The 57,671-nt window shown below is 35.0% G+C and carries 52 protein-coding genes (1 of these 52 running past the window's edge); 8 read left to right on the top strand and 44 right to left on the bottom strand.

Translation table 11 applies throughout. The features are described from left to right. From IC221_RS17610 to IC221_RS17480, 27 genes are all read right to left on the bottom strand, one after another. Window positions 1–384, bottom strand: the 5' portion of a protein-coding gene (locus IC221_RS17610) for a hypothetical protein (protein ID WP_188170232.1). 462 nt of this gene lie to the left of the window's left edge; 384 of the gene's 846 nt are visible here — the first part of the coding sequence; its start codon is at window positions 382–384; its stop codon lies beyond the left edge, outside the window. A 204-nt stretch (window positions 385–588) separates the two neighbouring features. Next, window positions 589–1,257, bottom strand: coding sequence for a hypothetical protein (locus IC221_RS17605; protein ID WP_188170231.1), 669 nt, complete (start codon window positions 1,255–1,257; stop codon window positions 589–591). 28 nt (window positions 1,258–1,285) lie between these two features. Continuing rightward, a complete protein-coding gene (locus tag IC221_RS17600; RefSeq protein WP_188170230.1) occupies window positions 1,286–2,152 on the bottom strand; it encodes a hypothetical protein in 867 nt (288 codons plus the stop codon). Between the two features lie 27 nt (window positions 2,153–2,179). After that, window positions 2,180–3,352 carry a hypothetical protein gene (locus IC221_RS17595; RefSeq protein WP_188170229.1) on the bottom strand — a complete coding sequence of 391 codons (1,173 nt, stop codon included), beginning with the start codon at window positions 3,350–3,352 and terminating at the stop codon, window positions 2,180–2,182. A 21-nt stretch (window positions 3,353–3,373) separates the two neighbouring features. Beyond that, a complete protein-coding gene (locus tag IC221_RS17590; RefSeq protein ID WP_188170228.1) occupies window positions 3,374–7,144 on the bottom strand; it encodes an SNF2-related protein in 3,771 nt (1,256 codons plus the stop codon). Next, complete coding sequence (locus IC221_RS17585; RefSeq protein ID WP_188170227.1) at window positions 7,131–7,628, bottom strand: hypothetical protein; 498 nt, start codon at window positions 7,626–7,628, stop codon at window positions 7,131–7,133. The genes IC221_RS17590 and IC221_RS17585 overlap by 14 nt, the downstream gene beginning before the upstream one ends. Then, window positions 7,621–7,818 (bottom strand): hypothetical protein, encoded by a 198-nt coding sequence (locus tag IC221_RS17580; RefSeq protein ID WP_188170226.1) that lies wholly within the window; start codon window positions 7,816–7,818, stop codon window positions 7,621–7,623. Before IC221_RS17580 ends, IC221_RS17585 begins: the two co-directional genes overlap by 8 nt. Continuing rightward, window positions 7,815–8,579, bottom strand: coding sequence for an N-6 DNA methylase (locus IC221_RS17575; protein WP_188170225.1), 765 nt, complete (start codon window positions 8,577–8,579; stop codon window positions 7,815–7,817). The genes IC221_RS17580 and IC221_RS17575 overlap by 4 nt, the downstream gene beginning before the upstream one ends. Window positions 8,580–8,939: 360 nt before the next feature. Continuing rightward, complete coding sequence (locus IC221_RS17570; protein ID WP_188170224.1) at window positions 8,940–9,230, bottom strand: hypothetical protein; 291 nt, start codon at window positions 9,228–9,230, stop codon at window positions 8,940–8,942. Continuing rightward, the gene (locus IC221_RS17565) at window positions 9,227–9,886 is read right to left on the bottom strand and encodes a glycoside hydrolase family 108 protein (protein WP_188170223.1); all 660 of its coding nucleotides are present in this window, start codon (window positions 9,884–9,886) and stop codon (window positions 9,227–9,229) included. The genes IC221_RS17570 and IC221_RS17565 overlap by 4 nt, the downstream gene beginning before the upstream one ends. 19 nt (window positions 9,887–9,905) lie before the next feature. Next, window positions 9,906–10,331, bottom strand: coding sequence for a peptidoglycan-binding protein (locus IC221_RS17560; protein WP_188170222.1), 426 nt, complete (start codon window positions 10,329–10,331; stop codon window positions 9,906–9,908). Window positions 10,332–10,334: 3 nt separating this feature from the next. After that, window positions 10,335–11,144 carry a hypothetical protein gene (locus tag IC221_RS17555; RefSeq protein WP_188170221.1) on the bottom strand — a complete coding sequence of 270 codons (810 nt, stop codon included), beginning with the start codon at window positions 11,142–11,144 and terminating at the stop codon, window positions 10,335–10,337. A 9-nt stretch (window positions 11,145–11,153) separates the two neighbouring features. Then, window positions 11,154–11,345 carry a hypothetical protein gene (locus IC221_RS17550; protein WP_188170220.1) on the bottom strand — a complete coding sequence of 64 codons (192 nt, stop codon included), beginning with the start codon at window positions 11,343–11,345 and terminating at the stop codon, window positions 11,154–11,156. A 12-nt stretch (window positions 11,346–11,357) separates the two neighbouring features. Beyond that, window positions 11,358–11,540, bottom strand: a complete 183-nt coding sequence (locus tag IC221_RS17545) for a hypothetical protein (RefSeq protein ID WP_188170219.1) — start codon at window positions 11,538–11,540, stop codon at window positions 11,358–11,360. Between the two features lies 1 nt (window position 11,541). Next, the gene (locus tag IC221_RS17540; protein ID WP_188170218.1) at window positions 11,542–12,381 is read right to left on the bottom strand and encodes a hypothetical protein; all 840 of its coding nucleotides are present in this window, start codon (window positions 12,379–12,381) and stop codon (window positions 11,542–11,544) included. Between the two features lie 59 nt (window positions 12,382–12,440). After that, window positions 12,441–13,850, bottom strand: coding sequence for a hypothetical protein (locus tag IC221_RS17535; protein ID WP_188170217.1), 1,410 nt, complete (start codon window positions 13,848–13,850; stop codon window positions 12,441–12,443). A gap of 127 nt (window positions 13,851–13,977) precedes the next feature. Further along, window positions 13,978–14,247: a hypothetical protein gene (locus IC221_RS17530; RefSeq protein WP_188170216.1), complete on the bottom strand. Its 270-nt coding sequence runs from the start codon at window positions 14,245–14,247 to the stop codon at window positions 13,978–13,980. Continuing rightward, complete coding sequence (locus IC221_RS17525; protein ID WP_223241419.1) at window positions 14,210–15,595, bottom strand: polysaccharide pyruvyl transferase family protein; 1,386 nt, start codon at window positions 15,593–15,595, stop codon at window positions 14,210–14,212. The genes IC221_RS17530 and IC221_RS17525 overlap by 38 nt, the downstream gene beginning before the upstream one ends. A gap of 53 nt (window positions 15,596–15,648) precedes the next feature. Further along, entirely contained in the window at window positions 15,649–16,335 is a 687-nt protein-coding gene (locus IC221_RS17520) for a hypothetical protein (RefSeq protein WP_188170214.1), read from the bottom strand. A 39-nt stretch (window positions 16,336–16,374) separates the two neighbouring features. Further along, window positions 16,375–17,418, bottom strand: a complete 1,044-nt coding sequence (locus IC221_RS17515; RefSeq protein WP_188170213.1) for a hypothetical protein — start codon at window positions 17,416–17,418, stop codon at window positions 16,375–16,377. 22 nt (window positions 17,419–17,440) lie between these two features. Next, the gene (locus tag IC221_RS17510; RefSeq protein WP_188170212.1) at window positions 17,441–18,682 is read right to left on the bottom strand and encodes a hypothetical protein; all 1,242 of its coding nucleotides are present in this window, start codon (window positions 18,680–18,682) and stop codon (window positions 17,441–17,443) included. A 10-nt stretch (window positions 18,683–18,692) separates the two neighbouring features. Continuing rightward, the gene (locus IC221_RS17505; protein ID WP_188170211.1) at window positions 18,693–18,968 is read right to left on the bottom strand and encodes a hypothetical protein; all 276 of its coding nucleotides are present in this window, start codon (window positions 18,966–18,968) and stop codon (window positions 18,693–18,695) included. 3 nt (window positions 18,969–18,971) lie between these two features. Then, window positions 18,972–19,379: a hypothetical protein gene (locus IC221_RS17500; RefSeq protein ID WP_188170210.1), complete on the bottom strand. Its 408-nt coding sequence runs from the start codon at window positions 19,377–19,379 to the stop codon at window positions 18,972–18,974. Window positions 19,380–19,456: 77 nt separating this feature from the next. Then, on the bottom strand, window positions 19,457–20,107 hold the full coding sequence (locus IC221_RS17495; protein WP_188170209.1) for a hypothetical protein: 651 nt from the start codon (window positions 20,105–20,107) through the stop codon (window positions 19,457–19,459). A 129-nt stretch (window positions 20,108–20,236) separates the two neighbouring features. Then, window positions 20,237–20,899 carry a hypothetical protein gene (locus tag IC221_RS17490; RefSeq protein ID WP_188170208.1) on the bottom strand — a complete coding sequence of 221 codons (663 nt, stop codon included), beginning with the start codon at window positions 20,897–20,899 and terminating at the stop codon, window positions 20,237–20,239. Between the two features lie 20 nt (window positions 20,900–20,919). Then, a complete protein-coding gene (locus IC221_RS17485) occupies window positions 20,920–22,272 on the bottom strand; it encodes a hypothetical protein (protein ID WP_188170207.1) in 1,353 nt (450 codons plus the stop codon). A 4-nt stretch (window positions 22,273–22,276) separates the two neighbouring features. Beyond that, window positions 22,277–24,232, bottom strand: a complete 1,956-nt coding sequence (locus IC221_RS17480; RefSeq protein WP_188170206.1) for a cell envelope integrity protein TolA — start codon at window positions 24,230–24,232, stop codon at window positions 22,277–22,279. Between the two features lie 237 nt (window positions 24,233–24,469). On the opposite strand from IC221_RS17480, the gene IC221_RS17475 reads away from it, so the two are divergent. Further along, a complete protein-coding gene (locus IC221_RS17475) occupies window positions 24,470–24,748 on the top strand; it encodes a hypothetical protein (protein ID WP_188170205.1) in 279 nt (92 codons plus the stop codon). A gap of 66 nt (window positions 24,749–24,814) precedes the next feature. Here IC221_RS17475 and IC221_RS17470 read toward each other — a convergent pair whose 3' ends face one another. From IC221_RS17470 to IC221_RS17420, 11 genes are all read right to left on the bottom strand, one after another. Then, window positions 24,815–25,048: a hypothetical protein gene (locus tag IC221_RS17470; RefSeq protein WP_188170204.1), complete on the bottom strand. Its 234-nt coding sequence runs from the start codon at window positions 25,046–25,048 to the stop codon at window positions 24,815–24,817. Window positions 25,049–25,490: 442 nt separating this feature from the next. Further along, window positions 25,491–25,892, bottom strand: a complete 402-nt coding sequence (locus IC221_RS17465; RefSeq protein WP_188170203.1) for a protein-export chaperone SecB — start codon at window positions 25,890–25,892, stop codon at window positions 25,491–25,493. Window positions 25,893–25,897: 5 nt separating this feature from the next. Further along, window positions 25,898–26,395 (bottom strand): hypothetical protein, encoded by a 498-nt coding sequence (locus tag IC221_RS17460; RefSeq protein WP_188170202.1) that lies wholly within the window; start codon window positions 26,393–26,395, stop codon window positions 25,898–25,900. Continuing rightward, window positions 26,395–26,808 (bottom strand): hypothetical protein, encoded by a 414-nt coding sequence (locus IC221_RS17455; protein WP_188170201.1) that lies wholly within the window; start codon window positions 26,806–26,808, stop codon window positions 26,395–26,397. Before IC221_RS17455 ends, IC221_RS17460 begins: the two co-directional genes overlap by 1 nt. 307 nt (window positions 26,809–27,115) lie before the next feature. Continuing rightward, the gene (locus IC221_RS17450) at window positions 27,116–27,340 is read right to left on the bottom strand and encodes a hypothetical protein (protein ID WP_188170200.1); all 225 of its coding nucleotides are present in this window, start codon (window positions 27,338–27,340) and stop codon (window positions 27,116–27,118) included. A 151-nt stretch (window positions 27,341–27,491) separates the two neighbouring features. Continuing rightward, window positions 27,492–28,790: a toprim domain-containing protein gene (locus tag IC221_RS17445; RefSeq protein WP_188170199.1), complete on the bottom strand. Its 1,299-nt coding sequence runs from the start codon at window positions 28,788–28,790 to the stop codon at window positions 27,492–27,494. A 295-nt stretch (window positions 28,791–29,085) separates the two neighbouring features. Further along, window positions 29,086–29,592, bottom strand: a complete 507-nt coding sequence (locus IC221_RS17440; protein ID WP_188170198.1) for a hypothetical protein — start codon at window positions 29,590–29,592, stop codon at window positions 29,086–29,088. 60 nt (window positions 29,593–29,652) lie between these two features. Further along, on the bottom strand, window positions 29,653–29,901 hold the full coding sequence (locus tag IC221_RS17435) for a hypothetical protein (protein WP_188170197.1): 249 nt from the start codon (window positions 29,899–29,901) through the stop codon (window positions 29,653–29,655). A 119-nt stretch (window positions 29,902–30,020) separates the two neighbouring features. Next, window positions 30,021–31,190: a hypothetical protein gene (locus IC221_RS17430; RefSeq protein WP_188170196.1), complete on the bottom strand. Its 1,170-nt coding sequence runs from the start codon at window positions 31,188–31,190 to the stop codon at window positions 30,021–30,023. Window positions 31,191–31,208: 18 nt separating this feature from the next. Continuing rightward, window positions 31,209–31,550: a hypothetical protein gene (locus tag IC221_RS17425; RefSeq protein WP_188170195.1), complete on the bottom strand. Its 342-nt coding sequence runs from the start codon at window positions 31,548–31,550 to the stop codon at window positions 31,209–31,211. Next, window positions 31,547–31,906, bottom strand: a complete 360-nt coding sequence (locus tag IC221_RS17420) for a hypothetical protein (protein WP_188170194.1) — start codon at window positions 31,904–31,906, stop codon at window positions 31,547–31,549. The genes IC221_RS17425 and IC221_RS17420 overlap by 4 nt, the downstream gene beginning before the upstream one ends. Before the next feature lie 190 nt (window positions 31,907–32,096). Here IC221_RS17420 and IC221_RS17415 point away from each other — a divergent pair, with 190 nt between their 5' ends. From IC221_RS17415 to secG, 5 genes are all read left to right on the top strand, one after another. Continuing rightward, window positions 32,097–32,594 carry a hypothetical protein gene (locus tag IC221_RS17415; RefSeq protein ID WP_188170193.1) on the top strand — a complete coding sequence of 166 codons (498 nt, stop codon included), beginning with the start codon at window positions 32,097–32,099 and terminating at the stop codon, window positions 32,592–32,594. 129 nt (window positions 32,595–32,723) lie between these two features. Continuing rightward, window positions 32,724–34,046, top strand: coding sequence for a sigma 54-interacting transcriptional regulator (locus tag IC221_RS17410; protein WP_188170192.1), 1,323 nt, complete (start codon window positions 32,724–32,726; stop codon window positions 34,044–34,046). After that, window positions 34,039–34,569: an LPS assembly lipoprotein LptE gene (gene lptE, locus IC221_RS17405; protein ID WP_044208383.1), complete on the top strand. Its 531-nt coding sequence runs from the start codon at window positions 34,039–34,041 to the stop codon at window positions 34,567–34,569. Before IC221_RS17410 ends, lptE begins: the two co-directional genes overlap by 8 nt. A gap of 85 nt (window positions 34,570–34,654) precedes the next feature. Beyond that, window positions 34,655–35,971, top strand: coding sequence for a hypothetical protein (locus IC221_RS17400; RefSeq protein ID WP_188170191.1), 1,317 nt, complete (start codon window positions 34,655–34,657; stop codon window positions 35,969–35,971). A 31-nt stretch (window positions 35,972–36,002) separates the two neighbouring features. Next, a complete protein-coding gene (gene secG / locus IC221_RS17395; protein WP_188170190.1) occupies window positions 36,003–36,350 on the top strand; it encodes a preprotein translocase subunit SecG in 348 nt (115 codons plus the stop codon). 69 nt (window positions 36,351–36,419) lie between these two features. Here the strand turns inward: secG and IC221_RS17390 are convergent, their stop codons facing one another. Continuing rightward, entirely contained in the window at window positions 36,420–36,833 is a 414-nt protein-coding gene (locus IC221_RS17390; protein ID WP_188170189.1) for a DUF1761 domain-containing protein, read from the bottom strand. Between the two features lie 192 nt (window positions 36,834–37,025). Between IC221_RS17390 and IC221_RS17385 the strand changes: the two genes are divergently transcribed. Further along, window positions 37,026–38,882: an amidohydrolase gene (locus tag IC221_RS17385; RefSeq protein ID WP_188170188.1), complete on the top strand. Its 1,857-nt coding sequence runs from the start codon at window positions 37,026–37,028 to the stop codon at window positions 38,880–38,882. Window positions 38,883–39,061: 179 nt separating this feature from the next. Here the strand turns inward: IC221_RS17385 and IC221_RS17380 are convergent, their stop codons facing one another. The 5 genes from IC221_RS17380 to IC221_RS17360 form a co-directional block, all read right to left on the bottom strand. Further along, entirely contained in the window at window positions 39,062–43,876 is a 4,815-nt protein-coding gene (locus tag IC221_RS17380; protein WP_188170187.1) for a glycosyl hydrolase family 18 protein, read from the bottom strand. Between the two features lie 299 nt (window positions 43,877–44,175). Beyond that, complete coding sequence (locus IC221_RS17375) at window positions 44,176–45,222, bottom strand: ArsO family NAD(P)H-dependent flavin-containing monooxygenase (protein WP_188170186.1); 1,047 nt, start codon at window positions 45,220–45,222, stop codon at window positions 44,176–44,178. A gap of 125 nt (window positions 45,223–45,347) precedes the next feature. Next, window positions 45,348–46,781: a BCCT family transporter gene (locus IC221_RS17370; RefSeq protein ID WP_188170185.1), complete on the bottom strand. Its 1,434-nt coding sequence runs from the start codon at window positions 46,779–46,781 to the stop codon at window positions 45,348–45,350. A 7-nt stretch (window positions 46,782–46,788) separates the two neighbouring features. Beyond that, complete coding sequence (locus IC221_RS17365; protein WP_188170184.1) at window positions 46,789–47,730, bottom strand: bifunctional UDP-sugar hydrolase/5'-nucleotidase; 942 nt, start codon at window positions 47,728–47,730, stop codon at window positions 46,789–46,791. A gap of 4 nt (window positions 47,731–47,734) precedes the next feature. Continuing rightward, the gene (locus IC221_RS17360; RefSeq protein WP_188170183.1) at window positions 47,735–48,457 is read right to left on the bottom strand and encodes a 5'-nucleotidase C-terminal domain-containing protein; all 723 of its coding nucleotides are present in this window, start codon (window positions 48,455–48,457) and stop codon (window positions 47,735–47,737) included. 266 nt (window positions 48,458–48,723) lie between these two features. Between IC221_RS17360 and IC221_RS17355 the strand changes: the two genes are divergently transcribed. Beyond that, window positions 48,724–57,671 (top strand): hypothetical protein (locus tag IC221_RS17355; RefSeq protein WP_188170182.1); only part of this gene is annotated, 8,948 nt, incomplete at its 3' end.

Raw genomic sequence — 57,671 nt, 5'->3', positions numbered from 1 at the left:
TAACATTGGTTTGTTACCTACATTTTTTATTCGAAAATCAATATTAAGCTTAATATCATAAGAGATACTAAATACTCCTGCTCTATTGGAACTTATAAGTTTTATATTATCAACAAAAACTCTTTTTACATCTAATTTTTTTAATGAAACTTCGTGTTTAGGAGGAAAAAGAGTTGACTTTATAAGAGGTACAGTTAAGCCCATTACAGAAAATAAAGCTATTAGTAATGCAAGCAGAACTTGTATCTTATAAATTTTATTAAAATGGTTTTGATAACTTCCACAGTGAAAGCATTTCCTTGCATGAGCATCAATAAGTTCATTGCAATCAATACATTTTTTCACTTGCTTATCAGGAGATTGTTCTATGAGAGTGTTATTCATAAATAGAAAGTTTTAGTTCAGTTGCTTGCTATAATGAATATAGCAATGTTTGTTTGACTGGAAAAATGACAACCATCAATATTTGAGGTTTACAATTAATAAAAAACAAAAAGCCCAACTCTAAAATAGAGGAGGGCTTAACTGCTTAACGATTCATACTCAATATTATAACATCAGTTACAATTATCAAAATCGTGCAATGTGTTATTTTGAAATTATTGAAAAAGCATCTTTGATTTTTACATTTTCATTACTTGAAACAATCTCAAACTTCCATTTTTTCTTACCCAAAAACCATTTCCGTTCCCAATAGGAAATAATTTCAACAGGAGCCAAAACACTATATTCAATTTGAGCGGTCTTAGTCGAATCCCACAAGACCTTAAGATCCATGAATTTATCTTTATGAGTAATAGCATTATAAACTTTTACTGTATCTACCCCTATTTTGATTACCGTATCTGTAATTGATAAATTCTCAACTCTTTCGTTAACATTGAGAGAGATTTGATAAGCACTTTCCAGGTTCTGATATTTTTTCTTTAGGTTTTCAAATTTTGAGAGCCATTGAAATTCCTTTTGATCGTACATCTCTTTCATTGTACTTTTAGATAGTTTCAATGCTTCAATTTGGTAGGTTAAATCACCATTTATATTAGTATAAGTTTCTAACTTTTGCTCCTTTCCTTCTAACAGCTTTTCAAATGCTTTAACCTTTTCTCTTTCTTCTTGCAGTTTATCTATTTTATAGATGCAAAAACAGAGTAGAAAAGTGGAAAATAGAATGAGGATTGTTTCTAATCCATGTGCTTTGAATTTGGGCCAGATATAGTTCTTTGCCTTTATTAAAATTGGTTTAATGAATGACATCATTTGTTTGTTGATTTTGGGTTATTACTATTTATTTTCTTCTTTTTGATTTTTTAGGTAGAGCTTCATCTACAATCTTTTTATTATGAATATCATAATAGATCGCCTCCCCATCTGAGTATCTATTCTTTTCACAATATGCTACTCCCGGAACATCGCATTGAATGACACATTGGGCATCATATTCACTCATGGTTCCCCCTCTTGCTGTTCCTGCTGTGGTAGATTGAAAAATGACTAAGAAGAAGGTATTAGGGTATTTTTTTCTGAGGTAGTCAAAATCATCCTGTTTTGTTCCTTTGATCTTTGAAAAACTGTCAATGGCGACTACATCAAACTTTTGAGCAGCTTCTTCCAAATCTTTAATACCATTGGGAGTATCTGATACGATGTAGGTATTTCTTTGAGCATGTGAAGAGATATGTTTGTCTCTCATATTTGAGATCAACTTACTGTCTCCAGCCATTTCCAATGAAAAGAAGCAAACACTATAACCTGCAATACCGAATGCATTCATAATCTGAAACAGAAGGGTAGATTTTCCTGCTCCCTTTTGGCCTCTGAGCACTAAAGCATATTCTTTCCTTTCCACATTTTCTAAGAAGTCACCAACGATTGTAGGTAATTGAATCAGATTTGTAGAAGGTCTTGTTTTATCAATACGGATAGCACCAAGACTGCCTACTGATTTCTTATTCTCCTGAATAGTTACTTTTTTCCTTACAGCTGTTTTTTTTCTTGGTGAAGCGGTTTTTGAAACACTTTTCTTGATTGCTTTCGGGTAATGCTTTTTAATTTCCTGTTCTATGATTCTGAGAGAAATATTATCATCATACTTTAATGCCTGCTGATATATTTTTTTAATATCAGCAGGAACTTTTCTTAAATCTATGTTCATCTGTTAGCTTTTGATTAGAGTTTCAGATTAGTTTAACTGGGTGTTACAATTACAGATACCATTTAAACCATTCAATTCTTGTTTGGAAATAGAAACCTTACCTCCATTTTCTATGGCCTTTATCAATGATTTTTTAGCGTTGTGAACTTCTTTATAGTAAATGTCTCCTTCACATACTTTCCCTTTAGAAAGGGCCGATTCAAATGCATTACGAAGTGTTTCAAGCCTTTTTATATTACCTAAAAAATCACCGCCTTCAACTGTAATAAATCGTTTCAAAAGCCTCACAGAAGTCCTGATTGATGTTTGGTTGGTTAGTTTGAGTATTGTTTCTTCAAAATCATTCTTAACATAAATCTGAGCGAGATCCTGTTCTTTCTCCAAGTCGTTAATTACTTTAGTAAGAGCTGAGTGGATAGTATTGATTGTTTCTTTGTAAGGGCTGTTTTTATCAATCTTTTTCTCAGTGATTGCTCTTTCAAAAGCTCTGAACAGAGAAAGAAACTGCTTTTTATTTTTCTCTTTACCAATAAATGTTTTGAACCTTCTGATCAGTTTTAAATCATCAGAGAATGCAAACACGAGCGTTCTATTTTTATTAGAACAGGCAGGAGTACTTTTCTTTTTGGGAGTAACACTTTTTTTAGCAGTACTTTTACCTTTCTTCTGTTTTAAATAATCAGATTCTATGTAAAAATATTTTATCTCACCATCAAATGAATCAATGGAAAAGTAGGTATCATGAAAAGTAAAATCACTTGCTTTATTTAATTCTAACCAAGATCCTTCCTTATTATACAACTGAGACAATTGTACTGAATTAGTTTGTACATGAAGAATTTTTCTCTTTCCTGATAAATTAGGAGCAAGAGTATCACAATATAAATAGTGATTGATATTATTCTTTAACCATTGTTTCAACTGTGAAAGATTCTTTGGAGTATCTGCAGACTTCACATTTTTGCTTTCTCCTTTCTTCTTGCTTGGCGAAGGTGCAGATGATTTAATTTTCTTCTCAAAAAGAAAGTTAAGAGCATCCAGTGACTCATCCACCATAGATTTGATTTCCTTATCATCGTCATATAATGACTTGGAATCATCAATCAGTTCAATGGCTTCTGTCAGGCCATTGTCATCGATTAGAGATTTATGCTTTTTATAAAGTTCCTGGTAGTTTTTTAAGTTAGCTTTTACTGACATTTTTATAAAAGGTTAATAGGTTTATTCTTGCTCTAATTGAAGCTTTTTCATTCTGATACGAACAATTTTAAGTTTAGCCCTCGCTTTCACTTTAATTATGTTCGCCTTTTTCTCTGCCTCAATTTTCTTTTTAATCTCAGCAACAGAAATACTGCTAGAATCATTTTCCTTACTTTTAGTGGCAGGTGTTATTTTAATTTTCCTCTTATTCTCCACCGTTGGTATATCACATTTAGAATGATCAATATCTGCGAAAGAATAAGACAATACATAGTTGAGGTCTGAAAACTCCTTGGCTCTTCCTTCAGGGGTTGCACCATCGATATTCATGGTTTCTTTATACTCTCGTATTTTTTCTATTACCTCATTGAAGTAGTCAGGAGATGTAAGCGTTTTTCTCAGTGTTTCCTTTGTCGTTATATCTTTCTCCACAGATTCAACAATCTTTTCAAGATCATCCTCCTCGCTGAATCCTCTTTTCTCAATAACAGATCTTACCGTAGATTGATAGACTTTCATATTGTCCCGGAACCTGTCTATGTAATACATACCAGTCACCTGACCATTTGCCGACTTCAGTCTGCGAGAAAATTTCAAAAGTATTTTATCCTCAATACTTGTAGCATCATTTTCATCAAGGTTCAATTCACTAAGCTCATTGAAAAGGTTCATGTGCCTTAACGCTTCATCATACGCTCTTTTTGACGTATTACCGTAGGTCCTGTTTTTGAAATCCTCATAATCTTTATACGGTTTTTTCAAATAATGCCTTTGTGAAAAGCTTGACTTCATTCTTAAAAAGTCAGCAAAAACAGTATCTCTATCATCGTTGAGCCTACTTTTCAAAGCACTGAATTCACTAAGAGATTTTTTCGTTTCATAAAGTGAGGAAATTTCACCTTCAACGTCCATTAACTCAGTTTTGATCTCATGATCTGCTAATACTTTCAAATCAGTGATCAAGGCCATTTTCACTTCCTGCGGATCTAATGACTCCTCATCAAGAACATTCTTTCTGTCCCCTCTTGCCCAAAGTGTATTGATTCTTGATGTTTTCTCTTCCAGCTTCTGAAAAATGAAAACATCCATAGAGTTCTCCATCAAAGGCATTACTAAACGAACAATACCGTACTTATTACCTTGTCTGTAAATCCTGCCGTTGAGCTGCTGAACACCTGTGGAGTTCCAATCAGGGAGACAGTTGATCAAAACGGTACCATATTTTTGAAGATTAATACCTTCTTTGATTGTAGAACTGCCAATGATGACCTTTATTTCTCCAGCCTGAAAAGCATTCTTAATCTTTTCTTTTTTGTTAGTAGTCGTACTTCCTGTTATGATTTCAACCTCAGAAACTGTACCTCCAGTATTAGATTTAACTTTGTCTTTGTAACCACATTCCTGAATCAAATACTGTTTTACTAATTCAAAGTAATCTTTTCCTCTATCGATATAAATCACTACCCCAGAAATATGCTCATTTCTTTTTACATGGTAATCACGAACTGATTTAGCACATAAACAGGCATACTTAATTTTTGGTGAGTCATTGACAAATTGTGTGGCGGTTAGTTGACTAGGAGGTGTTTTTTCAAATACATGAGGAGACAACGCATTATTAATCGATTGTCCCATCATTCTGAGAATAGCACCCGTATCATCCTTCGGAGCATTATTAGCAGCTGCAACAATCGCTAATTGATTCTGATCCTGTCTTTCGGTCATGGAGATATAAGTAACCTTCTGTTCTTTTGTCGGTAACTTTACCGCTTCTCCATTCACCATTTTAGTGGTTAGAGGAAGATTTATCTTACATGGCCTTGGCACATTCGCTTCATCACCCGTTTTGTAGTTGATGTTATTGTAAAGCAATTTCCCTAACACAAGCATGTTATTGAAGCTTTTGACAACTACTTTTTTATCTAAGGAACCGTTAGGTTTTACAACAGTCTCGAAAGTCTCATCAATGAATGTTTCAAAAAATCTATTAAGGTTAAATAGATTCATGTCGTTCAAATTTTCTCGAGCAACATAACTTAGCATTGAGAAAACTTCCAGCGGGGAGTTGTTGAAAGGGGTTGCTGTAAGCAGCATAATATTTCCTTTGAACTTCTGCTGTATATAATTGGTGACAAAGAATAGCTGTCTTGCTCTTTGACTGCCTGTACTGCCACTGAAGTTGAAACGTTTAGCACTTTCTCCATCATCTTTTTTTACATCACCAAATAAGTTTTTGAAGTTGTGAGCTTCATCCACTACAACATAATCAAAACCTAGTGTATCAATGTTGCAAACAGTATCGAATGTAGATTCACTGATTTCATTATCTATCGATTCTCTCCTTTGCTGGTCCCTTCTTTGTTGCCCCTTGGATGGAACCAAACCTATAAGTTTTTCATAGCTAGAATTTTCTTTTTTCAAATCATGAAAATCCTGCTCTAATATGTTGCTTATTTCATTCACAAAGTCACCTTCAAGACTTGGAGAGAAACCTATCTTTTTAAGCCCTTCAAATGTTACTAATGTGATAGTATTATCATCAACAACTGTATCGAAATCAATAGCATTCTCCTGACAAATCTTATTGTTCAGGTTGTACCATTCATTGATCTTGATACCCGTTCCGGAAAGCACACCTTTTAATTTTTTTCCATTGTCATCCACCTTACCAAACATTTCTGAAATCCAGTTGGAGTACGTTGGGTTAGGAACTATGATTAAAGGCTTTTTACACCTTCCCTGTTGCATTGCAGATGCTATTTGAGATATTGCTGTAATGGTCTTTCCTACCCCAACATCAAATGCAATAATCCCCGATTTCTTGATGTCCATAAAGGCTACACCATCTCTTTGTGCAGGTCTTAAAGAGAATTGGAACCCATGAAATGAATCAGATACTTCTAATGCAATAGGAACTTTCTTCGAGATAATATCACAGTAACCGTTGAACTGTTCATTCCAAAGACGATCTAACTTCATTCGTTCATTGACTGAGATTCCTTCATGCAGAAATTTCGCATAGAGCTTCTCTCCTTCTTCAACAGCTTTCATCTTATCTCTTTCAAAAACCTTTTTATCCATATCCCTTGGCTTTCTGGCACCTTGGAGATAATAGAGATTAATGAACTGACCTGACATATTTCTTGGCAGTTCATCTTCAGAAAGATGAAGCAAATACATTTCAAAAGCGGTAGAAAGTGCTGTAGGTTCCTCCAAGTACAATCCTAAGTCATCATTGTATTCCGAAATAAGATGTTCCTGTGAGAATTTACTGATAGCTTTCAATATTGGTCTATCAGCAATACTTTTATTGAAAAATGAAAGTGCTTTGGGTTTAAATTTGTTGATGACACGAATATGATTTTCGTAAGCGTTTTCACCATATTTACTAATAATATCCTCTTTGATCGCTTTTACTTCACGTTCTAAAGCGTATAAATTCTTTGAAAGAAAAATAGCTAATGGCTGAGGGTATTCCACCCCTTTCTTGATAAATAAAACACCATTTTTCACAAATTGACTGATCTCTTTATCTGTCAATGAAAAGTGATTGTAAACCTTTGATTTCTTCCAATTTTTAAATGGAAGGCCCATTTTATGCTGATACCAATTATAGGCTTTAATTTCGTCTATGGTTAAGTCTGGGTTCCATTTTTCGACCATTTGGTCAAAAGACTTTGCCAAATCAGAACTGACACTACCTAACCCTTGTAAATTAACTTTACTGATATTCTTTATTAGGTTCTTTGTCTGCTGATCTAGTTTTCCAGTATATCTATTAATGAGTGTCATTTGTGTTTTTTAATCTGATTTCGAGTAGTTGTTTTCTGATACGAATGATTTTTATTTTCGCCTTAGCTTTAGCTATTATTATTTCTTTTTCAGTTTTATATTTTAAACGGTTTTTGAAATATTCAACTACTTCTTTTTTACCCCCTTTCACCATAAAAGGAAAAAATAAGCTTGTAGTCCTGATTGTCTCCCCGATTATTTTATCAGGGTTGATTTCAAAATAGTTTGAGCATTGAGACAATTCCTTAAAAGTCAGTTTAGCATTACTGAATTGACTTGAAAGGCCTTCGATTATTTTCTGATCAACTTCGCTTATTTCTTCAGGAGGTTTTCTTCCATAGTTGTAATACTCAAAATTCTCTTTGTTCAGTCTTTGAGTAATATCACTTGCGGATAATCCAGCCTTAATCAGTTCATTTTTATTCCTGGTGGAAACTAAATGATAGTAATGTGACCTTGCTCTATAAAATGCATTTCTATTCATGTTCGAAATTCAGTTGCATAACCGCTTCACTCAACGATAAATTTTCATTAGCTATCATACTAATGACTCTGCTTTCAATAAACTTATACCCTTCTTTCGATGATAATTGAGCCTTTAATAAACTTTTAAGTTTACTTTCGTTGGCTTTTAGAAAATTGTAGATTTCATCTCTTATCGATTTCTCTGTCATTTCTTTCTAAGGATTATAATATCAGTTGGAACTTTTGTTGTATCAAATATGGAAGGTAATCTATAGGCATCTTCCAGCGTACATTTACTGTCTAATATGCTTTTTAAACCGTTCAGATTATTGTTGTTTGAAAGGAAAGCTGAAGCGGTGAGTATCACCATCAAACCATCTTTTTTCAGAAGGTCCAATGACTTAAGAATGAAAAAACCATCCAAAGTGATTTTCTTTATTCCTAGCTTTTTAAGCTCATTGCGAAAGTATATCGAGTACTTGTTTTTGTGTTCAGGACCATAGGGCGGATTCGTCATAATCAGATCAAATGGGTAACCTTTTAAATTACTGGTACCTGATTTCAGTCTGCTTCTTCTATGTGTTTCTAAAAAAGTCTCTTCGAAGTACCCTAAAAAATGATTTGAATTGGGGAATAAAGCTTTACCAACTGCATGATTCTTTTCATCCCTTTCCACTAAGTACAGTTTGGAATGACTTTCCGTAGGAAAATATTCTAGCAAACGACCTGTTCCGGAAGAAGGGTCCAGCACATTTCCTCCTTGGTAACCATGTTTAACAGCCAGTTTGTACATGATTTCACTAATAAAAAAAGGAGTGAAATATTCATATAAATTATATTCTCCTGACTCTTTTTCTCTAGGTGGATTATAATTTTTAAGGAAACCAATTTGGTCCTTAGTAAGTTGATAATTCTCAACTTTGACCAAGTCATCAACCAGTGAGTTATATTTCGCTTCAGCTTTCATCATTAACCGATAATGTACTTTTTCACTTTCTTGTTGTTTGATGTTACTTTTTTCAAAGTACCATTTAAAGGCTTTGTACTTTTCTTTTCAGATGGGCCAATTTTTACAAATAAATTCAACATTGTTATTAGGTCTTTTTTTACAATAATATTTAAGGTTTCAACACATTCAACAGAAAAAATGATGACGTAGTTTTTTAAAATTCATTCCTCTCTCATCCCGTTTTTGATTACATATAAGGCATCCAGTAATAGAGTGAAAATGTACTGTCCTTCCATTTTCAGATGTATTATCAAACAGGTAAAGAGGATAAATTGAAATAAAACAGATTAAATTGAGGAATAGATTCATATTACTGCTCTGTTATTGTCCTACTTTAGTCAATTTCAATCCCTTCTTTTCCAGCTCATCAACAAAGTTCTGCATCTTCTTTTTATAGAGGCCTCTTCGATCATAATCATAAAAGATATGTCCAGCTGCGGTACCAAACAGCATAGGAAGGTTTGATTTTGCACCAAAAGCCTTCCCTACTGCTTGACCTAACACACCACCGAACACAGAGTATAATGCACGCTCTGTGTCTGGTGCTATGCGATGCTTACCATCGTCAATTACTTCAATATCAGGTTCAATTACTTTTTGGTCTTTGATCATGATAAATTATTGTAATACTGATAGAATAGATAAGCTCCTACACCTACCATTACCAAAGTCGATGTAGTTACTAATGTCTTGTTGTTCATTGCTGTATCGTATACATATGAGTAAGCACGTTTCAGCCAACCTTTTAAAAATTTTGACTGGTTAGGATAAGTAGCTCTATGCTTATAGTAAGCTACTCTCTCATTCGTATAACTTTGAAACAATGACTGCTGATTAACGGAGTTGATGGACTTCAATGTAATTGGACCAATAGCCCCATCCACAGATAGTTTTTGACCAAATTGTTCATTGAGTACTCTTTGAAGTACCTTTACCGCATTTCCTCCGGCATTCACACCAAAGTCAAAGATCAAACCTGCTACATTGGCATCTTTTACATGCTGTAAATTTCTTCTTAACCAGAACTGTTTATAGTAGAAACCTTTCACCACTTGATCAAGGTCTGCATTGTTGATTCTATAATTCCAAGGTAAACGCCCTCCTTTCTTTCGCTTCTCAAAGTCAACAATTTTCCACCCTTCCCAATTTGGATGATATTTACGAGCTACACCCATGTAAGTCTCTCCCCCAATATCACCTGATACTTTGGCATAATAGCCCTCATGAGTGATTGTTTTCGGGTAGATTTTGTTAAAAACTGCATCCATTTTTATAGTGATTTTCAGGTTATAATAAATCAGATAGTTTGGTGGTTGTAATACCCACCTTTACGAGTAGTTCAGCATATTCCTGCACTGTAACTTCTGTATCATAGCCAAGCTCATTGACTGCTTTTTGGGTTCCTGAGCCGAAAATTCCATCTGCACCGCCAGTAGTTCTTACATGAAAGGATGCTGTAGTATTACCACTCTTCATTATGGCTTCTTGAAGCAATTTTACTTCATTGCCCCTGCTCCCAAATCGAAGTGGGAAATTTCTAGCCTGAGTAATGGGTACAATATCCTTATTCTCCTTTGTGTCGAAAGAAAAGTTACTGTCAGAAGAATAGGATGGTTGAGGTAGTTGTGGTGTTACAGGTTTACTTTTTGAGCTGCTTCCAAATAATGTATAAGCTGCCACTCCTGCACCGATTAATAAAATTAGGTTGTTCATTTTTTATACGAAATAGTTCATAATCAATATCTTTTCCTTATCAGACATTTGTCGTGAGGCTCCAGATGATAACTGTTTTTGTGTTTCTGCTGCACTTTGCTCAATTATCTCAGCACCATCTACCCAAACGTTATAAGGTTTACCTCCAATCATCACTGATACCTGTTTGAAACCTTTGTATTGCTTACCAGTCAAAGGCCCTAAATGAGTATCATTTTTCAGATGAATTATTTTTTCTCTCCCATAGGAAAAACCAGGCAGATATACATCGGAAACAGTCTTGAAAAGAGGCTCCCCGTTCCAGCTATTCACTTTAGCATAAGTTGTTGCTGATTTATCTGTGTTGATTTTCACGGGAGACGGTTTCAGGTAAATAATTGAATCTATTTCCTTCTTTTCATCGACATCAAGCTCTTTTGATAAATCAGTAGAAAGGGATCTGTTATACAGCTTTTTATACATTGCGGTCACTAGACTGAAAGGCACACCCCTTAGTTTCATCAGCTTTAAAGCTCCTTTAATTGATTCCTCATCTGTGTTGGACATGAATGTAAAAACAGGATTACCCCATGTATGCAACGAATTGTAAATAGTAGTTGCAATACGAACGGCCTGACCTTCTTTAGAGTCTACACCATAAGCATTGTTGGCCTCCTGTTCATCTTTGTTCTTTTTCCAACGGTCAAAAGCAAAGTAAGCTACTCCTAAAGCTCCAATGGTACCAATGGTTCCCATTATGGTATATTTATTCTCGCTGATGACTTCTTTTGCCTTACTGACGCCTTTATTTACTGTTGTTGCCGCTATTAACATTTTACTAGCTTAATGAAACACTAACATTCTGGATTGAAAGCCATAGTATGCTGTGGAGGTTTGAAAAGTAGTATTTATCGTTTCCTCAAAAATTTGAGTTTCTTTCAAAGCATTCATTTTCGGAGAATGAAAATCCTGTCTCTGTCTCCATTTTTTCGCTGAATCTTTTTTTGATAATTTATTTGAACTTTCTTTTCTCATCTCCTGACTTTATTAGATAAATGTGTGGAACTTTTTAATCTTCTGATTAATGCCTTTTTTATTGGCCTTAGTTGCTAAAAGCTTCATATTATCTACTGTGATGGTTTCAGCAAACACTTGAAGACAATTGGCAGCTTCAGCAATTTCCTTATCTGTAGTTCCTGTGAGAGTTAGTGTAACTTGTGATTTTTTCATTTTAATTTTTGGATTTAAATGGTTCCAATGCTCTATCTATTGCCTGGGGATTAGGTTGAATAACTTGAATAAGCATCCCTACTTTATTGAGTGCTTCATCTGGGAAAGTCTTCAGAATTTCAGCAATATGATCTATTGCTTTTTCCTTATCTGATTTTTCTTCCGGAAGACTGGCAATCTGTGGCGTAAATTCAGGTTCAGGCACCGATCCAATCTGTTGCTGGTCATAAGTTGGATTGCTCACCTGTGGGATACCCATAAGTCTTGAGGCGAGTTCAACAAAAACAGGTGAATCAACAATACCGTTCAATCCCCCTTTCTTTTCTTTCTCCTCTTTATGTTTTTCCTCCTCATCTTTAAGATCTCGTTTCAAACGGTCAATATCCATTTCGAAACGCCATTTCTCCCTGGTCAGATCATCCACTTCCTTTTTATAATCATCCCTCTGACGAGTGATAGTGATCAACTCATTGTCAAGTTTCATGTTCACACTCTGAAGATGCCTTACCATTAAATCCTGCATCTCTGCAGGTGGAGTCAGGTTTCCAAACCCAACAGGTGCTTGAGGGGAATTATTTTCAGACGATTTGGTAAATCTATACTCAGGTTTCCTCCTTGGTGACTTCCCTTGCATTTTGATAGGAACAATAGAAATCTCATTATCCTCCTCTAACAAATGCTTTGAATCTTCAATCTGATTATATACATCATCAAATGAAGTCACTTCATGGTTTTCGATAAGGACAACCGCTTCATCCTCTTTTTTCCCTTTTTCCTTTAAGAGTATATCAAACTTATCAAAGTTTGCTACCAATGCTCTAGCAATAGTTGTTGAATCCATTATTGTGTGTTAGGTGTTTGTCACCCCACCGCTTTATTAAATTAAAGCGGTAGGATTGTTTAGAATAATCTTTTAAAAAACCTTTTTACTCTATTGTGAGGAAGGTTTTTTCTGAAGCGTTTGAAATGGCTGAAAACACCTCTGCTTCTACCTCTCTTTCTTCTACCTTTGTAAGGCTTTAGCCCATATTTTCTGCGAATTTTAGAACTCGTTAGAAAAATTCGTCTGGCAAAAGGGCTCTTGATTCTTTTCAATTTATCGTAGTATTTCTTCCTTAAAGCTCGCTTTCTGGAACTTAAAGATCTTCGCCTAGAAGTTCTTCTTCTACGGTTGAAAACACCTCTTCTGCTTCTTCTAATTCTTCTTTTACTTTGTCTATACCTCGCACGTTTACGGTAACGTTTTGCAATTTTCCTCATGCGGTTGGCTCTTGAACGGTGTTTTGAATACCCTCTCTTGAATTTCACAGATGCCTTTCTATACCTTGATGCTAAAGCTCTATACTTCTTTGCAAGTGCTTTGTTTTTACGGTTGGCTCTTGCAAGTCTTGTATATCGTTTCGCATATGCTATTGCTCCTTTATACCTCTTGTATAAACGACCATATTTACGTCTGGCTCCTTGATAAGAACGTTTTGTAACTCCGTACTTACGTTTGTAACTATACGCAAACCTTCTGTACTTTGAAGTATTCTTGTAACGCTTACGCATAGTTGCGTTTCTACGTTTTTCCTTTTTCAAAGCACCATAAACACGTACATACTTCTTCTTGTAAATCTTGGCTGTTTTTAAGTACTTCTTTGCTTTTCTTGCAATTCTTTTCTTATCCTTTCCGGAACTGGACAATGAAGATTTATACTTGTAAGCCAGTTTTTTAGCTGTATTATATTTTGAACGAATAGCCTTCAACTCGTTATAAGCCCTTTTGTACTTATTCTTGTAGGCGTTTGCTGTTCTGGAACTGCTCATCCTAGAAAGCTTATGATGCTTTTTGATGAGTGAAGTATATTTCGACTTCCATGCTGACAATGCTTTCTGATAACCCTTTGAGTACGATTTTCTCTCATTGAGCTGCTTTGTCAGTTGTGCAAATTTCCTTTTATAATAGGATAGTTGATTTTGCAAAGACTTATTCGCTATACCTTTACGTTTAGCATAAGCTACTGTCTTATCGTGCTTCTGTTTAATATTCTGAAGCTCTTTTTGCTGCTTATAATCAACGACCTTGTTCTTATTCTGCTCATTCACAAGCTTATGAAGTTCTGCTTTCACTTTTTCAAGCTCTTGAACATTCTTCGCTTTTTCTTGAACAATTTTCTGCTGTTTTGCTGTTGCGGCAGCATTATCCTTCTCAATTGAAAGTGCCGCTTTGTTTTTCTGTTCCCCCATTTTTACTGTAGGGATCATTGTTAGCTTTGGAGTTTTCCTTTTCGCTCCAAATACCTCAGCCAGGCTATCTAATATCGCCATTACTGGATTACTTTATTGTGAATAAATTACTTCATACACTCTAAATCTTTTATTCATAAAGCAATTTTAATCAGACGAGTAGTAGTAGAAAAGTGATACTTTCCTATTTCAATATTTTTGATCTACTTTAATGTTTTTGTTCTTTTCGTGAAGTCGATTCCATAGATTTCTCTTCATTAACGGGTTTAGAATTATCCTTAATAAACAACTCCTTATATTCTTTGATCACTTTGAAGAATAACCACACTAACCCAAAAAGAACATAAAGATCATGAGCTGTAATATTTCCATCACGAAATTCGCCTAAAAAACTAATGTGGGTAGTTGCTGTTACTGCAACAGATGCATAACCGAGTATATCAGCAAACAGTTGTGCTAGAGCTTTTTTTATATCCATCTTCTATTTTAATTTTTGGGTTATTTGATAAACTAAATTCATACACTGCTCTATTCTTGTAGTAACTCCCATCATAAAGAGTAACTTCTTTGTCTAATAAAGATGCAGCAATGGCTACATGTAGTCTGTTAGTATGTACTTCCTGGTACTCATTGATATAATTGAAAAAAGAATCCACCACACTTTTACAGTTTGCACTTCGCCACCAGTCCGCATTGTTCAATGTGACGGATATATCATTGCATGGCTTTCTGCTAATTCCTTCTACACCTTCCCGGAATACCTTTAATACCTTTTTTGAATTTGCTTTAGTGAAAGCATTACTCTCGTATCGTAAGGCCATATCCTCACTCATAAACACATTGATCTTATGATTTATTTTTTTCAGATAGTCATAAGAGATCCTTTCCCTGCAATAAATTGTCAAATTGGACCCCGCTGACCTTAAAAAATCTTCATGCCCTTCAACTGTGCATGGAAGAAGAATCATCTGATTACAGTGAATGATTCCCTCTAAAGCTCGCTTGCAATGAGAATAATAACGAACTAAGCTACCTCCTCCACCATAAATAATAATTTCCTCCTTCAAATTACGGGCATCATACCAGTTGATCACTTCATAATCAAGACCAATTAATTCAAAGTAATCAAAAGTGGACTGATTAATCAGAGCATCCCCAGCATTACCAATGTTCTGAATATAGTAGACCTTTTTACCTTTCAATTTGAATAAGTCAACAAGCACTCTTCCTTTCTCTTGGAATTCAATAGCCTGTAAGGTTGGGGAAATAAACCCTTCCCTTATTTTATGGACAATATCACTGTCAAAAGTTGTATCAGTAACCGCAAATGGATAAGAAGTAGTGTATGTTTTCAATTCATCATAAATCAAGAAATCAGGATATATCTTTTCTGTTTCAGAAAAATCAAAATCTCCAAATTTATCAATAAACTTCAATGCAGCTTCTCTTGTAATACCATAAAATGCCGTTGACTTATAAGCATTTACCCATTCAAAGAAAAGATTTCCCTTTTTCAATTCTTCTTTTCCTCTACTTACTGCATAATTTGAAATAGCACAGCATTGTATGACTTCTGCATCTTCGGGTTTTTCCTTTAGTAGAAGAGCTAGATCTGATTCACTAGGGAGAACAACATCATCCTCAGCAATCCAGAAGAACGGTTCTAATGAACTCGTCCCTTTTTTCATTGCTTTGATATGGGAAGACAAACATAAATACATTTCATCCTGATAAGAATACTTCTCATTGATCTTTATTCCACTGTCTGAAATACTTTGATTTGCTTCAATACGAAAAAGTTTATGCTCAGCTGGCTGGCTAAGCATAAACTCATTTTTATCAGATCTTGATGATAAATTAATATAGTAGATCATTCAATTTATGGCCCTGGGTCCGTTTGAACTTCTGCTACTAATTCACCTACTTCTGATGGATAGTAAAGGTATGCATCCTCTGAATCAACATTTACACCATCATTAAGCTCAAAACCAACACCACCTTCATAATCACCGATAGTTTCAGGCAGTTTATAAAATGGAGCTAAAGCCCCTCCACTGTATGAATCTCTAAGTGCTTGTTCCAAAGGAGTGACTGGAATAAGTGTAATATGTGAATCTAAATTACCTTGGTAATCAATTTCACCATGGAAAAAAATCGCATCGTACTGAGCAAAACAAACACCATTATATTCTGTTCCTAAAATCTCAAGTCTCACCTTGAAAACACCTTTAGGGTAATCTGGTTTACCAGGATCAACATATTCATTAGAGGTATTTTCAGTTGTTTTCAATACAAAGTTATTCTTTGAAGGAAGTTTGATTTTGTTCCAGGATCCTCCTCCATTATTCTCAGTATTAAAGACTTTCCAGTCTGCATTTGTAAGTCCGTTTCCTAAATAATAGAACTGTTTCGTTTCCGAGACATAGGTAAGCATACCTTCATACCTTTGTCCTGCTTGAAGAGCATCTCTTCCTGCAATAGTAAGGAAAGTACTCCTATTGTCAATCGGGCCATTTTTTAGAACCTCAAATGATTCTGGAAATTGTATCGAAGTTTTATTTGACATAATTATGTTAGTTTAATCGGTTATTGATTGATTTTTAAGTTAAAATTGGAATTCATATTGTACATTTTCTGAATACAATAAAGGTGATGTCGTGACATAAACTTCATACTCAATCTCATTACCCAAACTAGCATCAGCAACATCAATTTGCATATTTTTGAAGGTGCCTAATACATTCGCTCCCAAGCCTTCAATGTATTTCACAAATGAAAGTTTACCGTAAGTAGCTGGATAAGCAAATACAAAATACTTACCTGCATAGCTGCTTAAAATATTAAGCTTTTTGTTACTCTTTCCTGTAATGATTTTAAGTAAAGGTCTAATATCATCTGAAATCACTGGGTCTGTATCAACAGCACCGTAGAACATTGCTCTTTGACCTTGGAATACTACTTTTGATGAAGTGATTGTATCGGCCTGAATTGTGTTAGGCCATACCACACCGTCTTCAGTAGTTTTGGTTGCTGTACCTGCTTGATGATCCACTTCAGCTTGAAACTCATTACGACCAAAAGCATTGAATGTAAAGTCATTCGGCAAAGTATCTTGATACGAACCGTTGAATAATAATCGTGCGGCTCCTACCTGATCACCTGCATCATTTTTAATATATGATGCTGAAAAATCAATAGTTAACTCTTCTCCTTCCTCTACTGTCTGAGAAGTTGGAGATAATAAAATTTTAGGCTGTGAGAAGTTGGGAGCCGGTGAAGGTTTCCAAAGCATCAGCTCAATAATATCGGTGATAGGCTTCCCTGCGAGGTCCGCAACAGAGGTACCTTTGGCAATACCTCCCACCTCAACTAAGGTTGGTGTGGTTTTGTCAGTGTCAAAAGAGGCATCAATCTCACCTCCTTCACCTTCAGCTGGCTTAGGTGCGAATTTCTCCCAGTTGGCATTGAGAATACCCCCTTTCAAGATATACACATCACCTACTTCTTTTACATACACCTGCATACCTTCATATCGGACTGCAGCTGAGAAATTATTCAATTCCTCTAAGGTTTCAACAGTATTTCTACTGTCAATAGGTCCATCATGTAGAACATCAAAACCTTGAGGAAAAGCTAAAAAATTAGGCATTTTTTATTATGTTTTGGGTTTATTAAAATTGGAAATTGTAATGCACCAGTTCATTGTATAGTAATACACCTTTGGTAACATACACTTCATATTTTTTTGGGTTAGCAAGAGATGCATCCAGAACATCAATTTGAATATTACCAAATGTTCCAAGAACATTCGCTCCAAGACCTTCCTCATAAGTAATAAGGCTTAGTTTACCGTAAGTAGCTGGATAAGCAAAAACTAGATACTGTTCCTTCCATGCTGTATTTAGGGCAATTCTTTGGTTTTTCTTGCCATCCAGTAAAAGTTCCAGCTGTCTAATGTCTTCACTTGACTGTGGCATATGACCCATTGCCCCGAAGAAAACACCCCTTTGCCCCTGTATCACTACAGTAGAAGACTGTACGGTTCCTGCTTTAATGGTATTGGGCCATTTAATGCCATCTGTTGATGTTTTGAATCCTCCCCCTTGAAGATAAGACTTCTTTGCTCGGAACTCATTACGTCCAAAAATATCTACACGGAAAGTACCAGGTACATTTCCCAAATAAATACCATTCTGGTAAAGTAATGTTGCCCCATAATCAGCTCCGGCATCCTTTTTATTATAGGTTGAAGTGAAATTTACTTCAATTTTTGATCCTTCTTCTACTGTTTTTCCCCCCGGAGAAAGTGAAATACTTGGAGGGTAGAAACTTGGGGCTGGTGATGGTTTCCAAAGCCTTTTTTCAAACAGTTCATTGACGGTTAAACCAATAACTTCTTCAGCTGGTGTACCTTTTGGAATACTGCCGAAATCTTCTAAAGTGGGAATGCCAATTGTGGTATGGAAAACACCGGATGACTGGTAACGCTGACCGTCTATTTTTACGATATATCGAATGGATTGATCAATGGAAGGGTCTCTGATTGCCTCTACTTCAATGATGTAAACTGATTTACCACCTTTCACCCTCAATGATTGTGAAGGACCATAAATGATTTTATCAAAAGCGATAACTAAATCAGCACTTGTATTTCTGTAAATGTATAGCTTGGCTCTCGATCCTGCATTAAGTCTGAAAAACTCTATATCAATTGCATCATTATACAATGTCTCAAACTCAAAATACTCTTTGGCCTGACAATCCAGAAGCAATGTTTTCTCAGGAATGACATAAGTCCTTTTAGGGTGAATAGGAGGATAAACAAAAGTACCGTCACTAACTGCAACCCTTGTTGGTTCAGTTGATTCCGTAATTTTATTCAGTGATAATTTTTGTCCTACTCCACCTAACATTTTTATTCAATTATAGACTTAATACAAACTTGGTAATCTTCAGCAACCCTTTTCCGGTTGTCTTGAACTGTGCGGACATCGTTTTATGAAACTCATAGCCACTTGGAAGTTGGAAAACCCGTGTTTCCCCCGGTGGTAAATCAAAGGGCCTACCACTGCCATCATAACCAAAAAGAGCTACTGTAACTCCTGCATTCTCTACAGAAAAACCCACACAACCATCGAGTGAAAAGGTTTGATTATCCTCAATCATCGTGTCCATTACGATTTCTACTTTTCTGGACATAGGTTACATTTTTTTATCTCTCTCTAAAAGAAGAATAAAGTCATAAGACAATTCAGAAGTAACCTGATTTTGAATTTCTGTTCGGAGTTTTAAAATATGCCCCTCTGCCTTAATATTCACTTTCATAAATCGCTTATCAACCTCCAAACCAGATGCTTCACTGCTAACAAGTGCTTTGTAATGAATGTTGTTTAGGTAATCTTGGTTTTGATCTCCTAACCCTACTCTAAAAAAGGACTGACCGCCATCTGTAATAGGAAATAATGCAATGCCTACACAACGCTGATAAGCATTGTTTAGAACAATATCTTTATACAGTGTTCCGGCTGGTTGCTGGTCAGGAAATGAAATATGCTGTGTCTGATAGAAATATTCCTTGTCCTTCTTTACTGTTTGATTGTTTTCTGCCATATTTCAAAATTTTGTAAAGAAGGAAAAGAGCAGAACCCTTTTCCTTTTTTATAACTTTCAAACTATTTTAAAAATGCTTACTTAGAAGCAGTTTGTACACCCATGAAACGTACTTCGAAGAAGTGCTTTGCTCCATCAGGCATTTCCTTTGAAGGAGAGAACTCAAGTTGAATCTTGATCTCCTTACGTTCTGCTAAAATTATTGGAGTCTGTAACGCTAAAACATCCTCCTCACCCTGCACTTTTGATGATACAGCACCAACGGTAAATCGCTCTACTGGAAGAGAGAATAATGTTTTATTGTCTTGAACCACTTTCAATTTTGCAGGACGAAGTTCCACTGGAATATCCTTCAAAGCGTTATCATAGATAACATTCTGAGCTGTAGCAGTTGCATATTCTGGGTTTTGAGTTACACCGTCTTCCATGAACTCATTGACTTTGGCATAACCAATACGCACACGACCTACAGCGATGTTAACACCGGGATCAGTCATATTGCCTTGTAAATCAGAAACACCTACATCTTTATCGTTGTTGGACAATAAGATGTTGTAAATACCTGCACCTGTTGTGATTTCTGCTCTGTGCAATAAATCGGCTTCCATGAATCTAGCATTTCCTGCTAAAATTTCTTTACGCGTTGCTTCGAAAATAACGCCTTTTTTCTTTGCCGCTCTGAATAAGTGACGTTGTTCTTTAGATGTGTCTACTTTTACACCTGCCATGATAATAGGTCTTTAAAATTTTAGAAATTTGTTAGTCTTAAAAATAAGTAAGGTGAAGTGACTAAGTTCACCCTACTTTGCTTGTATGAATAGAGATTTGAGTGTTTTTTGTTTGTTATCGGAGTACCTTTAGCTCATTGCCATAATAGCTTCGTCCTCCCCGTTCAGACCATCAAGATCTTCGTCTAAATCGTCAATCTCTCCCAATCCGTCAAGGTCGTCTTCATCGTCAAGATCACCTAAACCGTCTAGGTCTTCAAGATCGTCCGCATAGTCTAAACCTGTCAGATCTTCAATGTCTGCTTCGCCTAAACCATCAAGATCATCCAAATCATCATCTAATGAACCCATTGGTAAACCTCCTACCTGGAATAAATTACCATGTTCATCTTGACGGAACTGATTGCCGGAAATACCATTCTGACTTTCCACCATGTACATCTGACCATCAGGACCATAGACTAATTCACCGCTTCCAAGACCATCTAATCCTGAAACAGCATTACCTGCTATTGGTGCTCCTAGATAGTTTTTCATGAATGGGAATTTTTCTACTGTTTTTGGGTTAGATACAAAACCAGTTGCCCCTGCTGCTACAAGAGCAGTACCTAAATGAGCAAGGTAAGGATTCTTGCGGTCTGCTTTTGATGCTGCTAATCCACCGGCTACAATTGCAGCAACGGCAACTAAAGGCTGCTCACTGTATCCGAGTACTTTTTTACCCACGATGGCACCCACCGTTACGGCTCCGGCCCCAATAGCGGCCTGTTTTAAATTTTCCTTATCGAACATTTGTTAATAAAATTAAGTTTTCAGGAATTTGAACCCGCTATTAATGCAAGGAGCCCTATAGCTCCGTACATCAATAGGTTACTGTTAGTTTTTGAGTTTAGATGTTGTTTATTTTCAGCTATTAATGCCTGATACTTTGCAAGCTTAAGTGCCTTGTCTGTTTTGTTTTTCACTTCGCTTTGTGATAACAAAGTATCAGAATTAATAGTATTTTCAATCTTTGAATAATCACTCACTTGCTTTGCAGTTGCTGCACCGCCAGCTTTGTTTTCAAGACGAACAAGCCTTTCAAGTTCAGTCCTTTCAATCTTACCTGAATTATGCTTCTGTACTGTTAATTGAGTAATCAGTTCGGTTTCACTTTTCTGTGCTGTTCTTTGAGCTTCATTACTCGCTTCGAGCTTGGCAATTTTATGAAAGTCTTCCTTATAAACACCCTTGGAAAGGGCCTCCATTGCCCTTGCATTCGCATTGAGGTCAGTCAGTTTTTGAACATCTATTGCATTCATCTGAAACATTCTGATATTCTTGATCAAATCCTGATGATCAACACCAATTTTCTGAGCATTTTTCACGATGCCGAGAAGTTCAGATAAATTTAATTTCTTACGGCTTGCAAATTGCTTCACCTGATCACCTAACACTGAAAGCTGTTGATGGGCTTTCAATAACTGCTGCTTAGCAATTGCTTGATTAACCTGCTGCTTCTTTAGGTTTTTCAATTGTTCAGAAGTAGCGTTTTTGTCAACGGCCAATACTTCTTTTTTAAGTGTGACCTTTTTTCCAGTAGGTGCAACCTTACGGCCTTTCACCATCTTGGTAACTTTCTTCTTCACTGGAATTTTCCTAGCAGGGTTTTTCGGATCAGGAATCAAGTCAACAAGAATACTTGCCGCTGTTGCTATCAAACCGATTGGACCAGGAACAAAACTCAGTATAGGAGCGATCACTTTTACTATTTTCTTAAAAACAGGAAGTACTTTTTTGTATAGAAACTTACCGGCATTTTTTACACCTGTCCATACAGCCCTTCCTACTCTCTTGATTCCTCTCCAAGCAGCTCTCGCTACTCGTTTCACTCCTTTAACCACTTTTCCGGCTACTTTACCAACAAACTTGCCTACTTTTCGAACCGTTCGTTTAATGCCTTTCCATAACCTCCTGAAGAAACCTAACTGATGCTCTCCATTCAGTGAACTGACTACAGGCTCGTAGAAGTATTGCCCGTCTGACAATACAATGTCTTTATCGTTTTTGTGCAAGCCTATCAGATGGGAAAAGTAAAAAACTTCACCTCCCCCAGCATTGATACCAGATAGATCACCTTCACAGAACGATAGAGAATTATATATTTTATGATGACCAAAAACCATAAGATCAGGTCATTTTCATATACACTAATGCGGCAGCTGCTAAACCTCCCATAATCAAGAGATTTTTATTATTATCTGCTCTTTGTCTTTCTTCTTGCTCCTTCAGCTGCATTTGCTTCTGAATGTAAAGACGAGTTTTTGCATTTTCTAACTTAGCCTGCTGTTCTGCTGTTTTTTCAACATCTTCTTTAGTGGCTTTCCCTACCATTGCGGCCTTCGCTTCTAGTTTTGCAATCTTCTGTGACAAAGAAAGTGAAACTCCGTTGGCCTTGGCTTCCGCTTTTGCGATTCGCTGTGCTTCAGCTAGATCAATTTTTTTTGCACCAGCCTGTTCCGCATACAACTGTGCAAGAAGTTGAGCATCTTCTTTTGATGCCGTTTTTCCTGCTGCTTCTGCCGCATACAACTGTGCAAGTTTATGTGCTTCCTCTTTTGTTGTGCCTTTTGCCAGTGCTGCTACAGCTGCACGTTTTGACGAAATATCTGCATACTTCTGCACTTCTTCAGGTTTCATAGAATACGACCTGATATGTTTGAGCATATCATCGTGCGTAACTCCTGCTCCCTGTGATGCTTTTACAAGTGCTAGTATTTCCCTTGTATCTAGTTTTCCGTCTGCTGATGCTGATTGAAGAGTCTGATTCAATTGCTTCTGAGCATTCAGCTCTGCATTCAATTGATTCACCTTCGCATTCACCTGACTGACAACCTGCCCTACTTGAGTATTTTTCAGTCCAAAGGCAGATGAAAGCATATTGGCTGTACTCCCTGCTTTATTCAGCCAGTTCAGATTTAAGTTACCTCCTACAGGGGTTACTTTCGCCACTGAACTATTAAACGGCCCAATAATAGGTTTCTTCGGGTTAAACATCTGCTCTTTGGTGATGCCTTTCACAAACCTTGGGTCTGCTTTGAATCTGGGTTTTCCACCACCACCAGTAGCAGCACTTGCAACGTCAGCAACCTTGGTTAATTTTTTCTTGGTAAAAAGACTTTTGGCCCCTTTCCATATTTTTCCTCCTACTGTTTTTACCGCGGTCCAGATTTTACCGAAAAAACCTAAACCATAGACAGATCCTAAACCTCCAAAGCCTCGTAATGGTGAATAAAGCTCTCCATTACTTTCTAAGACAATTTCATCACCATGCATTGCTTGAAGCTGTGCTCCTTCAGCACTGTAAAACACCTCACGCTCATCCAGACCGTAAATAGTACCGTCAAGACCTTTCAATAAGCACTTACATACTAGGTTTTTACTTCGAATAGATCGATTCACCGGCTGAAAACCGTTCAAACCATTCATGTAACGTATTAGTAATCCATCTACGCCTGATAAACCTGTTCCATTCATGCCTTTTGATTTTAATACTGTTAAGTCATGTTTACCCGTGTAAATCTTTTCATCGTCAAACCTGTCCATTACTGGATCTATGGTCCAGTACTGTTTTCTGTCATTCATGTTTGCACCTGCAAACTTGGGAACAACTACATAGATATGTTGAAAATAAGATCTATGGTAATATTTGGTCTTTCGAAATGTATGTGGTATTCCCAAATTGGAAAGTACCGAAGAAATAAAGATCGAATAACAATCACAGTCAACACCTGTTTTTCGGTCAGACCAGCTTCGGGCAGGTCGTCTCAACTGTTCCTCTCCTGGGTCATCCTGTTGGTACTGTATATGATTGTACATAAAATCAAACAGTGCATGAAGAGTAGATTGTATATCACTTTTCTTTATCCATTTTGAAAACTTCAGCGTATCTCCTTTTGTCTTTTCAACAATCTGTTTCATAAAACCGATTGTATCAAAAGTGCTTCCGTTCTTATGCAGAATCGGATCACTTCGCTCAGGTGACGGAAACAGGTAGTCATACTCGTTTCCTGACTGAATTCTTCGCTTTTTATCTGCTGTAACACCCAAACCGCCATTCAAGTATCTTACTTGATGTTGGCTCATAATTTCGTTGTCTCTATCTTAATTCTTGGGCAAGAACGCACCATTTTTTTGTTTGGTAAAGAGGTGCTTATCCAGATAAACTAATTTGATGAAATAAAATCAGGAAATCAGGTTTATGGTATTTTGATCTAATTCTACGTATTTGATCTAGTTTGATGTTTTTACTTTTTTTATAATATTTTACTAGAACAGAAATTATTAACTTTAATACTTCAGATAACTTAAATTCAACTAAATATGATTCCTGGTAGAGATAAAATATCCAATAGTGACTTCATTAAGATGCTCAATCAAAACATCCATTTTGATATTAAAAACAAGTTTATTGAGGAATTCAAAAAGGGAACTGTTGTATTTCAAAAAAAGCAAATTGCTGCAATGCTAAATATCAATGAAGGCTCATTTAACTATCAAGTAAGACAGTTAGGCTACGATAGCCGTAGAATAATTAAACGTAAAGATGTTATCGATATCCTCAATGAATTATTTCAAATTGACTTACTCGAAGAGGATTAAAAAAAGCCAGTACTTTGTACTAGCTTTTTTTACTTGATTTCTAACTTTCCATCTTCTAATTATCTATTAACCCATTCCTTCTTTATCTTCAGAAACTTCTTCTTCATACTCCTCTCCAGTATCTAAATGGTTCATCTCCATTAGATCTGCAATTCGTTTAAGTTGAATTCCCTGAAGAATAGTACCAACAACGCCCGGATGTTGTGCATTCTTTTCACCCAAAGTACTTCTTATAGCTTCTTGTACCTCAGAGATTGCCTCTTTGTAATCTTCAACAATTTCTTCATTAATGTTTTCCATCTTAGTGATTCAATTAGTGTTCTAATTCTTTAAGAACTCTAAGATAGATTCATGAATATTACATGTAAAGAGATAGTAATGTGGATGCATTAATTTGATCTGGTTACGTGTATTTGATTTGGATATACACCTTAATATAATTTCAGTATTGAAGAATATTAAAAATGAACGTAGTAATAACGTAAATACAACGTAAAATGTAAATTTAAATACTCTTAGAGTTTATTTTAATACGTAGTATGGATGTAATCCTAGCGTGAAGAAAGCTTGATAATAGGTGTTTTATCAGGTATAAATTTTAGGTAATCTATAAAAAAAGACTCCTCATGAAATGAAAAGTCTCATCTGATTATTGATGTAAACAATATTAGTGAGTGCAATTTGAACGTAATATCGTTTTAATTCAGAGTTTAGATGTTTTCTAAAGCAAAATTAATATATATTATTTTTCTTTTTTTGCTAACTCAACAAAGTTTACTGGAGGTAGTAATATAGGTTGAATACCTGCTTTCATAGATAAACCAGATAAATGTTCTCTTATGAATGGAAAAATAATTGCCGGAGCATTTATATTACCAAAACTTTCTAAAGGAATACTATTATCTTCACTAAATTCAAAACTACCAGCCATCTTTATTTCAGATGAAATAATAGTTTCAGAGTTAATTGTTGTATTAAAATTTAACGATACTGTAACAATTAATAGGTTTTTATTTACATTATTATTTATATCAATATCGATATTATTTTTTAATTCTTTATTTGAAAAATCAATATTAGATGCCCTCTTAAAAGAACTTTCAATTAAGATTATGTTTAATAATCTATATGTATTTTTTTCCATAATTTTTAAGCAGCAAATGCAAAGTAACTTTCTTCTTCCTGATTAATGATAACAGGTCTCTCCTCAATTCCCTGTATAGTACTACTATTCAATTGATTAGCAATATTATTGAGGGAATTATAATTTTCAAAAATTTCATTCATTGACTTCTTTAATGTTAAATTAAAATCAAGTTCAATATTATCTGACCAAATGTTTGTACTAAAAGCAAAACTTTTTTGTTCATAAAAATCTCCTTCAACTAAATAAATTGGATTAGATACATCTATTAAACAATTATCCGAAACAAAAACTATTTCTTCATTGGGGTATCTCTCAATGAATTCCATAATAAATTCTGTTTCAAACTTTTGATAATCTTTATCGTTATAAAAACTTTTACCAGGAAGTACTTTTATATAATTTGAGCTTGAATAGCTATCAATTTCATAACTCACCTTCAACTGAGGAAAATTTGTAACTAAATTACTAATTTTTTTTTCTATGTATTCTTTAGCTTCCATTATACTTTAAATTTCTCTTCTAATAAATCAATAATTCTTTTAGATAAATCTAATCCACCTTTTGCTCTTGACTCAATAATTATTTGGTTTTTATAATCTGATTGAATTCTTAAACTTTTCAATTGTCCAAAAAAATTATTAAAATCACGAACAGACATAAAATCTCTAGTTACTAATTCACGGGTTATTAAATTTTTCAACCAATTGTGAAACCCTTTTTCTTCATTAGATCCCGTTTGAGATTCACTATCAATGTCAGATTCAGATTTATTAAAATCGTTTAACAAAATATGCAACATTAGTTGAATATTACTATAATACGAACAATGTATACTTGGAGAGTATAATTTATTATTAATTAAGGTCCCAGCACTTTTTTGATTTTGCTCAGATTTTTCTTTCCAATCACTCATTTTAAACCCAATTTATTGCAAAATAATATTTTCCTATTAAAAGCCATGAGAAGTTTAGCTAATTTTTGTAAACATACTATTACATTAGTTATGAACTTTTATAGAAATAAAACATTATTAATAAATGCCAAATAGAACAATACAGATAATACTATTTTAACTAAGCCTACATAAATGATCAATATAGATTACTCATAAATTTATCTTAATAAAGTCCAAAACTACGCGTATTAAATTTTGTACTCATAAAAATATAATACGCGTAACAATATAGATAATTTCTAAGATTAGAATTAATTGGCAAATATCATGATTGACGCCCTAAAATTTCATCACCTCTAATTGAAATATTACTTGTGATAGGGTTTCCATTTATATCTCCTTTCGAAGTTAAATGTTGAAGAATTGCAGCTCCAATCTCTTTAATTTTATTTTCATCAAAAGTAGTTTCAGTACGTTCTATTTCACCATTTACTTGAGCTATACTATTCTCATAGGTTATGGTCAAATTCGTGAATTTTATTTTTTTCATAAGTTTGTTATTAGTTTCATTCTAATAAAATAATAGCAACGCAAAAAGTATATTTCAGTTAAGAACCAAAATCAATGCTATATAAATGCCGTCTAAATTATAATTTTTTCTGTGTTTATACTTAATTAAAGTGAAAAATTATTCCATAATTTCACAAAATCGTATTATCCACACCTTTCACTGCCTGGTTATAATAAAAAGTGACAGATTGAATTACCCCTTCAGCTTTTTGCTTCATTACCCTATCATACATTATTTTAAAACCCGAAAAATTAGAGATTAACTCATCAATAGTTTCATTGTATTTTAATTTCTTTTGGTGCTTTTCTCTTTCTTCTTTTGTATCTAAGGAATACCAATATTTCGAAGCTAAATCATCTGTCATATGTACAGAAGTTGACTTCTTATATAGTACTAAAGCCTTAAAAATTGATTCCTTGAAACTCGCATTATATCTCAACGATTTTTGATCTATGGCTCCTCGCTCTGCTTGATGCCTTACAACCTTATCATTGATATCTTTAAAACCCTCAAAGAATGGTCGGCAATCGTTTACCAAAATTCTTTTGCTTTCTATTTTAGATTGTAAAGATTGTATGATTTGTGTTCCTGCTTCGTCATTATCAGTATAGCAATGGAACGTATGGTAATGATTTGTCAACCTTTCAAAGTACTGTTGAAATACAGCCGTTGTATTGAGAATTATGATATCCGTATTAAAAATTAAATCTGCTCTATTTGTGTAGTTTAAAATGGAAAGAAAATCAATCATACTTTCGAAGATTGTTACTTCTTTTACTGTTGTTTCATACCTTTTACATCTTATATAAGTTAGATCTTTTTTACCAATAGAGGACTTAAATCTTTTATCTATAGACATTGAGGTCAACTCCCAACCACCTGACATATTTTTCCACCCTATTGCAAAAAATGGCTTCCCATCTTTTCTTAAATTACCGTTAGATTTATAAAGTACCACCGACATATGATTTGCTGCATCATTTGGATTAATACCTCTGCTCTTTAAATATTTTATTGCCATACTATTTTTTAAAAGATCTTTATGGCTTACATATTCGTTTTGTGAAGCCTGATAGACCTCTCCTTCGTTGATTGTTTTTGCTTGTATATCATGAAAAGTTTCTGTCATTTTAGAATGATCTGCAACAGGTGTTTCATTATACAACATTCGGTAAGCTTCTTTATCTGATACATTTTTCATTTTTACCACTAGATCCGCAATATGACCTCCTATGCCAGTTGAGTGATCAAACCATACATCTTTTTGTATATCCACTTTAAAACTAGGATTTGAATCACTTCCAGTAATTGGAGAACTATACCAAAACTCCTTACCTCCTTTTCTTATTTTTTTAGGTATATGGTTCTGCTTGAATAAATATTCTGCAATTGTTGGTAACTGCGTTGGTAACTTTTTTTCTTTTTTCATATTTGAAATCTTTATTTAGTATGTACTTAGAATGAAAAACTTAGAATTAAGAGACTTAGAATGAGTACTTAGAATTATAAGTTTTAACAGTCTTTACCCATTATGACTATTAATGAGTCTGTATTTTGAGGCAAATGCATTAAAGTTTAGGGTGTAGGATATCAGGCCACTTTTGTGTGGCTTTTCTTTTTTCAAGTTTTTGAGTTTCCCTCAGCTGATCAACACTGAGAGGAATACGTCTATTCACTACTCAAAAAACAATTATATTTCTTTATGATGCCTAACTCTTAGAGTGTTACAATGAAACGATAGAATGCAATAGGAAAATGGCCCAAAAGTTTTGCTCATTTTTAGAAATAACAATCACCCCAGCTTCTTCTAACCGGTTATAATGCCTTTGTAACCGTTCGTAATCTGCTTTTGTGTAATTACCTCGTGTCTTAATCTCTTTTGTGCTAATTGACTTGCACATCGCCATTGGTGGTAAATCTAATTGTACATATTTCTTTCCTTCAATAATTTTTGATTTACCCTTTACTTTCTGATCATTTGCAAACCTATATCCTAAATATGCTGTAAAGATCTTATCAGCACGCATAAAGTGCATATCTTTTACAGATTGCTTTTTGGGTGCATCACCCCTATTGTCATTATATACTTCTACCTGTATGTTATATTTAATAAGGTGATCTCTTAGATTATTGGCTGTCTCGATAAAAATATCTTTACGTTCCTTTCGAATTCTTTCAGGTGCTGTACGTACTTCTTTGTTATCGGTTGTAACCGTAACTATATTATTCATTTTATTTTTGCTAAATGTGTGACTGTGTATTGCCTGTGTAATCGTGTATCGACTGTGTGTTTACCAATCAAAAGACATAAACTGCATTAAATTCTGTTTGTCCAATCCATTAAGAAAGTCCAAAGTATTTTTAGAATACACGAATGTTCTATAGAGGTGCTGTCCTGATTCACCAAAACATTTATTAAAGTGATGTTCTTTCTCTGTCGGTGAACTGCATTTTATTCTACTTTCAAAATCTTTTACTTTACCAATGAACATATTTATTGTGATATAAGACTGACGCTCATTTATTATAGAATTACTCATTATGATTAAATTTTTAACACAAACTTTCTACTGTGTTTTACACTCTACACAAACAAACATATTGTGTAGGTCTGTGTAAGAGTGTGTAAACAACATAAAAGTGAACCGCTAAGCTTTACCTAACTAATTTTGCTATTACTGAAATCTAATTCTGATTGTCCTGGGTTGGTATAATGAGGACGATGTTCATTATTGTATTTATCCTTACAATTACCATCTCCTTTATTACAACAAAACTTCTGAGAAGGGTGCTTTGCCTTGAAACTTCTTCCACAAGTGAGGCAAACTTTCTGGTTCTTATCTGGTAGGGGAGCTGAAAAACCTATTCTACTTTCTTCTTTCTTTTCCTCCACATTTGGAGGTCCAAACGCGCTAATGGAATAGGCACTTTGTTGAGGAACGTGAAAGTTACCTGCATTACTCGTTTGTTGATTCTGATGAGCTAATTGATAACTAATTTTACCAGCTATTTTTTCCGCAAACTTTGATTCAACTGAATAACAATAAAACAAGGATAACCATAAGGTTACTTCAAATAAAATGGAAAGACTCATAGCAATGGATTCCCAAAATTGAAAGTTCTCTGAATTATTAGATAATTCTTCCTGCTCCAATTGCGATAAGTCATTTAATTTGCTTACCCTTTCCTTTTCTAAAACTGCTTTTCTATCTTCTACATTTGTAAGTTTTTTTCTTACAGCTAGATTTGAAATATTTATCTTCCCTTTGTAGCTAACGGAGTTAATATATTCTTTTGTTTCTTGATTTATCTTCAAAATTGCATTTTCGAAATCATCATTCACTTTTTGTCTTTCCTCCTTATAATTCATTTTTATAGAATTGGATTGATCTGCGAGATATTCACCCCATTTCGCACCCCCAAGAGTGGAAGTAAAAGCAGAAACCAGCCCAAGTAAAACAATAAAAAAGATAAGAGATGTGGAATACTTTTTAGTATTATAATGTTTGGCTAATAATCTTTCTAAGCTAAATCGCTTTGAAAGTTCAATCAACCCGAGTAAAAGAATACTGGCCACTAACAGTACAATTACAAAACCTCTATTATTATGAAGATCAATAATAAATGAAATTGGTAGAAAAGCAGCTAATAAGAAGCTGATAATTTGAGCTATAAAACTCACTCCTTTAATAAAAAGAGGAGGGGTACTTTTTTCTTCTTTAGAATACTTATTATGTATTCTCAAAGCTTCATTAAGTTGACCTTGTTGTTTAAGCCAATTGGCTTCATGATCTTTTTGATTTTGAATTTGATCAAACACATCTTTCATAGTTATTGTATTTAGGTTTTAATCCACCACAATTATTTTCCAGCCCTCTTTTTCATAGTAAGTAATTAAAGCCCAAGTTCTAATAACAATATCTTTCACTGATTTATGATACCCATTAATACCTGATTTACTACCACGAAGAAGAAAAATGTAACCTTCAGAGTCAAAGTTTAAATCGAATATACCTTTATTAGATACCACTTTTATTTTTCTATAATCAATAGTATCAAGGTCAAAATTTGGCAATAGATCCACTTCCTCAAATGAAGAGGACAAAGAATTATCTTTATCTATTCCACTTTTTTCGATCTTATTTAAGTCAAGGTTGTCTAAAGAGCAATTATAGCTTGTTCTGTTCATTTGTAGTTTGTTGGTAAAAGTATTATCTGACCAGCTTTTAAGTCATTTGCGTTTGCCACATCATTTAGTAAAAGCAACAAACAAAAGTTTACTTCATGAGTTTCTGCAACTCTCCACCACGACCATATATCGTTGGGGTTATAATCAGGAATTACAAACTCCTTTATTTCATAACACCGTTTCAATCGATGTACCTCCGCAATCATTTCAAAAGTAAATTTACAGATTGAGAAAGTGCTTAATACAGCGTTTCCAGCCTTATCATTATTTTTGATAGGCATTATTTCTACAAAACTTGATAATACTACTGTTAATAATATCATAAGAATTGCATTTGAAACTTTAAAATGTTTCATTTGTTGTACATTTTTATTTAAATGATAAAAGGTCACGAGGGTTGCAGCCCGTTATGTGGCCTTTTTTATTATTAAAGATTTTTTTTAACTTTGTATAAGTAAATCTTTAACTCAAAGATATAAGGTTAAATTTAATAATTCAAACTTTGATTTAATATTTTTATAATGTTTAATTTAAATTATAACAATTATGAGCGAAATCTCAGAAAGAATTATACAATTGTATGATTTGGATACTTGGGGAAAATCAAAGGAACTTGCTGATAGAATGGGGGTTAGTAAAATCACAGTAAATAATTACAAGAACTGTGAAACTCCTCCACAAAAATTAATTCAGCAAATAACAAAAGACTTTGATGGTAAAGAAGGGCGACCTTTAATCAATTGGAATTGGCTTTTTTCTGGTGTTGAACCTATGTTTAAAGAAGTTTCTGAAACTCCTTTGGAACCTAAACCAGAAAAAAGAGAAGATAAATTAGATAAAATACTTTCTAAAGTAGATCTTATGGAAGATTACATAAAGAGACTGGAAAGTAAGTTTAAAGAATCTGAGATGAGAAACCGTCTTATGATGGATGGTTTAGGCTTTCGGCTCACTAACTTAGAAGGTGGAGATTTGAGCGTGGGAAAGCTAAATGATGGTTCATTAGGAGTTACTGTCGCTAAGGTTTATAAACCTGTTGCATAACTTCGATCAATCAACCAAGAATACTAATATTTTAGTATCGCGGTCGTGAATCATCAACATAAATGATTGATTATCAAAGGAATTGACTAATTGTAGTTTTATCATGACAAATAGTCATATCAAAATTCTATGGAGAACAGAGAATTATTATCTATAAAACAAAGATTCGGAATTATTGGTAATGCCAGTAGTCTGAACCATGCTATACAAGTAGCTGCTCAAGTGGCTGCTACGGACTTAACTGTAATGATTACGGGGGAAAGTGGATCTGGTAAAGAGTCCTTCTCTAAAATCATTCATCAGTTGAGTGCTCGAAAACACGGTAAATTTATTGCAATTAACTGTGGAGCAATTCCCGAAGGAACTATTGATTCTGAGCTTTTTGGCCATGAAAAAGGTTCTTTTACAGGAGCGAATGAATCTAGAAAAGGTTACTTTGAAGTGACCGATGGAGGAACCATTTTTTTAGATGAAATTGGTGAAATGCCAGTTGAAACTCAAGCTAGATTACTAAGAGTTTTAGAGAACAAGGAGTTTATTCGTGTGGGATCCTCTAAGGTCTTAAAAACAGATGTTAGAGTTGTGGCAGCAACCAATGTAAATCTTCTAAAGAACGTTCAAAAAGGAAAGTTTCGTGAAGATCTGTATTATCGTTTAAATACAGTGCCGATCGCAGTTCCTCCACTGAGAGAAAGAGGAAATGATATTGAATTATTATTCAGAAAATTTGCAACAGATTTCGCTGAACAATACCATGTTCAACCCCTTTCGTTAACACCTGAAGCCAAAAGAGTATTACTAAGCTTTACTTTTCCAGGCAATATTCGACAGCTTAAAAACCTTGCTGAACAGATGTCTGCATTAGAGTTGGACCGTGTAGTTTCTGGAGAAACAATGCAGCGCTACTTGCCTAATGCCAATAATCAGCTAAGAGTACTTGAAAATGAGGACCAATCTTTAAATGAGCGAGACTTATTGTATAAAGTATTGTTTGATATGAGGCAAGACATGAACGATCTGAAAAAGATTGTCATCCAATTGGCTCAAGGAAAAACGAATGCGAGTACGGTATTAGCTGAAAATCCAAAGCTTTTTAGTAATGTAATGGACGAAGGTAGTGCACCTGCCAATCAAACTAGAGAAACAGGACTTACTGTAAGACCAACTACTCCACCTACGACCTTTAATTACAATCCTCCGCCTCCAACGGAAAAGAATGATCCTTTGATTATTACTTCTGATGATGATGATTACGACAGTAATACTTATGATTTAGATGTTGAAGTAAAGGCGGAAGAAGAAGAATCGCTTTCGATCGAAAAGAAAGAAAAAGAGCTGATTATTAAAGCATTACAAAAAAACAATAACAAACGAAAGTACGCTGCACAAGACTTAGGTATCTCTGAACGTACTTTATACCGAAAGATAAAACAATACGAATTAGATGAATAAAATATTCAAATTCTCTAGGGTACTTATCTTTTTACCCCTATTCGCATTATCTGCCTGTACAGGTGTGCGTTTTACTTTTTCTGGGGTGAATATTGACCCTGCCATCAAAACTTTTTCAGTAGAACAATATACAAACGAAGCTTCTGATGGACCTCCAACGATGGCCTTTACATTTACGGATGAGCTCACACAGTACATCCTCCGAAATACAAGTTTAACCATGGCCCCACAAGGTTTAAAAGGTGATCTTGAATTTAGTGGAGCTATTACTGGCTATAGAGTAACTCCTGTATCGCCAGGTGGTGGAGATCAACAACAAACAGAACAACAACGTCTTACTATTACAGTAAAGACCAATTTCATCAACAACTTTGACGATGAAAAAAGCTTCGACCAAGGGTTTTCATTCTTCTTTGATTTCCCTGGTACACAAAATGTTCAAGAGGTAGAAAGTGAAGCAGTAGATGTCATTTTTGAACAAATTGTTTACGATACCTTCCAAAAAGCACTAGCAGATTGGTAAAAAAGTGTATATTTGGATATAAAGCAATAAATTGCTTTATATCCATTTATTTTTTTATCCCCCACTTCGAGCTTACTCTTAAAACGTGAATCATATATTAATAAAAAATTGGTTACAAAATCCTTCTGCCATAAACAGTAGTGATGCAGAAGAGATCAGAAAAGCAATTGACGCCTACCCTTATTTTGCAGCTTTGAGAGTGTTGTTAGCAAAAGCTGAAAAAGGCAATAACACCGTGGTAAAAAGTGCAGCAGCTTATGTGTCACATAGACCATCATTACAAGCCTTTTTAGACACTGATTTTGATAACAATATCAATTTACCTAGTACAAGTGGAATTGAAATTGAAAGAGATGAGGCGGAACTTTTAGATACGCTCTCTTCTGAACAGTTGTTGGATGAACCTATTGCTGAGCCAGAAGAAATCATTAATGAAAATACGTCTGACGAAATTATTGAAGAAAGTGAGCCTTCTCTAACTGCAATAGAAAGAGAGATTACTGCCTTTAACACTTCACATGAAGACGACCTCGAAGAACAAATTTTAAGTGACTTAGCTGCTAACGAGGAAATTAATACCAGCTCGGAAGTTGAAGAGACGACAACATCTACTTCAATTGCTGATGAGGTATTAGCAGAATTATCCAGAATGAGAGCTGGAATAACTGAAGAGAGTGAGGCGGAAAGTACCACCGAAGAAATATCAAATGATATTACACCTAACGGTATTCAAGAAGATAATACAATTAAGGAAGAAGCTACTGTCAGTGAAGAGTCTAAATTAGATGAAGCCGAAGAAGAAGACACTCTTGGTATTTCTTCAGATGAGATGATGGATCGATTCCAAGGCTTTTTAGATACGAAAAAGAAAAAAGAATCGGAAATTATTAGTGAGCTTTCAGAAGACAGCGAAGTTGATGCAGATTTATTAGACTTCAGTAAAACTGCTTCAAAATACACGGTAGAAGAAAAAGATCAAGATTTATCGTTTAACGGCACTTCTATTCCTCTTTATGATATTAACCTACCTGATGACATCACTGAGGATAATAGCTACGAAGATAGTGTGAAAGAAATGAATGATTCAAATGTGATTGATTTCAACCAATTCAATCCAGAATCTACGATGACTTCTCAACAAAAGATCATCAATCACTTTATCAGTGAGCACCCTGTTATCCCTCCAATAGCACAGCAAGAAGAAGCTGCAGATGATATTATAGACCTCTCAGAAACGAATCAAAATAGTGACTTCGCTCCCAAAACAGAGAGTTTTGCTAAAATGTTAGAAAAACAAGGAAAAAAAGAGGAAGCGATATCAATTTATCAACATCTAATCTTGAAAAATCCAAATAAAGCTACTTTATTTGCAGAACGAATTGAATTCTTACAAAAGAATTAGAGTTATATAAAGTTATAAACATTATAATACAATGATGTACTTTTTCATAATCTTGATCTTAGTAATTGCTGTACTTCTTGTATTAGTAGTTTTAGCTCAGGATTCAAAAGGTGGAGGACTTACTGGCGACATGGGCGCTGCAAGTAGCTCTATGATGGGCGCAAGAAGAGCTTCTTCTTGGATTGAAAACGCAACATGGATTTTAGCTGTATCTTTGTTTGTTTTATCTATTGGTGTGAATATTTTCATTCCTAAAGATAATTCAGCAAACACACCAACTTCTTCAAGTATTGAAAACGCAGAAGAGGTATTACCTCCAACGCCAACTACTCTACCTGCTGAAGAAGGTGCTCCTAGTGAAGCAGCTCCTGCTGAGTAACACACATAATCAATATAGATTAATAAAAAAACCACTTGATCAAACAAGTGGTTTTTTTATGCTCAATACCTAAGGCCAAACTCCCAAAATTGCACCTTGTAGCGTAAGGAAAGTGATTTGATACCCACTATCAATCAACCATAGTTTGATTGACCTTCTCTGATACAAATAGTTAATTCCCATCGAACAACCTACAAACATAAGTCCTATCATAAATCCATGCATTGCTCCATTCGACAGCCCGAAACCTTGATGACTATGGGCCATTAACATCGCCTGACCAAATGCCATAATGAGCATCAGCACGAAACTACTTCCAAATATCTTGGGCATACTGCCTTCTTGAAGGTATTCATCAGTAAAACCAAGCTCCTTTTGCCAAGCCTTCCCAAAAACAGAGGGATTATACCATATTGCACCAAACACAAAAGAGACTAATGCAGCAACTAATACCGCTAAAAAATTAATTGAAGAAAAATCCATAGTAAAAGTTTAATAAACAGTGAGTAGTTATTCTAAATTATCAATTCAATAGGACAATAAATTATCATTTACCTTATTAAATATCAATGAATTACTAAATAAAATTTCACAAGAATAAAATTATTTTTCAAATACGATAGGGTTTTCACATCTACTATACCCTTCCATAAGTAGATAATAAACTCTAGAAAAATGAAAACATTAATACAATTCTCCGCACTTATTGGGCTTCTTACATTTGTTTTATTCACTTCATGTGAAAAAATAGAAAAAGCTGACAAAGTATTTCTAAATGGTAAAATCTATACTGTTAATGAGCAACAGAAATGGGCTGAAGGTATTGCTGTTAAAGACAATAAAATTGTTTTCGTTGGGAATAACGAAGAAATAGAAAAATATATTAATTCAACTACTGAGGTCGTAGACCTTGGAGGCAAAATGATGCTCCCTGGTTTTGTAAGTGGTCACGATCACTTGATTTCTTCCAATTGGATGAAAGCTGGAGTAGAACTTTTTGATGCGAAATCAAAAGAAGATTACCTTCAAATGATCAAAGAATATGCTGATCGTCATCCAGAAGAACCAATTGTTTTTGGTTTTGGATGGAATAAAGACACTTATGGTGGATGGCCAACTGCGAAAGAATTAGACAAAGCCGTTCCTGATCGTCCTGCAATGATTTTTGACTTCACGATTCATGACATGTGGTTCAATACAAAAGGACTAGAAGCAGGTGGCGTTACTAAAGATTCTCCTGATACTGTTCCAGGGATGTCATACTGGAGAAGAAATGCAGACGGTACGCCTGAAGGCGTTGGTGTAGAAATCATTTGGCTAGAAGCTTACATCAAAGCGGGTGCATGGAACCCTGCCAAAATGATGAAAGAAAGCCAAGAGGTACTGTATAATAAATCTGCCTCTACTGGTATGACGACTGTAATCAATCAGGGACTAATAACCCCTAACTTGATGAACTTCGAGCGTTACAAAAAGGATATGGTTTATTCTTTTGAAATGTTAGATTCATTGGATAAAATCGGTGAGTTGAAAATCAGAACTTTCCAGAATTATGTTTATAAAAATTCTGATTTCGATGTAGATGAGTTTGTAGCTGACGCTCTTAAATTAAAACAGAAATATAATTCTGACCGCCTTAGACTACATGGTATTAAAATTCATCCTGAAGGAAACTGGAATAGCAACACCTCATTGATGCTTGAAAAATTCAGTAATATTGATTCTAAAGGTGTGTCTGGTGTTGGTCAAAATAAATTGATGGAAATTCACTTAAAATCCAATAGAAATGGATTGGATGTGCATACTCACGTAGATGGTACAGCAACAACAAGATATACCATTGATGCGATTGAAGCATCAATCAAAGAAGGAAATACGTCTGCTAGAAATGTACTACAACATTACTTCTGGACACACCCTGACGATCATCAAAGAGTATTGGACATGAAAATCCCAGTGAATACTACTCCATTATTTGGTTCTGACTGGCAAGGACAAGCAAAAGATGCGTATAAGTTTATGGGTAGATACAGAACTGACAATTACTATATGCGATATACAGAGTTGCCTGTTCATGAAGGGCATAATTTAAGTATCAGTGCTGATGTTCCTAGTTCACCTGTAAACTTAGTAGATCCTTTATTCAGTGTTGAAGGGGCAGTAACATTGCAAGACCCTCAAAATGAAAACTCAATACCTTTCCCAACTACAAAAACGCCAATGGAAGTAGAGCAAGCAATCAAAGCTGTAACTATCTACCCTGCATGGCAAGCAAGAATGGAAGATAAAATCGGTTCTATTGAAATAGGTAAATATGCAGATTTTGTAATTCTAGAAGAGAATGTTTTTGAAGCAGGTTTAAGAGACATTGCGGACATTAAAGTACATGCTACAATCATGGATGGGGAGTATACTTATAAAAAAGTAGATAATAATAACCTGACCAATACAGGCTCAAAGCATAAAGTTTTCTTACCTAAAGAATTAGGCTGTTGTGAACATGGTCACCCAGAACACCTGCATAATCATTAAGATAGAACACAAAGTAATTTTTACTTCTTTTGTCTTAAGAAAAAACGAAGAGGAAGCTTGAAAGTTGATAACAATATAGTGTACAATACACTTCCTTTTCTTGACCATTAATTAAAAGCAAGAAGCTATTTCACAAATTGCGAAATAGCTTCTGTTTTTATTATTAGAATAGAGGTAGGTTATTTTTTTACAATTCTCTTTATTAATTGCTGTCCTCCTATCTGAGCTTTCACCAAGTAAATGCCAGATGTAAGTGAACTACCATTAATATCTATAACTGTTTTCCCCGCTCGCACATCAAGTGTGATTGAATTCAATACTTTACCTTGCAAACTGATCACCTGAAGTTCTAATTGACCAGAATGATGCACATCTAATTGCACTTGAGTACTAGCACTAAATGGATTTGGATAAGTACTCATTTCCAATGCATTAGTTTCTAGTGCTGTACTTGCTACAATTTGTCTGTAATTACTTGACAACGCTTCGTTCATCGCCATCAAAAGACTTACAGATGGATCTTCAACATCAAAAGTTAACTCCCAAATAATTGTTCCTTGCAAACCGTTATTTCTAGCATAATCCACCTTTGCAGCGGCTCCTTTTGGTGTTTCAAAATAAATATCTCTTCCGTCCAGACCCACATAACCGTTTAACTGATTGGCATCATTTGGATCATAAGAAGTTGGTGCATCAGGATATAAACTTACAATTTCATCATATCCTATAAAGTAAAAACCGTTTGTTCCTTGGTCTGCCTCTTTCTTCGTTAACGATAGGTCATAACCGTAGAAAGGTACTCCGATTGTCAATTTACTTTTATGAACACCTTGCCCAGAACCTTGCCATGTCGCCCAATCACCACTCCAATATTGTAAAGAGGTTTCAACAGAATAAATAGGGTTATTATCACTTGCCTTTGAGTATTTACTTTGATCTACTTCATAGAGTGATGAATGAGGTCCGATCGGAGAATCATCCCAAGAACCTGTAAAGTCATACGTCATCAAACCTAACCAATCAAGGTACTCCACAAAACTTGCATCATAGTTATTTCCATACCATGGTGTGGCAAATACAGCTGAAGAAAGGAGCATTGAAGGTCTTTTAGCTCTTAATTTTTTCGCTAATAAAGTTAAGCCATAAGCAGCAGGGTGAGCACCTTGCTCAACTTCTCCACCCCATTTGTCTGTACCTCTTGTTCTGCCACCTTGCTCTGAAGTACCAGGAATAGCCGGATCTTGCCAGAAACACTCTAAATCTAAATCAATGCCATCTAAGTTATATTGATCCACAAAAGCAATCAATTTATCTGCTGTAGCATCTATTGACGCTGGGTTATCTCTGTATCCTTCCATTACTTTTAAGAATCCGTAATCTACGGCTCCTCCAACTGCTATAGAAACTGTTGCACCTTCGTTATGTGCTTTGGAAACAATAATCGGTAACAGCGAGTCTAAAACATGTAATGACTCTGCTGTAAACTCTCCATTTGCAAAGTCAGCATCTGTATAAGCCCCTCCTTGTTTTGTATCAAACACTAAGAAAGATACATTGACATGAGTAACTTTAGTATAGTCCAAATCTCCTGGACTTCCTTTCCAAGTAGGTACATAGCCAATGATGCGTTGTTGTCCAGTTGGTGCAGGTGCAAAAGGACCTGTTAAATTAATAGTACCATCAGGGTTAACATCCACCACTGAAGAGGTTGTAAATTGTACAGCTTTAGTCGCAGTAATAACATTTCCTTGATCATCGGTTGCTGTTGCCGTAATGACATAAGTACCGTAATCAGAAGGTGTAAATGTCGTTGATGAAGCATTCACACTTGTACCATCAACAGTCAATACCACATTAGAAACTACTCCATTTTCATCGGTCGCTTCTACTGCAATATCAATGGTTGTCAATGATGTGTAAGTATTCCCTGAAGGATGAATAAAAGTTACTGTTGGTACTACATCACCAATTCCACCATTTCCACAAACTTCACCCGTATCTTCCCACGGACCCCCACTATTTGGAGTATCTCCTTGTGTCCACCACTTCGCTTTATAAATTTTTCCATTATAAACTACCTGATCTCCTCCTGTATAAATTTCAGTTGGCGACCAAGCTGTATATGGACAATCTTCTCCAATATCAGACTTTTCAGAAATAGTCACTACTTCTGTTACTGAAGCAGTCAAACCTTCATTATCTGTTACTGTGGCAACAATCGTGTAGACTCCATAAGCATCGACATTGAAAGAATTACCATCAACAACAACATTATTTACTGTTACTACCGTAGCTTCAACAGTACCATCAGGATCAGCACTTGTTGTAGATAAATCTAAAACGACAGGGAGGTTTTCTACTATAATTTCCTCTGTAGATAAATTATTAAAACGCACTGTTGGCACTACTGGATCCACCACGACATCTCCATCACATGGACCTAAAGTTTTCCACCAATGTTCTGCCGTACCAGGTGTCACATTGTAAAGATTATTGACTACTGCTTCATACAGGAAACCATTATAACTTACAATATTTCCTGCACTGTAAATGGAAGGATATCCTGAATAGGCCTCTGCATTACAACCTGTTGCCTGAGTGCTAGCAACTCTACTATTTGATGACGTTCCTGCTGATGTATTATTCTCTTCCACTTCTTCTTGAGAAAGTTGACGTTGATTGCTCGCCATCATTGTGCTTGAAGAAAGAACAGAATTAGAAGTCATCATAGTTTCACAAGGTCCTAAGGTCTTCCACCAATGTTCTGCAGTCCCCGGTGTAACATTGAAAAGGTTATTTGTAGTAGATTCGTATAATATCCCATTATAACTTACGACATCTCCTGAATTATACACTGCCGGATATGGTGAATACTCTTGAGTATCACAATCATTAATTACTACATCTTCTTCTATCGTAATTGAAATTGATGTACTAGTACTTTCTCCTTCATTATCTGTAGCTGTAGCTTGAATTGTATAATTTCCAAAAGAAGAAGGTAACCATGAAGCTGTAGTTGAAGAATAAGTTTGTCCATCTACTGTGATTGAAACTGATGCAATACTTCCGTCTTCATCTTGAGCATTCACCTCAATTTGAACTGTTTCTAAAACTCTTGAAGTAATTGTTGTACCATCTGAAGGAGATGTGATGACTACTGTAGGTGCAATATTTGGAATATTCGGATCTACAATATTTATAGTTCCTGCTTTTGTTGTCGTTTTCCCTTGGCTGTCTGTTACCGTTACTTCTACAGATTGTTGTCCGTAATTAGCCGGTAAAAAAGTCACAGTATTTATAGTACCTGATGTTGAAAACGTTTCTGCATTTCCATTAACAGTAACAACAACTGAAGCAATTCCATCATCATCAGAAGCTGTAAAAGTAAAGGTAATTTCTGACAATTCTGTTTGCTCGATCGCCTCTGTTGGTAAAGTCAATGTCACTAGAGGTGCAGGATTAACAGGACCTGCATTTTCAGCAAATACTTTATTGACAACGTGTACCAATTCTGGTTTTGTGTCAGGACATAACGGATAAGTTCCAACTTTACCTGTTTCCGGACCTACGTTCCAATCCGTAAATACAGTCCAAATAATTACACCGCCAATATTGTTATCCATTACGTATTTTGATTTCAAGCCAATCGATTCTTCATCATCGTAACTTGTAAAATAGCTCACTCCGTTTGCTTCTTTTGTCATATAAGGAACTTGAGCTTCATTATCCCAATGCCTTGTCCAACCACCAGAGGCCAAAGCTTCTTTCACTTGGAAATAATAAGGAGAACCTTCTGTTGCTCCCCAGTTATTTAGATCTGCTGCTGATGAAACGGGTCCATCTACTGAAAATGTCACGTCTTTTTTAATGGTTGGTACATTCACACCTGGCGTTCCATCAACAACAACACCTCTACCGTAGAAGGCCATTCCCATATTGATTTTTTCAGTATCAATACCTAATTGATCTCTCATATAAGAGAAAGTTGTGTGCCAAGAGAAATCTCCCCACTCTTCTCCTTCATAAGGATACAATGGCGAATTGTGACCTGAAATACCTGACCATCCTCCATGAAAATCATACGTCATCATGTTGTAATAGTCCATTACTTTATTCAGTTCTGACCATTCTAAGTTTTCTAACTTTGCAGGTGATGCACTAAATGCCGCAGTCAGCAAACGGTCAGGACCAATTACATCTCTAATGTCTTGCATTAAAAGTGTGAAATTGTGGTAATCTGCTTCAGACCCTGTAAAGTTCATACCGGCAAATGGACCTGGATATTCCCAATCAATATCAATTCCATCAAAACCATAATCTTCTACCAAAGTTCTACAGTCTTCTAAGAACCTTGCCTTCTTAACAGGATCAGCAGCCATTTCTGGAAAATGTTTACACATTGACCACCCTCCAATGGAAGCCATTACCTTTGCCCCATAGTCATGAGCAATATCAATCATCCCTGGTGTTGGGTATTCCGTTAAAGGCCAACCACCCGATTCACCAGTAGCTGTTCTGATCCAACCTTTCCATGCTCCATCAGGATTAGGTTCATACCCTAACTCTGACAAAACTTCATCCCACCCCCAAAACTGTTGAGGAAAACCTAAGACCATTGCTTGATCATGAGAAGAATACTTGTCAGGATGGAGTAAATCAGCTGGACTTTGAATGGCACTTTCCTGGTAGATTTGTTTGTTTCTGAGATCACCACTATGCATGGAACCATCTACTGCAACACCAAAAAATGAGAAATTGAGAATAGTGTACTGAGAGTAATCAATGTTGTAGTGATTAAGTGCTCCTTTAGGCACATTGAAATCTGCACCTTTCCATGCGTCCCAATTAGGAACGTATCCAATGACTTGTTTTTGGTGATCGCTAGTGGCGTATAGGCTTCCGCTGTCAATTTGAGCGTAAGCACTTACAAATGAGAGCATACCTAAGAGGCATGCATAAAGTCCAAGCCTGAACTTTTTGGCTAAGCTTTGCATTGTGTAATAGTTGATAGTTAAAAATTATTTAATGTAGTAGCATCTTAGTGGAATATTACTGAAGAAATATATTCCTACTCGCTGGTTACATTTCAAAACTATTTCATTTACAACCACTTACACAAGTATTCAAGAGGACAATTATGGGTACTAAGCCTTCACATTCTAACTTTCTAATGGGTACAACTCATATTTTCAAGAGGGTACAACCTTAGTTTATTGACATTACTGAGGCTAAAATAAAAGGGTACAGCTTCGTTTTATGGGGAAACAAAATTTGATATTTCACATTAAAAAAATTATTGGAGAATGTAGGCGACAATCTCCTCAACAGTTCTTCGAGCCGTTTTTCCAACACCATAAATTGTTGCTGAAGCATATCCTGTCCAATTGCCCAACCCTACGAGCCATAAACCTTCTTGATCTAACACCTTCGTATTTTTGATGTTAATTTTCCCATTTTGATTGATATTCAAAGCGTTCAAATAGTCTAGTTTAGTAGAAAAACCAGTACACCAAAGTACTGCATCAAATGCTTCTTCGCTGCCATCTTCCCAAACCACACCATTTGGAGTAAAACTAAAGGTGCTAGAACGGTAATTGAGAACGCCTCTTTCTCTTGCATCTTTCACTGAGTCTAACATTACAATATCGCTGATTGAATAAGATTCCTCAGAGATTTCACCTTTCAAATATTCCCTGTATTTTTTATTTGCTTGTTCAAAAAGATATCTACCATCCACATCATCAGGTAAAAAATTGGGTGGTGATAAAGTAGCCCATTGTACTTTTTTATGTTGGGTTAGTTCTGCTACAAGTTGTGCTCCACTATTTCCTCCTCCAACAATCAAAAGGTTGTCTCCTTGAATATCTGCAGGTTTCTTATATTCGACAGAATGAAGTTGCTGTCCTAAAAAGGATTCAACCCCTTCATAATGTGGTATTTTAGGGTTTGAGGCCGTTCCGGTCGCCCCAACAACTGTTTTGGTGTAAAACTCCCCTTTGTTTGTTTTGATTCGATAAATGCCGTCTTCAAAAATTGTATCTTCAACTTTCACTGGTCTTTGCACCGGAAAGTCGTACCTCTTTTCGTACTTTTCTAAATAAGTAATAAATTCTTGTTTTGTTGGATATTCTTTTTCAGGTGGAGGCAACATCCAACCTGATAATGAAGAATACACACCAGGAGAAAATAATTGAAGAGAATCCCAAGCCTTATTCCATGCTCCTCCAGCTTTTTGATTGTCATCCAAAATCAAAAATTTCAAACCGTGCCTATTTAAAAAGTAAGCCACCGACAACCCTGCTTGTCCTCCTCCAATTATTATGACATCAAATATCTCCATTTTCAACAGTGTATTATTCTATATTAGAACATAGTTATCCTCATTGTTATAGATACAAAATAAGTACATTTATAGTTTGATGTAGCTATTTGATCTTATAACATTTTTAAATTCAGTGATTATCGTCACCTTTTTTTATTATTTGAGTTAATTTCAAGTAAACTAACGGCAAAAAATACACCTTGAATTATCAATAAAAACACAAAAGGGATTGCCCCAAAAATTGCAACGACTTTATTCAAATCAACATTATTTTCATAAAGTAAGGCTAATGTAATTCCAACCATCACGGCACTCCAAAGCATTTTATTGGATTTAGATTCTTCTTCTGTAAGGACAGCTGTTACATAAACGGCCGAATCTGCACTAGTAATTACAAAAATGATTAATAGAACGAGCGAACATAATGAGAATACTAATGGGTATTGAAAGGATTGGAAGAATGTAAAAACGCCTTGTGTGTAATCATTCATCACTGCATTTTGTATTTGAGAGTAATTGTTCACCATGCTGCTTCCTCCTCCAAAAACAACAAACCAAATCATTGAAATCAAGGTCGGAACCCCAATTACTCCAATTAAAAATTCTCTGATCGTTCTACCTTTTGATATTCTTGCAATAAATAATCCCGAAAAAGGAGCCCATGCTACCCACCATAATAAATACACTATCGTCCAACTTCTCGACCATTGGGCATGCTCTTCATTAATGGTGAAAGAAACTTTAGGAAGAAAAGATATATAATCCATTAATTCCTGGAAAAATAGTTTTGATAACGGAATGACACCAATGGTAAACAGTACTACAAGGAGTAATAAAAAAGCAAGTATAACATTGAGGTTACTTAAAAATTGCACCCCTCTCTTTAAACCTGACAAGGAAGATAAAGTAAAAATAATTGCAATAAAAAGTAGTAGGTAAATCCTAAAATTCAGACCTAGCATTTCTTTTTCAAAGATAGAATTCAAGCCGGTTTGGATTAATGCAATTGAATTTGCTAAGGTCCCTGACACTCCAAAAAGTATGGAAAAGACAGCCAATAGATCTACACATTTTGTAATGTAATTTTTATTGGAAGAGATGGTAGAAGAAATGGTCATACTTCTTCCTTTTTGATAGGTAAACCATGCAATGACTAACCCCGAAAAAGCATAAATACTCCAAGCGTGAAGTCCCCAATGAAAATTGGTTATGCTCAATGCAGTTAAAATATCATTTGAAGGATTTAAGGGTGACTTTAAATGAAAAATAGGCTCTGCAACACCCCAAAAAACGAGCCCTGATCCCATGCCTGCTGCAAACAACATGGACACCCAAGATAAATTGGAGAACTCCGGATCAGAATTCCCCAATTTTATTTTTCCGAAAGGCGATATAATCAACACTAAACAAACCAAAAGTATTGCAGAAACAACGAACAGAAACACAGTATCAAAAGTTGACAACACTACTCCTACAACATTGTTTACTAGATCAATGCTCTGTTTAGGAAAAATGAAAAAAACAAGAGCTACAGCAATACTTAACGCTAGACTTAGGTGATTAAATGTGACCTTCATAAAAAAATTAGACGAGATAGCTATTAAAAGCCTCTGTATTATAGGCTAATTTTTCTTTTGTATCCTGATTAAAGTAAAAATCTAATCGGCCAAGTTTAATTCCAGCATACCCCACTTGAGTGATTAAAACTTCTTTTCCTGAAGCATTTTTCTTTACGACAGGTTCATCCAAGAATGTATGAGAATGCCCTCCAATGATTACATCAATATCCTTTGTTTTTTCAGCTAAAACCAGATCAGAATAATCGCCCTCATTGAATGCTTTAAACCCTAAATGGGATAGACAAATGACCAAATCACATTGTTTTTCCTGTTTCAAAATCTTAGTCATTTCCTGAGCTTTTTCAATGGCATCAAGGTAGATCGTCTCCTTGTAACAAGACTTAGAAACCAATCCATCTAACTTAATACACACTCCAAATACTCCAATTTTCAGACCTTTCTTTTCAAAGATTTTATAGGGCTTAGTTTTACCGTCTGCTGATGTATTTTTCAAATCGTAATTACTAACTAAAAAATCAAAATCTGCATGTGGTAACATCTCAGAAAAACCATCAATTGTATTATCAAAATCATGATTACCCATTGTGGCAGCGTCATATTTCATCTCAGACATTGCTTTAAATTCAATCTCCCCTTTAAAGAAATTGAAATAAGGAGTACCCTGAAAAATATCACCTGCATCTAACAATAGTACATTTTCTTCTTCTTTTCGGATCTGTTCTACTAATGCCTTACGTTTTGCCACTCCACCTAGGCCTCCATACCTTTTATGAGTATCAGGAAAAGGTTCAATCTGACTATGCGTATCATTGGTGTGCAAAATTGTAATTTTAATAGGCTTTTGTTCAGCATTTGCCCATGAAACTGGCATTAATAAACCTAAGGTACTTAAGGCAGAACCTTTCGCTAAAACCTTAATAAATTCTCTTCTTGTATTGTTCTCCATTTTCTTAAATAATCCTTGGTTTACGATCAACAACTACTCCCTTAGGCTTTGACTTGCAATATTCTAATAATACATCTCTTATCATTAGCCCTAAGTCCTCAAAACCAGTTCCTTTATGTAAAAAATCCATATTATCTCCCCCATGATATAGGTAATCTGAAGTAAGAATAGTGTACTCTTTGTGTGGATCAAAATCAGCTCCATTAATCTTAACACTTTGGATTTTTTCTTTATCAAGGACTACCTTTAAGCCAGAAACAGCTTCTTTATGCTTTGCCACCATGTTGATTAAATCCTTCATCAACTCCCCCTTTAGTTTTATGATAATCAATTTATTATCAAAAGGCATAAGCTTATAAATATGTCTTACAGAAATATCTCCTTTGAAGATATTTGACCTTAATCCACCATTATTCATCAGGCATACATCTACCTTTGTATCAGTATGACTTTCGACATATTCCTTAGTCGCATCACAAGTAAAGTTTCCAAGGGTATTGGCCTCACCTCCTACAATTAAATCAATGGAAGTTGATGAAATCACCTGATTCATCTTTTTATCCAATTTTTCTTTATAAGGTTTTATGAGGTTAGACAACGTATCGTCAGGCGAGATTGAATTATCAACCGCAGTAGGTTGATAAGAGATTTTTGTAAGGTTTGGCTTTTCTGTTTTGCAACCAAAAAGCAAAAACGCAACAACTATGAATTGGTAAAATTTGTTCATTTTGAACATTGAGTTATAAAATCATTTAAAGAGCGATAAAAATAAAATAGTTCTTTACCATTATCAAAAGGCGAATCATAATTGGTTTAAAAAAGAGCAAAAATATTCAATTTTAACATTTATTTGACTTTTCTTCTTCTCTTAATGCAATTTTCAGCCCATATGATATGATTATCGAATCAGAAGTAGTATTTTGCGTAACATTTATTTTATAATAATCGTTAACCAAGACGAGCTACAATTTAAATCATCAGATCATAACTAACATGACGAATAAGATATATTTCTTTTCTATTGCTCTTTTCACGTTTTTATGCTTCAGTGTTCACGCACAAGACGATGTAATCATTCAAAGAAATCAATTCACACCATCAGCTGGACAAGAGAATGATTATGGAAAAAAGATTTTCTATTCAAATGACAATAACTTATTAATCACTGTAAATGATAATAAGGTTATCACGTATGGAAGAAATGAAACCGACGATTATGAGTTACTTAATGAAAGTCCTTCTTTTGTTGATTATAGTAATTCGGCGATGTCGATCACGGTTTACGATGAAGGTAATACCCCTACGAATATTAACCTGATTAAAACCGATTATAATTACATCATTGAGTTTGACCCCATGTATGAGGGATACACCCTTAATTACTATACAACGACAGACTACCCAGTATTAATGGGCAAAAATGAAAGTGAAGGAACTTTTTATTATGGTCTATATGTAGCGGAAGCACAACGCTATGAATTTTATAGTTATTTTGATGATTTCCCTGCTTTCTTTGATTATATAATGGAAAGTGGAAATTCTTTTTTCAATAATATATCTTTAAGATTAAAGTTTGGTAGAGACATTTACCATAATGATCAAAAAATCACTCTTACTTCATCAGATAATAGCTTTTTCACTTCTATTGAAATGACTATTGTACAAGATGGTACAGATGATAGATATAGCAATATTTACGTTAATGAGGGAAGTCCTCCCATTAGTCTTAAAGACTCTGATAGAAATTTAGTTTATGAAGGTAGTTACTTTGATGGATCTGCAACACACTACCTCTACTATGTTTATGTAGAAAATTGGGACGATGCTTATGTAATTTTTGATTCTTTTGAAGATTCTTTTGAGAAGTTTGTCGCTAGCATGACCGTTTTTGATGATATCGATGAAAATAGATTTGAGGATAATTACCGCTACACATTCTTACCTTCTACTGATGTTAATTTAACGAGGACAATTTCTGATATTGATTATGACAACGACAACAATCAATTGATCATTGGTTTTGCTGATCATAATATCAACCAAGGTATTGTTGAAAAATATAACTATACACCTGAACTGCTAGGTTTTGGTACTGTTTGGGATTTAGCTGAAAGCGTAAAACCTGCATCTGCTGCTGTCCCTTTTTCTGGCTTTGGTGAAAAATTTGTTCTCGGAAGAAGCAACGAATTAATCGAAACAGATCAAGGTTTAATTGTTTTCCAAGATGGCAACCCATTCAATGCAATAAGTCTTACATCAGATATAAAAGGAATAAAGTATTTTGATAATATAAGTGGCGTATCTGACAATTCTGCATTAATCTGGACACAAGACCAACTACTACTCTTCCACTTCGACACCTATAGCTTTTTTGAAGATCCTGTAAACGCAGTACCCGAAATATCACCGTTATCAGGAGATATTTCAGACGTTGAAATTATTCAAAACTCTTCTGACTTTTTAATTTTAATGTCTTACGAAAATGATGAAAAGATTTACACCTACAAAGGTGCTTTTTCATCAAGTTCAATTCCTTATTATACGCTTTCCTCTGTAAATGATGTTATTTCACCTTTCTCTGGTTCAAATACAAATTATAAAGTATTATTCAGCCATAGCTCTAGAGGGACTTTTGCTTTTTCAAGAAATGAATCAAAATTAATTGAAATTAATTACGATTTTACAAAAAGTGAACTCTCAACTTCAGATATTGGTTCAATTCCTTATTCTGGAGACGAAACACAATTCGGTCAAGATATTATACTTGAAGAAACCCTTTTCATCAGTACATTAAATAAAGATATTACTGAATATGGGTTTATGTATCAAACTGCCAATGATGGCGATTGGTCTGATGCTGCAACTTGGAAAAATGGATTAATGCCTCTTGGGTATTCCTCTGACATCATTAAAATAAATAATAATGTAACGAAAGATGATGTATCACAAGTCAATGCTGATATTTTGGAAATTGTAAGTGGAGCAACACTTTCAATTCCTGATGGTAATAGTTCTGGTTTCAGTGTTGACACTTTCACTAACTACGGTACTTTAAATATTGGAGAGCAAAACTCATTTACTACTCGATCGGGTACCAATCATACTGGAGCATCCATTAACGTAGGTAATAATGATGATCTTTATGAAGCTTATTTCGACCTAGTTCAAACAAGTGACGATGCTCGAGTATTCTTGAATGAAGGTACACTTACCGTCAATGAAGGTGGTTTCTTGTATATTAATGGTAACTGGAAAAATGGTGCAGCCAATACCATTACATATACTGAAGTTAACGATAACAGTACTTATTCTAAAATTGAAGTTTATTGTTTTAATAAAGATATGACCGTAGACTTTGTTGATTTAACCTTTCCTGAAGTCTCATTAATTAATGACGGTGGTAATCTTAAAGTTACGGGTGACATTCATTCAAATAAGAAGTTTGATACCAGTGAGAGCGATGATATCAATATGGAGGAAGTAAACCTTTTCATCGAAGCTCCTATTGCCAGTAATGTGAGTATTGAATACGATAATTTAATTATTAACAATCTTACAATATCTAATGAAAATCATAATTTCAGCGGTTCTGATCTATCGATTAAAGGTGTATTAGACTTAAAAGCTGATTTTTATCCTTTCGGTAACGTTATGATTGAAATTGATAATACCAAGGAACAAATTATTGGTGATTATGGTATTGTCAATGCATCAGAAGGTTATTATAGTGGGCCTAATTTTGTAATCGCATTAGATTTAGTCAATAAACCAAGTAGTTTCTCTATTGATATACCTTTCATTAATAAAATAAGTGGTGAAACAAGTGAATTTATTTTTGAAGCACCTTTATCATTCAATAACGTAACTCCAACTTACCCGAGTGTAACTCCTGAAATCATGAGAGTTAATGCGGTGCCAAATATCAGTTATTATTTTGATAACTCATATGTGATTGGAGAAGTAGAATACTACGAATTTAAAAACAGGTCATGGTATATTAACGTAGAGAATTTAGATCAGCTTTCAGGAGCAATAGCTACACCAATACAAAATGCTGTTCCATATTTCTCTACTAACAATTCTGATTATAATCTTCTCCTTAATGATATAAACGCAGAAACAGATGGGTCTTCATTGCTTTCTGGACAATCAATTACAGACGATGTCATCTCTGGAAGTTTTACTTTATCTTCTACCGACTTTACAATCTCACTGACTTCACTAACGAATCAAAAACTTTTCCATTCTGTTAGTAATGGTGCTTGGGACGCTACTGATACTTGGGATTTATTCGACACTCCATCAAGTGCTGATACAGTTGTTGTACGTCACAATGTTGATATTATTTCATCTTTTGGTGGTGAAATTACAGAAGGGGAAGGAGACTTTGGAGGAGAACCTACTGTAGGAGAGTTAACGAATGAAGAAGAACCTATAGTAATTATTTCTCCTTCAGGAGGATTCAGTGCAAACGCAGTAAAAATCACAACCAGGGTTGAGGATGATGTTACAGAATACGGTTCTTTATACATCGATGGATCCTATTTCCCTGTTACATTTAATTGTAGTAATATCGTTATAGATACTGATTGTTCTTTAGATCTTGATAGCTATGCAGCAGTTGTGATCAATGAGATTACAGAAAGTTCTGAAGAAGAAGTTGTAATTCCTGAAGGCAAAAGTAGTACAAACCCAATTATTCAGATTAATGGTGAGGTTTATATAGGTGATAATTCCTATTTAAACATCTACAGAGATATCAACTGGAATGGTGTATTAAACAGTAATGTAAACGCAACATTTGCTTTCTATGGTAATATCATTTCAGGTTCAACGACATTAGATGTTAGTAATTTTTCATTAAGTGAGCTGGATACAGATGACCAAAGAGTTATTAATATCAATGTTCCAATTAATATTATTGCAAACGGTAGTATTGAGAGTCAAGGTGAATTAGGCATCAATTTCAATAATGGCTTCTCAATGGCTTCCACTGCTCAAATTGATTCACTTGGTTATGTCACAATAAGTGGAGATGAAAGTGCTTCAAGTGATGTTTTAGATATCTATACTATTGAACATGACACACAATTAGTTCCAAATACTACAATTGATGGCGGTAAGGACAACTTCCTAAGCCTAACTATCAATGACTATGAAACTGTCAATTTCCATAATAATATGGTCATTGCTCAAAACCTAGTTGTCAGCAATTCCAATGATAATAAAACCATCATCAATCATCACGGAGATGACTTCAAATTCAATTATAACAGTAATAATTTTGACACTCCTTTAGATGTAATATCATTTACTAACGTAGATAAATTCATTGGTAATCTAGATGCTGCCACTTCATTAGAAGTCAATTGGAACGGTCATAATTATAATAGACCAACCCTTGATAATAGTACTACAATAAGTAATTTCAATAGTACTGGTGATTCTGTATTTTTGATAAAACCTAATAACGTTGTAGACCTTTTTGGAAACTTTGGTTTATTGGCCCAACAGCCTGATTTATTCTTTAGAGAAAAAGAATTATTAGATGGTTCTTATGTTCAAACTAATGTGATCCAATCTGATGAAGACTCTATCTATTTTAACTTTACTGTAGCAACCCTTTCAGGTGGCACAAGAGGTTTAGATCCTGATGAAAAAATTAATATCTATTACAATGATACATTTGTAAGTAATGCAACATACACTGTAATTCCTAAAAGTACTGATGGTACTGTTACGCAAGAAGCGTATGGTTTTAGATTAAGTACGATTACAGACCAGGGTTTTGATACTAAAAATTACCAGGACCTTACCATCAAAGTCGCTTTAGAACATAAAACACTCGCAAATTCTGAAAGTGAATTAAGCTCAATTACTTTTTTATATGTCCCTTCTGGATTTGTTCATAATGCCGACAGACAACCTTTTGTTGATTTTGTAAAATCTCTTACGTTTATCAATGAGGGTACTCTTTTCAAACAATTCAATTGGGAAGATGCGGACCTTACAAGTTGGCTTAATGATGGTGACGTCAGCAACTTAGAAAGTTTAGCTGATTATTTAGATATCAACGGAGAAGGACGTATTCAAGGCATTGATTTTACGGACAAAAATATCAATGGTATTGACTTCACTACACTTGATTTAAGAAATGAACTTTCTTCTGAAGGCGAAATCATATTAACTGAAACAGAGCTTCTGAACACACCTGTTCTTGGAATGGAGTATTTGGGTACTTTAACCCTTGAAGATAACTATCTTGATTTTACAGATTTAGCAGGTTATGACAATGGAACTGGAGAAGGTAGTTTTAATTTTAATTTAGTATATACTACTCCAGCAATACCATTTGAAACCTTTAGCTTTATTTATAGTAAAGGAGACCTTGCATCAACCTATACCTTTGATACAGAAGGGAATTACAGTTATGCTACCATTGCATGGAAGGATATCACCGACTCAGAAAACAGTATAGATATAGAAGATGCTGTGACAAGTACAATCAACCTTGCTGATAGTAGTGTCGGTAATTATGTTTACAGAATAGTAATCACCTCTAGTGCTGAAACTTTTGAGAATATTAGTGCACCTCAGTTGGAGTTTGATTTAAATGTCAAAGTCAATTATGGAGAACTTGAAGATCAAGAACTTTTCGATTTCTTAACTGCATTAGGTGGTTATGAATCAATTTCTCCTACCGATAGTATGCGAAAATGGGCTGATCCTGCAAAATTTGTCATTGATGAATCTGGTTATGTCACTGATATTGATATCAGTGGATTAAACCTCACAAGTGTTCCAACTGAAATTTTCAGTTTCTCCAAATTATCAACCTTAAATATTGGAGGTAATGAACTCTTCTTTGACGATATAGATGCACTTAATGCTGGCTTTACAGGTAATGGACTAACAGTTGATATCACAACGGGTTCAACACAAACCTACACTTACACTGCTGAAACCCCTATTATCTATAGAGGTGAAACATCTACCTATACTCCTGTAATTAGTTATTCAGAAACGAGTAAATTGGTTTATAACTGGTATTTGGATGATGTTATTGAAGAAGGAATAAATACCAGCAGTTATACAGTTCCTGAAGAAAATGACACTTTCGATGATATCAACCTTAAGTTAGTTTTAGGACATAACGACTATGAAGATCTTTCGATTACTGTCGCTGAATATACTTTTGATTATACATTAGGCCGCAAGGACTCAGTGGCTCTCTACGATTTAATGGTAGCATTAGGAATTGGACCTGACCTTGCTTTAAATATGAGGCAATGGGTTGATGAAGATGATAATAGCATTGCTACTCAAATTGATGATTACGGTGGAGTCATCTCATTAGATTTATCAGGAAGAAACCTTACTTCAATTCCAGAAGATGTTAGTTCACTCACATCATTGCAGGATGTAAATATTTCAGACAACAGCCTCAATAACTTTGATTTAACAGAATACATCAATGATGATGAGGACAATGTAATATTCAATGTAGATGACAATAGACTTTTCTTTGATGACCTTGTTGCCAATAGAAGTTTTATCGATGAGGATAACTTAAACGCTCAAACTTTTGATACTTACAGTACAACAAGTGAAGTCATTACTTATGGTAGCAACAGAAGTTATAACGGTACTGTAGCCGGAGATAATTTAATTTATAATTGGGTAAGAGAAAGTGATAATTCTAATTACCAGAATACACCTATACTCAATTTTCCATTTATGACAGAAGCACTAGTAGATACTTATATTTTAAATGTTACTTCTAGTGATCTCGCTGGTCTATCCATTGAAGTTGCAAGGTATACTGCTGGTTTTACACTAGGACAAGAAGATTCAGTAGCACTTTACAACTTGTTCGTTGAGTTAGGAACTACACCGGACAAAGCAATAGAAATGCGTGATTGGGTAGATAATGATGGAAAATCAGTCGCTACTCAAATTGACAACTACGGTAGAGTGATCGACCTTGATCTTTCGGATAGAGCTTTAACTAGCTTGCCGACGAGTTTGACGATTGGAAACTTTGGTTATCTTGAAACAGTAAACCTATCTGACAACCAATTGGAAGATGTAGCTCTTACTTCTTTCGATAATGCCAATGATCAGAAAACGCAGTTCAATGTTGATAATAACCTCCTATTCTTCGATGACCTGATTGATAATAGCGAGTACATTAGCAGTTATGATGGTCAAACGTATAGCGGTGCAGATACAGAAACAGCGACAGTCACTTTTGGAGCTCCTTACTCTTACGACGGTGGTTTTGAAATTGCTTCTCTAGAATATAACTGGACGAAAGTAAGCGACGGATCAACGGAAAGCTCAGCGGCGGAGTTAAGCATTCCTTCAATGACAAGTGACAACGCGGATAGCTATAGATTGAATATCACGTCAACTTCTATCACTGGTCTGACAATCTTCACAAAGCAAATCGATCTATTATTTACATTAGGGCAAGAAGATTCAGTCGCACTATACAACTTATTCGTCGAGTTAGGTACAACGCCTGACAAAGCTATTGAAATGCGTGATTGGGTGGATAATGATGGAAAATCAGTAGCGACTCAAATTGACAATTACGGTAGAGTGATCGATCTTGATCTTTCGGATAGAGATTTAACAAGCTTACCGACGAGTCTGACGATTGCAAACTTTGGCTACCTTGAAACAGTAAACCTATCTGACAACCAATTGGAAGATGTAGCTCTTACTTCTTTCGATAATGCCAATGATCAGAAAACGCAGTTCAATGTTGATAATAACCTCCTATTCTTCGATGAACTTATTGAAAATAGTGAGTACATCAGCAGTTACGCAGGTCAGACGTATAGCAATGCAAATACGGAAACAGCGACAGTCACTTTCGGAGATGCTTACTCTTACGATGGTGGTTTTGAAATCGCTTCTCTAGAATATAACTGGACGAAAGTAAGCGATGGATCGACGGAAAGCTCAGCGGCGGAGTTAAGTATTCCTTCAATGACTAGTGATAATGCGGATAGTTATAGATTAAATATCACTTCAACTTCTATCACTGGGCTGACAATCTTCACAAAACAGATCGACTTATTATTTACATTAGGACAAGAAGATTCAGTAGCACTTTACAACTTATTCGTCGAGTTAGGTACAACGCCTGACAAGGCAACAGAGATGCGTGATTGGGTAGATAATGACGGAAAATCAGTTGCTACTCAAATTGACAACTACGGTAGAGTGATCGACCTTGATCTTTCGAATAGAGCTTTAACAAGCATACCAACAAGTCTGACAATTGGAAACTTTGGTTACCTTGAAACAGTAAACTTATCTGACAACCAATTAGAGGACGTCGCACTTACTACTTTTGATAATGCCAACGATCAAAAAACGCAGTTCAATGTTGATAATAACCTCCTATTCTTCGATGAACTTATTGAAAATAGTGAGTACATCAGCAGTTACGCAGGTCAGACGTATAGCAATGCAAATACGGAAACAGCGACAGTCACTTTCGGAGATGCTTACTCTTACGATGGTGGTTTTGAAATCGCTTCTTTAGAATACAACTGGACTAAAGTTAGCGATGGATCGACGGAAAGCTCAGCGGCAGAGTTAAGCATTCCTTCAATGACTAGTGACGATGCAGATAGCTATAGATTGAATATCACTTCAACTTCTATCACTGGTCTAACCATCTTCACAAAACAAATTGACCTGTTATTTACACTAGGGCAAGAAGATTCAGTGGCACTTTACAACTTGTTCGTAGAATTAGGTACAACACCTGATAAAGCAATTGAAATGCGTGATTGGGTAGATAATGACGGAAAATCAGTAGCTACTCAAATTAACAACTACGGTAGGGTGATCGACCTTGATCTTTCGGATAGAGATTTAACAAGCTTGCCGACGAGTCTGACGATTGAGAACTTCGGGTATTT

Origin of the sequence: Flammeovirga sp. EKP202 (genome assembly GCF_014534745.1) — a bacterium.
Taxonomy (GTDB): domain Bacteria; phylum Bacteroidota; class Bacteroidia; order Cytophagales; family Flammeovirgaceae; genus Flammeovirga.
Note: the sequence above shows the minus strand (reverse complement) of the source record. Positions and strands in the feature narration are given on the sequence as shown.

What these genes read in the sequence shown, in the direction of transcription:
- IC221_RS17605 (WP_188170231.1), bottom strand. Translation starts at nt 1,257, where the DNA reads ATGATGTCATTCATTAAACCAATTTTAATAAAGGCAAAGAACTATATC.
- IC221_RS17600 (WP_188170230.1), bottom strand. Translation starts at nt 2,152, where the DNA reads ATGAACATAGATTTAAGAAAAGTTCCTGCTGATATTAAAAAAATATAT.
- IC221_RS17595 (WP_188170229.1), bottom strand. Translation starts at nt 3,352, where the DNA reads ATGTCAGTAAAAGCTAACTTAAAAAACTACCAGGAACTTTATAAAAAG.
- IC221_RS17590 (WP_188170228.1), bottom strand. Translation starts at nt 7,144, where the DNA reads ATGACACTCATTAATAGATATACTGGAAAACTAGATCAGCAGACAAAG.
- IC221_RS17585 (WP_188170227.1), bottom strand. Translation starts at nt 7,628, where the DNA reads ATGAATAGAAATGCATTTTATAGAGCAAGGTCACATTACTATCATTTA.
- IC221_RS17580 (WP_188170226.1), bottom strand. Translation starts at nt 7,818, where the DNA reads ATGACAGAGAAATCGATAAGAGATGAAATCTACAATTTTCTAAAAGCC.
- IC221_RS17575 (WP_188170225.1), bottom strand. Translation starts at nt 8,579, where the DNA reads ATGATGAAAGCTGAAGCGAAATATAACTCACTGGTTGATGACTTGGTC.
- IC221_RS17570 (WP_188170224.1), bottom strand. Translation starts at nt 9,230, where the DNA reads ATGATCAAAGACCAAAAAGTAATTGAACCTGATATTGAAGTAATTGAC.
- IC221_RS17565 (WP_188170223.1), bottom strand. Translation starts at nt 9,886, where the DNA reads ATGGATGCAGTTTTTAACAAAATCTACCCGAAAACAATCACTCATGAG.
- IC221_RS17560 (WP_188170222.1), bottom strand. Translation starts at nt 10,331, where the DNA reads ATGAACAACCTAATTTTATTAATCGGTGCAGGAGTGGCAGCTTATACA.
- IC221_RS17555 (WP_188170221.1), bottom strand. Translation starts at nt 11,144, where the DNA reads ATGTTAATAGCGGCAACAACAGTAAATAAAGGCGTCAGTAAGGCAAAA.
- IC221_RS17550 (WP_188170220.1), bottom strand. Translation starts at nt 11,345, where the DNA reads ATGAGAAAAGAAAGTTCAAATAAATTATCAAAAAAAGATTCAGCGAAA.
- IC221_RS17545 (WP_188170219.1), bottom strand. Translation starts at nt 11,540, where the DNA reads ATGAAAAAATCACAAGTTACACTAACTCTCACAGGAACTACAGATAAG.
- IC221_RS17540 (WP_188170218.1), bottom strand. Translation starts at nt 12,381, where the DNA reads ATGGATTCAACAACTATTGCTAGAGCATTGGTAGCAAACTTTGATAAG.
- IC221_RS17535 (WP_188170217.1), bottom strand. Translation starts at nt 13,850, where the DNA reads ATGGCGATATTAGATAGCCTGGCTGAGGTATTTGGAGCGAAAAGGAAA.
- IC221_RS17530 (WP_188170216.1), bottom strand. Translation starts at nt 14,247, where the DNA reads ATGGATATAAAAAAAGCTCTAGCACAACTGTTTGCTGATATACTCGGT.
- IC221_RS17525 (WP_223241419.1), bottom strand. Translation starts at nt 15,595, where the DNA reads ATGCTTAGCCAGCCAGCTGAGCATAAACTTTTTCGTATTGAAGCAAAT.
- IC221_RS17520 (WP_188170214.1), bottom strand. Translation starts at nt 16,335, where the DNA reads ATGTCAAATAAAACTTCGATACAATTTCCAGAATCATTTGAGGTTCTA.
- IC221_RS17515 (WP_188170213.1), bottom strand. Translation starts at nt 17,418, where the DNA reads ATGCCTAATTTTTTAGCTTTTCCTCAAGGTTTTGATGTTCTACATGAT.
- IC221_RS17510 (WP_188170212.1), bottom strand. Translation starts at nt 18,682, where the DNA reads ATGTTAGGTGGAGTAGGACAAAAATTATCACTGAATAAAATTACGGAA.
- IC221_RS17505 (WP_188170211.1), bottom strand. Translation starts at nt 18,968, where the DNA reads ATGTCCAGAAAAGTAGAAATCGTAATGGACACGATGATTGAGGATAAT.
- IC221_RS17500 (WP_188170210.1), bottom strand. Translation starts at nt 19,379, where the DNA reads ATGGCAGAAAACAATCAAACAGTAAAGAAGGACAAGGAATATTTCTAT.
- IC221_RS17495 (WP_188170209.1), bottom strand. Translation starts at nt 20,107, where the DNA reads ATGGCAGGTGTAAAAGTAGACACATCTAAAGAACAACGTCACTTATTC.
- IC221_RS17490 (WP_188170208.1), bottom strand. Translation starts at nt 20,899, where the DNA reads ATGTTCGATAAGGAAAATTTAAAACAGGCCGCTATTGGGGCCGGAGCC.
- IC221_RS17485 (WP_188170207.1), bottom strand. Translation starts at nt 22,272, where the DNA reads ATGGTTTTTGGTCATCATAAAATATATAATTCTCTATCGTTCTGTGAA.
- IC221_RS17480 (WP_188170206.1), bottom strand. Translation starts at nt 24,232, where the DNA reads ATGAGCCAACATCAAGTAAGATACTTGAATGGCGGTTTGGGTGTTACA.
- IC221_RS17475 (WP_188170205.1), top strand. Translation starts at nt 24,470, where the DNA reads ATGATTCCTGGTAGAGATAAAATATCCAATAGTGACTTCATTAAGATG.
- IC221_RS17470 (WP_188170204.1), bottom strand. Translation starts at nt 25,048, where the DNA reads ATGGAAAACATTAATGAAGAAATTGTTGAAGATTACAAAGAGGCAATC.
- IC221_RS17465 (WP_188170203.1), bottom strand. Translation starts at nt 25,892, where the DNA reads ATGGAAAAAAATACATATAGATTATTAAACATAATCTTAATTGAAAGT.
- IC221_RS17460 (WP_188170202.1), bottom strand. Translation starts at nt 26,395, where the DNA reads ATGGAAGCTAAAGAATACATAGAAAAAAAAATTAGTAATTTAGTTACA.
- IC221_RS17455 (WP_188170201.1), bottom strand. Translation starts at nt 26,808, where the DNA reads ATGAGTGATTGGAAAGAAAAATCTGAGCAAAATCAAAAAAGTGCTGGG.
- IC221_RS17450 (WP_188170200.1), bottom strand. Translation starts at nt 27,340, where the DNA reads ATGAAAAAAATAAAATTCACGAATTTGACCATAACCTATGAGAATAGT.
- IC221_RS17445 (WP_188170199.1), bottom strand. Translation starts at nt 28,790, where the DNA reads ATGAAAAAAGAAAAAAAGTTACCAACGCAGTTACCAACAATTGCAGAA.
- IC221_RS17440 (WP_188170198.1), bottom strand. Translation starts at nt 29,592, where the DNA reads ATGAATAATATAGTTACGGTTACAACCGATAACAAAGAAGTACGTACA.
- IC221_RS17435 (WP_188170197.1), bottom strand. Translation starts at nt 29,901, where the DNA reads ATGAGTAATTCTATAATAAATGAGCGTCAGTCTTATATCACAATAAAT.
- IC221_RS17430 (WP_188170196.1), bottom strand. Translation starts at nt 31,190, where the DNA reads ATGAAAGATGTGTTTGATCAAATTCAAAATCAAAAAGATCATGAAGCC.
- IC221_RS17425 (WP_188170195.1), bottom strand. Translation starts at nt 31,550, where the DNA reads ATGAACAGAACAAGCTATAATTGCTCTTTAGACAACCTTGACTTAAAT.
- IC221_RS17420 (WP_188170194.1), bottom strand. Translation starts at nt 31,906, where the DNA reads ATGAAACATTTTAAAGTTTCAAATGCAATTCTTATGATATTATTAACA.
- IC221_RS17415 (WP_188170193.1), top strand. Translation starts at nt 32,097, where the DNA reads ATGAGCGAAATCTCAGAAAGAATTATACAATTGTATGATTTGGATACT.
- IC221_RS17410 (WP_188170192.1), top strand. Translation starts at nt 32,724, where the DNA reads ATGGAGAACAGAGAATTATTATCTATAAAACAAAGATTCGGAATTATT.
- lptE (WP_044208383.1), top strand. Translation starts at nt 34,039, where the DNA reads ATGAATAAAATATTCAAATTCTCTAGGGTACTTATCTTTTTACCCCTA.
- secG (WP_188170190.1), top strand. Translation starts at nt 36,003, where the DNA reads ATGATGTACTTTTTCATAATCTTGATCTTAGTAATTGCTGTACTTCTT.
- IC221_RS17390 (WP_188170189.1), bottom strand. Translation starts at nt 36,833, where the DNA reads ATGGATTTTTCTTCAATTAATTTTTTAGCGGTATTAGTTGCTGCATTA.
- IC221_RS17385 (WP_188170188.1), top strand. Translation starts at nt 37,026, where the DNA reads ATGAAAACATTAATACAATTCTCCGCACTTATTGGGCTTCTTACATTT.
- IC221_RS17380 (WP_188170187.1), bottom strand. Translation starts at nt 43,876, where the DNA reads ATGCAAAGCTTAGCCAAAAAGTTCAGGCTTGGACTTTATGCATGCCTC.
- IC221_RS17375 (WP_188170186.1), bottom strand. Translation starts at nt 45,222, where the DNA reads ATGGAGATATTTGATGTCATAATAATTGGAGGAGGACAAGCAGGGTTG.
- IC221_RS17370 (WP_188170185.1), bottom strand. Translation starts at nt 46,781, where the DNA reads ATGAAGGTCACATTTAATCACCTAAGTCTAGCGTTAAGTATTGCTGTA.
- IC221_RS17365 (WP_188170184.1), bottom strand. Translation starts at nt 47,730, where the DNA reads ATGGAGAACAATACAAGAAGAGAATTTATTAAGGTTTTAGCGAAAGGT.
- IC221_RS17360 (WP_188170183.1), bottom strand. Translation starts at nt 48,457, where the DNA reads ATGAACAAATTTTACCAATTCATAGTTGTTGCGTTTTTGCTTTTTGGT.